43 protein-coding genes, 2 tRNA genes and 1 pseudogene are annotated in these 45,266 nt (G+C 57.4%); 33 read left to right on the plus strand and 13 right to left on the minus strand.

The window, feature by feature from the left end; genetic code table 11:
• Positions 1–114: 114 nt before the first annotated feature.
• The 3 genes from U5K34_RS03920 to U5K34_RS03930 all read left to right on the plus strand — a co-directional run bounded on the left by U5K34_RS03920 (position 115) and on the right by U5K34_RS03930 (position 4,803).
• Positions 115–2,283, plus strand: a complete 2,169-nt coding sequence (locus tag U5K34_RS03920; protein ID WP_322567192.1) for a hypothetical protein — start codon at positions 115–117, stop codon at positions 2,281–2,283.
• Between the two features lie 276 nt (positions 2,284–2,559).
• Positions 2,560–2,967, plus strand: a complete 408-nt coding sequence (locus U5K34_RS03925; protein WP_322567193.1) for a hypothetical protein — start codon at positions 2,560–2,562, stop codon at positions 2,965–2,967.
• Between the two features lie 1,107 nt (positions 2,968–4,074).
• Complete coding sequence (locus U5K34_RS03930) at positions 4,075–4,803, plus strand: Crp/Fnr family transcriptional regulator (RefSeq protein WP_322567194.1); 729 nt, start codon at positions 4,075–4,077, stop codon at positions 4,801–4,803.
• Between the two features lie 80 nt (positions 4,804–4,883).
• Here the strand turns inward: U5K34_RS03930 and U5K34_RS03935 are convergent, their stop codons facing one another.
• Entirely contained in the window at positions 4,884–5,165 is a 282-nt protein-coding gene (locus U5K34_RS03935) for a hypothetical protein (protein WP_322567195.1), read from the minus strand.
• A 170-nt stretch (positions 5,166–5,335) separates the two neighbouring features.
• Here U5K34_RS03935 and U5K34_RS03940 point away from each other — a divergent pair, with 170 nt between their 5' ends.
• The 7 genes from U5K34_RS03940 (at position 5,336) to U5K34_RS03970 (ending at position 11,025) form a co-directional block, all read left to right on the plus strand.
• Positions 5,336–6,694: a GAF domain-containing sensor histidine kinase gene (locus U5K34_RS03940; RefSeq protein ID WP_322567196.1), complete on the plus strand. Its 1,359-nt coding sequence runs from the start codon at positions 5,336–5,338 to the stop codon at positions 6,692–6,694.
• A 57-nt stretch (positions 6,695–6,751) separates the two neighbouring features.
• The gene (uvrY, locus tag U5K34_RS03945; protein ID WP_322567197.1) at positions 6,752–7,402 is read left to right on the plus strand and encodes a UvrY/SirA/GacA family response regulator transcription factor; all 651 of its coding nucleotides are present in this window, start codon (positions 6,752–6,754) and stop codon (positions 7,400–7,402) included.
• Positions 7,403–7,467: 65 nt separating this feature from the next.
• Complete coding sequence (locus U5K34_RS03950) at positions 7,468–8,115, plus strand: uracil-DNA glycosylase (protein WP_322567198.1); 648 nt, start codon at positions 7,468–7,470, stop codon at positions 8,113–8,115.
• Positions 8,116–8,319: 204 nt separating this feature from the next.
• Entirely contained in the window at positions 8,320–10,173 is a 1,854-nt protein-coding gene (uvrC, locus tag U5K34_RS03955; RefSeq protein ID WP_322567199.1) for an excinuclease ABC subunit UvrC, read from the plus strand.
• 9 nt (positions 10,174–10,182) lie between these two features.
• Positions 10,183–10,740, plus strand: a complete 558-nt coding sequence (gene pgsA / locus U5K34_RS03960) for a CDP-diacylglycerol--glycerol-3-phosphate 3-phosphatidyltransferase (RefSeq protein WP_416224018.1) — start codon at positions 10,183–10,185, stop codon at positions 10,738–10,740.
• A 59-nt stretch (positions 10,741–10,799) separates the two neighbouring features.
• Positions 10,800–10,875 (plus strand) — tRNA-Gly (locus tag U5K34_RS03965).
• 76 nt (positions 10,876–10,951) lie between these two features.
• Positions 10,952–11,025, plus strand: a tRNA-Cys gene (locus tag U5K34_RS03970).
• A gap of 520 nt (positions 11,026–11,545) precedes the next feature.
• On the opposite strand, the pseudogene U5K34_RS03975 reads toward U5K34_RS03970, so the two are convergent.
• A pseudogene (locus U5K34_RS03975) lies at positions 11,546–12,490 on the minus strand (integrase core domain-containing protein).
• A gap of 149 nt (positions 12,491–12,639) precedes the next feature.
• On the opposite strand from U5K34_RS03975, the gene U5K34_RS03980 reads away from it, so the two are divergent.
• From U5K34_RS03980 to U5K34_RS04015, 8 genes are all read left to right on the plus strand, one after another.
• A complete protein-coding gene (locus tag U5K34_RS03980; protein ID WP_322567201.1) occupies positions 12,640–12,858 on the plus strand; it encodes a hypothetical protein in 219 nt (72 codons plus the stop codon).
• Between the two features lie 114 nt (positions 12,859–12,972).
• The gene (gene ltrA, locus U5K34_RS03985; protein ID WP_322567202.1) at positions 12,973–14,211 is read left to right on the plus strand and encodes a group II intron reverse transcriptase/maturase; all 1,239 of its coding nucleotides are present in this window, start codon (positions 12,973–12,975) and stop codon (positions 14,209–14,211) included.
• Between the two features lie 90 nt (positions 14,212–14,301).
• Positions 14,302–14,451, plus strand: a complete 150-nt coding sequence (locus U5K34_RS03990) for a hypothetical protein (RefSeq protein WP_322567232.1) — start codon at positions 14,302–14,304, stop codon at positions 14,449–14,451.
• 83 nt (positions 14,452–14,534) lie between these two features.
• Positions 14,535–15,983: a dicarboxylate/amino acid:cation symporter gene (locus U5K34_RS03995; RefSeq protein ID WP_322567203.1), complete on the plus strand. Its 1,449-nt coding sequence runs from the start codon at positions 14,535–14,537 to the stop codon at positions 15,981–15,983.
• 384 nt (positions 15,984–16,367) lie between these two features.
• Positions 16,368–16,736 carry a hypothetical protein gene (locus tag U5K34_RS04000; RefSeq protein ID WP_322567204.1) on the plus strand — a complete coding sequence of 123 codons (369 nt, stop codon included), beginning with the start codon at positions 16,368–16,370 and terminating at the stop codon, positions 16,734–16,736.
• Positions 16,736–17,437, plus strand: a complete 702-nt coding sequence (locus tag U5K34_RS04005) for a VIT family protein (protein ID WP_322567205.1) — start codon at positions 16,736–16,738, stop codon at positions 17,435–17,437. Before U5K34_RS04000 ends, U5K34_RS04005 begins: the two co-directional genes overlap by 1 nt.
• Before the next feature lie 49 nt (positions 17,438–17,486).
• A complete protein-coding gene (locus U5K34_RS04010; RefSeq protein ID WP_322567206.1) occupies positions 17,487–18,782 on the plus strand; it encodes an NAD(P)/FAD-dependent oxidoreductase in 1,296 nt (431 codons plus the stop codon).
• Between the two features lie 54 nt (positions 18,783–18,836).
• The gene (locus tag U5K34_RS04015) at positions 18,837–19,121 is read left to right on the plus strand and encodes a hypothetical protein (protein ID WP_322567207.1); all 285 of its coding nucleotides are present in this window, start codon (positions 18,837–18,839) and stop codon (positions 19,119–19,121) included.
• 160 nt (positions 19,122–19,281) lie between these two features.
• Here U5K34_RS04015 and U5K34_RS04020 read toward each other — a convergent pair whose 3' ends face one another.
• Entirely contained in the window at positions 19,282–19,584 is a 303-nt protein-coding gene (locus U5K34_RS04020; RefSeq protein ID WP_322567208.1) for a hypothetical protein, read from the minus strand.
• A 67-nt stretch (positions 19,585–19,651) separates the two neighbouring features.
• Here U5K34_RS04020 and U5K34_RS04025 point away from each other — a divergent pair, with 67 nt between their 5' ends.
• The 3 genes from U5K34_RS04025 to U5K34_RS04035 all read left to right on the plus strand — a co-directional run bounded on the left by U5K34_RS04025 (position 19,652) and on the right by U5K34_RS04035 (position 23,313).
• Positions 19,652–20,857 (plus strand): cation:proton antiporter, encoded by a 1,206-nt coding sequence (locus U5K34_RS04025; protein ID WP_322567209.1) that lies wholly within the window; start codon positions 19,652–19,654, stop codon positions 20,855–20,857.
• A gap of 125 nt (positions 20,858–20,982) precedes the next feature.
• Complete coding sequence (locus tag U5K34_RS04030; RefSeq protein ID WP_322567210.1) at positions 20,983–21,417, plus strand: CBS domain-containing protein; 435 nt, start codon at positions 20,983–20,985, stop codon at positions 21,415–21,417.
• Positions 21,418–21,765: 348 nt separating this feature from the next.
• Entirely contained in the window at positions 21,766–23,313 is a 1,548-nt protein-coding gene (locus U5K34_RS04035) for a Fic family protein (RefSeq protein WP_322567211.1), read from the plus strand.
• Positions 23,314–23,510: 197 nt separating this feature from the next.
• Here U5K34_RS04035 and U5K34_RS16005 read toward each other — a convergent pair whose 3' ends face one another.
• Positions 23,511–23,834, minus strand: a complete 324-nt coding sequence (locus tag U5K34_RS16005) for a hypothetical protein (RefSeq protein WP_416224020.1) — start codon at positions 23,832–23,834, stop codon at positions 23,511–23,513.
• 421 nt (positions 23,835–24,255) lie between these two features.
• On the opposite strand from U5K34_RS16005, the gene tal reads away from it, so the two are divergent.
• The gene (tal, locus tag U5K34_RS04045; protein ID WP_322567212.1) at positions 24,256–25,326 is read left to right on the plus strand and encodes a transaldolase; all 1,071 of its coding nucleotides are present in this window, start codon (positions 24,256–24,258) and stop codon (positions 25,324–25,326) included.
• A gap of 88 nt (positions 25,327–25,414) precedes the next feature.
• On the opposite strand, the gene U5K34_RS04050 is transcribed toward tal, so the two are convergent.
• Positions 25,415–26,644, minus strand: coding sequence for an ISL3 family transposase (locus U5K34_RS04050; protein WP_322567213.1), 1,230 nt, complete (start codon positions 26,642–26,644; stop codon positions 25,415–25,417).
• Positions 26,645–26,811: 167 nt separating this feature from the next.
• On the opposite strand from U5K34_RS04050, the gene U5K34_RS04055 reads away from it, so the two are divergent.
• The 5 genes from U5K34_RS04055 (at position 26,812) to U5K34_RS04070 (ending at position 31,019) form a co-directional block, all read left to right on the plus strand.
• Positions 26,812–27,120 (plus strand): DUF1840 domain-containing protein, encoded by a 309-nt coding sequence (locus U5K34_RS04055; protein ID WP_322567214.1) that lies wholly within the window; start codon positions 26,812–26,814, stop codon positions 27,118–27,120.
• Between the two features lie 55 nt (positions 27,121–27,175).
• Entirely contained in the window at positions 27,176–29,722 is a 2,547-nt protein-coding gene (glgP, locus tag U5K34_RS04060) for an alpha-glucan family phosphorylase (protein ID WP_322567215.1), read from the plus strand.
• 89 nt (positions 29,723–29,811) lie between these two features.
• Positions 29,812–30,549: a helix-turn-helix domain-containing protein gene (locus U5K34_RS04065; protein WP_322567216.1), complete on the plus strand. Its 738-nt coding sequence runs from the start codon at positions 29,812–29,814 to the stop codon at positions 30,547–30,549.
• Positions 30,446–30,763: an FAD-binding oxidoreductase gene (locus U5K34_RS16010; protein WP_416224019.1), complete on the plus strand. Its 318-nt coding sequence runs from the start codon at positions 30,446–30,448 to the stop codon at positions 30,761–30,763. The genes U5K34_RS04065 and U5K34_RS16010 overlap by 104 nt, the downstream gene beginning before the upstream one ends.
• Complete coding sequence (locus tag U5K34_RS04070) at positions 30,675–31,019, plus strand: hypothetical protein (protein ID WP_416224017.1); 345 nt, start codon at positions 30,675–30,677, stop codon at positions 31,017–31,019. Before U5K34_RS16010 ends, U5K34_RS04070 begins: the two co-directional genes overlap by 89 nt.
• Before the next feature lie 52 nt (positions 31,020–31,071).
• Here U5K34_RS04070 and U5K34_RS04075 read toward each other — a convergent pair whose 3' ends face one another.
• Both U5K34_RS04075 and U5K34_RS04080 read right to left on the minus strand, forming a co-directional pair.
• Positions 31,072–31,893 (minus strand): class II glutamine amidotransferase, encoded by an 822-nt coding sequence (locus U5K34_RS04075; protein WP_322567218.1) that lies wholly within the window; start codon positions 31,891–31,893, stop codon positions 31,072–31,074.
• A gap of 75 nt (positions 31,894–31,968) precedes the next feature.
• Entirely contained in the window at positions 31,969–32,304 is a 336-nt protein-coding gene (locus tag U5K34_RS04080; protein ID WP_322567219.1) for a hypothetical protein, read from the minus strand.
• Positions 32,305–32,749: 445 nt separating this feature from the next.
• On the opposite strand from U5K34_RS04080, the gene U5K34_RS04085 reads away from it, so the two are divergent.
• Together U5K34_RS04085 and U5K34_RS04090 are read left to right on the plus strand one after the other, a co-directional pair.
• A complete protein-coding gene (locus U5K34_RS04085; RefSeq protein ID WP_322567220.1) occupies positions 32,750–32,995 on the plus strand; it encodes a helix-turn-helix transcriptional regulator in 246 nt (81 codons plus the stop codon).
• A 2-nt stretch (positions 32,996–32,997) separates the two neighbouring features.
• The gene (locus U5K34_RS04090) at positions 32,998–34,290 is read left to right on the plus strand and encodes a type II toxin-antitoxin system HipA family toxin (RefSeq protein ID WP_322567221.1); all 1,293 of its coding nucleotides are present in this window, start codon (positions 32,998–33,000) and stop codon (positions 34,288–34,290) included.
• Positions 34,291–34,453: 163 nt separating this feature from the next.
• Here the strand turns inward: U5K34_RS04090 and U5K34_RS04095 are convergent, their stop codons facing one another.
• Positions 34,454–35,161 carry an MOSC domain-containing protein gene (locus tag U5K34_RS04095; protein WP_322567222.1) on the minus strand — a complete coding sequence of 236 codons (708 nt, stop codon included), beginning with the start codon at positions 35,159–35,161 and terminating at the stop codon, positions 34,454–34,456.
• Positions 35,162–35,513: 352 nt separating this feature from the next.
• Between U5K34_RS04095 and U5K34_RS04100 the strand changes: the two genes are divergently transcribed.
• A complete protein-coding gene (locus U5K34_RS04100; RefSeq protein WP_322567223.1) occupies positions 35,514–36,209 on the plus strand; it encodes a type 1 glutamine amidotransferase in 696 nt (231 codons plus the stop codon).
• Positions 36,210–36,611: 402 nt separating this feature from the next.
• On the opposite strand, the gene U5K34_RS04105 is transcribed toward U5K34_RS04100, so the two are convergent.
• The 5 genes from U5K34_RS04105 to U5K34_RS04125 form a co-directional block, all read right to left on the minus strand.
• Complete coding sequence (locus U5K34_RS04105; RefSeq protein ID WP_322567224.1) at positions 36,612–36,839, minus strand: AlpA family transcriptional regulator; 228 nt, start codon at positions 36,837–36,839, stop codon at positions 36,612–36,614.
• Positions 36,840–37,451: 612 nt separating this feature from the next.
• Entirely contained in the window at positions 37,452–40,205 is a 2,754-nt protein-coding gene (locus U5K34_RS04110) for a cation-transporting P-type ATPase (protein WP_322567225.1), read from the minus strand.
• A 71-nt stretch (positions 40,206–40,276) separates the two neighbouring features.
• Positions 40,277–40,792 carry a TlpA disulfide reductase family protein gene (locus U5K34_RS04115; protein WP_322567226.1) on the minus strand — a complete coding sequence of 172 codons (516 nt, stop codon included), beginning with the start codon at positions 40,790–40,792 and terminating at the stop codon, positions 40,277–40,279.
• Positions 40,793–40,801: 9 nt separating this feature from the next.
• The gene (locus tag U5K34_RS04120; RefSeq protein ID WP_322567227.1) at positions 40,802–41,350 is read right to left on the minus strand and encodes a hypothetical protein; all 549 of its coding nucleotides are present in this window, start codon (positions 41,348–41,350) and stop codon (positions 40,802–40,804) included.
• Between the two features lie 66 nt (positions 41,351–41,416).
• A complete protein-coding gene (locus U5K34_RS04125; protein ID WP_322567228.1) occupies positions 41,417–42,097 on the minus strand; it encodes a metalloregulator ArsR/SmtB family transcription factor in 681 nt (226 codons plus the stop codon).
• 133 nt (positions 42,098–42,230) lie between these two features.
• On the opposite strand from U5K34_RS04125, the gene U5K34_RS04130 reads away from it, so the two are divergent.
• From U5K34_RS04130 to U5K34_RS04140, 3 genes are read left to right on the plus strand one after another with little or no spacing between them, the layout of a single operon-like run.
• Entirely contained in the window at positions 42,231–43,094 is an 864-nt protein-coding gene (locus U5K34_RS04130) for a sterol desaturase family protein (protein WP_322567229.1), read from the plus strand.
• On the plus strand, positions 43,084–44,046 hold the full coding sequence (locus U5K34_RS04135; RefSeq protein WP_322567230.1) for a VTT domain-containing protein: 963 nt from the start codon (positions 43,084–43,086) through the stop codon (positions 44,044–44,046). Before U5K34_RS04130 ends, U5K34_RS04135 begins: the two co-directional genes overlap by 11 nt.
• Positions 44,047–44,050: 4 nt before the next feature.
• Positions 44,051–45,184, plus strand: a complete 1,134-nt coding sequence (locus tag U5K34_RS04140; protein ID WP_322567231.1) for a cysteine desulfurase family protein — start codon at positions 44,051–44,053, stop codon at positions 45,182–45,184.
• The last annotated feature ends 82 nt before the right edge of the window (positions 45,185–45,266 follow it).

The following is a 45,266-nucleotide window of genomic DNA, read 5'->3' on the forward strand; positions in this document are numbered from 1 at the left end:
ATCATACTCAGAGGTTGTGCACCTGGTTTACGGTGCTGCGCGATTAAACACATAAGAAAGTGAAAGATGACCGAGAAACAAATAATACAGTCAACAACACGCGGAGAAATCTAAATGGCAAATCGCGATCTTGAGCTAAAAATCCGCGCGCTGGTCGAAGGCGCAAAAGACGTCGACGAACTGAAAAAAGGGCTGAAGGATCTATCGGGCCAGCGCGTCGGCGACAACACACGCGACATGCGGCGCGGGTTCGATAAAAGTCAGCGATCAGTTGACGGCTTGCGAAATGCCTCACGGCTCGCCACACGCGCACTTGGCGCGCTAGGCCTGGCCTTCGGCGCGGCGCAGGTGGCTCAGTTTGCACAGCGGACGCTTGAGGCCTCGGAAAATACGGTCCGCCTTTCTGACTCGCTCGATGCGCAAGTCTCCACGGTTGAGGAGCTGACCTATACCTTCCAACAATTCCGGCTTGGTCAGAACGACGTGGCCGACGCACTCGCGACGCTTTCTGATCGCGCCGAAGATGCGAAGTCCGGCACCAAGTCGATGATCGAGGACTTCGGCCTTCTCGGTATCAGTGTCGAGGATCTGCGCAACAAGGATCCGGGCGAGTTGTTCGCACTGTTCGCCGAAGGGGTCAAAAACACCGAAGACCCGGGTAAACGGCTCGCCGGCGTTGTGCGGACCCTGGGGGACGATCTCGGGCGCAAACTGTTGCCGCTATTGCTCGAAGGCGAGGATGGTCTTAACCAGTTCGCAGATGCCGGGCGCGAAGCTGGCGCAGTCATGGGTGATGAATTGAGGCGACAAGGTGCCGCCGCTAATCGTGAGTTACGCGAAATCCGCACGCAGATATCATCTGAATTCGCGCGAACTGTGCTGGAAAATGCCGACGCGATAGAGGATCTTGGAGGTGCCGTTGCAACACTGGTCGGCTGGCTCGCAAAGGGCGCGGAACATTACGTCGATTTCGGGAAGTTTATTGGCGAAGGGATCGCACGGCTAGTTGTCGCCGATACGCCGCTGGCGAAGCTCGATTCCGCTGTAGATCAGATAGAACGCATCGATGGCCGTTTGAAAGCTATCAGGCAGCAGCCCGGCTACGAGAACAATCAGGCACTGACTGATTTGATTGACCGACTGGAAACTCGGCGCGCTGAACTGCAGGAGGTTGTTGAAAGCTACGAATATCTACGCGACGCAGGGCAAGGCAAGAGCGGGGCGACCTCGCCGAAGCCGTCTCGCACATCGACCGACACAGGCGACGCAGGCGACGGTACCGATGATAGCGACGGCGAACAAAAGAAGATCGACGCGATCATTAAAAAGTTGCAGGAACAGGCGGACACCTACGGCAAGACATCCGAGGCTGTCGCCATCTATCGGCTTGAACAGATGGGTGCAACAGACGCGGAGATCAAACAAGCCCGCGCCATAAACGAAAAGATCGTCACCCTGAACAACGCCGAAGAGGCCGATAAGGCCGCCGCCAAAGCGGCCAAAGAACGCGCCGAAGAGGTCCGCAAAAACGCCGAAGCCGACGCCGACCTGGTGGCCCAGATGGAGGAAGAGATTCGCCTGGCCGGGTTGTCGGCGCGCGCCAGAGCGGAGGAGATCGCCGTCTCCCAGTTGTCCGCCGACGCCACAGACAAGCAGCGCGAAGCCGTGCGCCGCCTGGCTGGCGAGCTGTTTACTCTGAAAGAGAAGAGCGAAGAAACGACCGGCGAGATGAGCGAGTTTGCCACACAAGCCGCACGCAATATGCAAACGGCGCTGGCTGACTACCTCTTCGATCCGTTCGACGAAGGGCTTGAAGGAATGGCTCGCGGCTTTGCCGACACGATCCGCCGCATGACGGCCGAGGCCATTGCGGCCCAGGCTCTACAGTCATTCTTCAGCGGTATAGCGGGCGCCACCACCGGCGGCACGAGTTCGTTCTTTGCGACCATGGCCGCCAATGTTCAGCACACCGGCGGCATGGCCGGCACCGGCCCAACCCGGCAAGTCTCACCTTTCTTGTTTATGGGCGCGCCGCGCTACCACAAGGGCGGCATGGCCGGCCTGGCCCCGGACGAAGTGCCGGCCATTTTGCAGCGTGGCGAGCAGGTACTCAGCCGCAGCGAGGTACAACAGAACCGTCAGCAGCAACAACCGGCAATGTCCGGCGGCCGGCTACAGGTCGGGCTGGAAGATGGGCTGGTAGCGCGCCTGATCAAATCGGACGAGGGTCAGGACGCCCTGGCCGAAGTGGTACACCGCAATCCGAAACGCTTTGGCAGATAACACGCTACCCCGGAAGTGAAACGAAACGGAAATCACCGAGCACGGGGATTGTTTGCTTGATATTTTTAACCGGTCAGCTATTATCGGGTCTGAGGCTGACTACCTCGCATACATAGGCGGCACTGCGTCCGACAACGTGGTAGCTTTCACTTTCATTGTCGGGGCCCGGTGAATAAAACACCCTTCGGGGGAATAAGCCGGCGCAATCCTATGTTTGCGTAGTCAGGCCCTGACACCCTAATTGACTGACTGAATCAACATAGGAGAACCATCATCATGAGCGACAACAAGCACACTGACGCGCTACGCGCGCACCTCGAAAGCAAGCACAGCAAGGCCGCACCTGGCGTACATGGCCTTTCTGTTTTCACCGACCTAGCTGTTCCCTACTTCGAAGGAGACCCGAGCCACAAGCCGGACCGGGAGGATCTCGACCGGGCGATCAGCGGCGCTGAGAATTCATTATTCGCCATTCATAACGGTCTACGTGGCATCGGCCAGCTTATGACGACTGTGGCAGTCGAGGCGCACCCAATGGATGCCGACCTGAACGACCCGGCGCCGATCAGCTCACTGACCCTACAGGACGTTTCAGGGCTCATTGAGCAGATGGCACAGACCGCCGGCAGTCTGACCGACACGCTGGACGAGCTGCGAGCTGCTCGGACGAAGCTGAGCCACTGATCCAAACCCCATGGCATACACGAAATAAGGGGCCGCCGAGAGCGGCCCTTATTGTTTCTAGCGGGGACATTCGGGGACAATCTGGGGACAGCCAGCAGAAAAAACAGCAACAAACGACAGAGCGCACAACAGATAAACAGTTGATTTTTAACTGTATTTTGTTGTGTATAGTTGGTTTATAGGGTCTTGAAAACCGTTGACCGGCGACGGTCCGGGGGTTCGAATCCCTCCCTCTCCGCCAAATTAAAGAAAGGAGGCCTTGAGCCTCCTTTCTTTATTTGTGGAGTAGGGGGATTTGGATGAGAACCCTGTTCGACAAATTCGCCGGGAGCGAATTTGGACGTCGCCGTTTTTCGGCGACGCCCGTAGGGCGCAGGCCAGGGAGGGCCTGCGTCAATCCCTCCCTCTCCGCCAAATAAAAAAACGGGCCCTTGTGGCCCGTTTTTTTATTTGAGGTGGGGGAGGCCATGATGAGAACCCTTGTTCGACAAATTCGCCAGGATGACGCACAGGGAGGTGCTAATGTCGCGGGAGGCAGGATGCCGGGAGCGACTCGAATTTGGACGTCGCCGTCTTTTGGCGACGCCCGTAGGGCGCAGGCCAGGGATGGCCTGCGTCAATCCCTCCCTCTCCGCCAAAATAAAAAAGGCCCCTGTCGGGGCCTTTTTTAGTTTCTAGGGGCTAGTAACTAACCTAGCACCTAGTAATGTAGGTCACGTTGGCGATAGCCTACGTGACACAACCTTGAACAGAGGCAGGGGCGCCAGGTAGCGCTGCGTGCAACCTGGCCTACAATCAGGGGCCAGGTTCTGAATAAAAGTTCCGACTATCCGATCGCCCCCTGTAGGGTGGAACAAGCGAAGCGGTTCCACCTGAACCCCGGAAAAACCTGGATCCGTCGCTTTGCTCCTTGATCCAGGCTACCTGGTCAATGAACTGGTATTCGGATCACCTATTTAGCACCTAGGACCTGGCACCTAGGACCTGGTATCTAGTCATTCGCATTGAAAATTCTCAATGAAGTCCTTATGGTAAAAAAAGACGCCTGAACAGGAAGGCTTTATCCGGTTTTAGCTGTTGGTCAATAAACTGAAGGAACGTCTAAACGTGCTGAAAATTGATAAAAGTGAACCCGGATTGTCCCTGGAGGGTCCCGGCAAGTTACAAACCGAGTTGAGTAATCTCGGGTTTCTGGATTGCGAGACCCTGGCCGAGCAACCCCGACTGCTGGAGTCGATCAGTCAGGTCACGTATCAGCCGGGGGAGGTGATTTATCATGGCGGCGAGGAAAGCCATCTGTTATTTATCGTGCGCCAGGGAAGACTCAAGTTGGTCACTCATCTGCCCAACGGGCGAAGCCGTATCGTTCGTCTGCACAAGCGAGGCTCGTTGATCGGGTTGGACGGTTTGATGAGGGATGGCCATGAACATACCGCAATTGCCATTGATGAAGTCGCCGCCTACAAAGTGCCGCATCATTTCTTTCATCAATGGAAAGAAGACGAACCGCAGCTATATAACCGGTTGCTGGAACACTGGCATGAATACCTGAATTACGCCGATACCTGGATTACCGAGTTTTCAACCGGTAACGTCAAGGGACGGGTTGCACGCCTGTTACGCTTCCTGGCGGATTTTGAATCCGAGACAGGACCGCATGTTGTCGAGTTACTGACCACCGATGAAATGGCGGATATCCTGGGTGTGACAGCCGAAAGTGTCAGCCGCGTGATTGCCGAACTCAAGCGCGAGTCAGTCCTCGATCCCATTGAAAACAATTCCGAATCACTATTTACCTGCGACCTTGAAACTCTCGAGCAACTGGCTCAAAAGTAAATTCTGGTCAATGGTGATGTGTATCGCTGTCAGTCAGTCAAAGATTCTTTTGTCGTGTAAAAAAAGAAACGCGCGGCGGATCAGTCGAGGTGACCGCCCTGTTTGGTCGGGGCTTCCCGCGTATCGGGATGACCATCGAGTGTTTCCATGGCATCCAGAATTTCTTTGAGTATATTGCCTTCACCGCCGGACATGCCTTCTTCCTGGGCTACCTGGAGTTCACGCTGATCCTGCTCCCAGCGTTTGAGGATTTGCAGGCGCTGTTCATCACTGAGACGTGAATCGGCCAGCACGTCTTGCGGGGTGTGATAAACCAGGGTGGGGTCCTTGATCGCCTTGTCGAAGTCGGAAGGGGTAGTCATGATGGTCGCTCCTTATTATATGGGTCCTGTGATGCTGTTCTCACTATAGCGCTTACTTTTGATGCAGGCATTGATTTTACGCAATGCCTCTGTGACTCAGTATAGACGTCTGCATGGCGCCTCCGCGCAATATTGTCTATCTTTAAAACAGGTCGAGATGGAGCTTCGCCATGGAACCTGTCACCCTGAATAGAGCCGATGAGTCCGCGTTACGCCAGGCTCTGGCCGAGCGTGAAGCGGAGCTGGACCTGCTGCTGGAAACCAGTCAGGTGCTGGGCATGGAATTCGACGTGGATCGCCTGTTGCAGATTATTGCCGACAAGGCACGGGCGATTACACATACCCATTCTGTCCTGATCCCGATTCTCAACACCGAGTGCACCGAATACACCTACCGGGCCGTCAGCGGCGAGTATCGGGATGAGATTCTGGGCGAAACGCTGCCGCTGGATGCCGGGATCTGTGGCTGGATCTGGCGGAATAAACAGCCCTGGTGGCAGGAGACGATCCGCCAGTTGCCGCCAGAGGAACGTTTGCGCTGGGAACAGGCCAACAATAATCTGATGATGGTTCCGTTGATGGGTAAAAAACGGTTCCTAGGCGGTATCGCCTGCATGGATAAACAGGACGGGAGCGAGTTTAACCGTCGCGATCTCGATCTGTTGATGCTGTTTGCCAACCAGGCCGCGATTGCGACAGAAAATGCCATGCTCTATGCCGAACGCCAGGAACTGAACAATTCACTGGAACGTCGGGTCGCGGAGCGCACGGCACAACTGCAACAACTCAACGAAGAGATGGAGACGTTCAGCTATTCGGTATCCCACGATCTGCGCGCTCCCTTGCGGGCCATTCTCGGTTTCAGCGACGCCTTGCTGGAGGAGGCGAACAGCACGATGTCCCCCGCGGCTATCGACTATCTGCAGCGTATCGCCCGTTCGGCGGAAAATATGCAGGCTCTGATCAATGCCTTGCTGGAACTGGCTCGCCTGCGGCATAACCCGCTTCAATGGCGGCATGTGGATCTTGGCCTGCTGAGCCGGGAACTGCTCGAAGATTTACAGGCACAATATCCGGACAGACCCGTTGACCTTGTTGTTGATGAGGGAATGACCGTCTCGGGCGATCCCCAGCTGTTGCGCGTTGTCATGCAGAACCTGCTGAGCAACGCCGTCAAATTTTCCCGGGATCGCCAGCCGGCACGGATTCGGGTTGGTTGTCAGCAGGAGGCCGGGAAAATGATCTGCCACGTCGAGGATAACGGGATCGGTTTTGATGCGGCCTCGGCGGAACGGCTGTTTCAGCCTTTTCAACGCCTGCATAGCGAGGACAGGTTCGAAGGGACGGGCATTGGTCTGGCAACTGTGGCCCGGATCATCCAGCGCCATGGCGGTCGTATCCGGGCCGAGTCGAGTCCGGGTGAGGGGGCCCGTTTTATCTTCAGTCTGCCGGCGCCATCGCCTCCGAAAAAAAGCCACGGGCGATCCGCACGTCGCCCGAAAAAGGGCTACTCATCTTGCGGCATTTGAGTTACATTCTGATAAATAACAATAACCTCCAGAATACAGGGATAGGAGGCGGTGCACATGGTAAAGATCCTCCTGGTGGACGATCACGATCTGGTACGCACGGGTGTTCGCCGGTTGCTTGAAGATATCGAGGACTTCGAGATCCTGGGTGAGGCCACGAACGGCGAAGAAGCGATCCAGATGGCGGCCACGCATAACCCCGATGTGGTGTTGATGGACATCAATATGCCCGGCATCGGCGGCCTCGAGGCCACACGCAAAATGCTGGGTGAAAAACCGAGCCTGCGCATCATCATCGTGACCATGCATCAGGATGATATGTTTGCCCAGCGCCTGCTCAAGGCCGGCGCGGTCGGCTATCTGACCAAGGGCGCCAAAGTGGATGAAATCAGCCATGCGATTCGCGAAACCATGGAAGGGCAACGTTATATCACCCCCGACATTGCGCAACAGCTGGCGCTGTCCCAGTTCCCCGAGCACGAGTCCAGTTCCCCCTTCGATAATCTCTCCGAACGCGAGCTGCAGGTGCTGATGATGTTGATGGAAGGGCACAAGATCACCGCCATTTCCGACAAGCTCTGTCTCAGCCCCAAAACCGTCAGTACCTATCGCCAGCGGCTCTATAACAAGCTGGACGTGCATAGCGACATCGAGCTGGCCCGACTGGCCATGCTGCACGGCGTGATCGAATCCTGCCAGATCCAGTAACCGCGCCGGGCGAAACGCGCTACAATAGCCCGGTTGTTATCCCGTTGTCCCAGGTTGAATTACGCATGCCCGCCCGTCCGAACCCCGAAGCATTTGATCCCGATTGTCGCCGTTGCCCCCGGCTGAGAGACTTCTTGCAACAGGTCCGCCGTGACTATCCCGACTATCATGCCCGGCCGGTCGCGCCCTATGGCACTGCCAGGCCGAAACTGCTGATCGTGGGCCTGGCGCCGGGAATGCACGGCGCCAATGCCACCGGGCGACCGTTTACCGGCGATTTTGCCGGCATTTTGCTCTATCAGACCCTGCACAAATTCGGCTACAGCAACCGGCCCGAATCGGTTTCCCGAAACGACGGGCTCAAACTCAAGCAGTGCCGGATCACCAATGCCGTCAAATGCCTGCCGCCGGAGAACAAGCCGACCACCGAAGAGATGAACACCTGCAACAGTTATCTGCGCCAGGAGCTTTTGAGCCTGCCGCGTAACAGCGTGATCCTGGCGCTGGGCGGGATCGCCCACAAGGCCGTACTCAAGGCGCTGGATCTCAAACAGTCGCAGTACAAGTTCGGCCACGCCGCCCGTTTCCAGCTCCCCGACGGGCGCTGGCTGGTCGACTCCTACCACTGCAGCCGTTACAACACCCAGACCGGCCGGCTGACCGAAAAAATGTTCCATGACGTGTTCCGGCTGATCGGCAAACTGACGGATTGAATTTTCACCGCAGGGGTCACAGAGGACGCAAAAGAAAATTTTATTTTTGTTCTATCCCCAGCCGTGTAGGGTGCGTTCTACGCACCATTACCCCGAACGCAGACGAAAACAGTGCATGGGACGCAGCCTGTATTTCTCCCTATCTTTCGGTTCTCTGTGGTGCAATCTGTTCTTATTCCGGAACTCTGTGGTTAAAATAGTTTCATGAGCGGTAGTATCCCCGATTTTGACGCCAAAGCCTTCATCAAGGGCCTGCCCAACCGGCCGGGCGTCTATCGCATGCTCGACGCCAACGGGACGGTGATCTATGTCGGCAAGGCGGTGGATCTCAAAAAACGGGTCAGCAGCTATTTTCGCACCAATCTGGACAGCCCCAAGACCCGGGTCATGGTGGCGCAGATTGCCGCGATCGAGGTCACCGTGACCCAGAATGAAAGCGAGGCCCTGATTCTGGAAAATACCCAGATCAAGGAACTGCGACCGCGTTACAACGTCCTGTTTCGCGATGACAAAAGCTACCCCTATATCTATCTGTCCACCGAACATTCGTTCCCGCGCCTCACGTTTCATCGCGGTGCCAAGCGGGGCAAGGGGCGCTATTTCGGTCCGTACCCGAGCGCCCCGTCGGTGCGCGAGACCCTGAGCCTGCTGCAAAAACTGTTTCCGGTGCGCCAGTGCCGCGACTCTTTTTATAACAATCGCTCGCGCCCCTGCCTGCAGTACCAGATCAAACGCTGCACCGCGCCGTGCGTCGGGCTGATCAGCGAGGCAGAGTATGCCGAGGATGTTCGCCATGCGACCCTGTTTCTGGAGGGCAAAAGCAGTGCGGTGATCGATGCCCTGGCCGAGCGGATGGCCCGGGCGGCGGAGGAACTGGATTACGAAGCCGCCGCCCGCTATCGCGATCAGATCGCCAGCCTGCGGCATATTCAGGACAAGCAGTACATGGACAGCGACACCAGCGGTAACCTGGATGTCATCGCCGTCGCGGCCCAGGGCGGCATCGGCTGCATCCAGGTTTTCACCATTCGTCAGGGCCGCAATCTGGGCAACCGCAGTTATTTCCCCAAGCATCTGGAAGGCCTGGAACCGGAGCGGCTCGAAAGCGAGCTGATCGGCAGCTTCCTGACCCAGCACTATCTGGCCCGTCAGGACGATATTCCGGCCCAGCTGATCGTCAGCCATCCGCCGGTCGAGCAGACGCTGATCGAAACCGCCCTGGGCGAGGCCGCCGGCCGCCGGGTCAGTATCCATCACAAGGTGCGCGGCACCCGGGCGCGCTGGCTGGAGATGGCCGAACAAAATGCCCGCCAGACCCTCAGCCTGCGGCTTAACAGCCAGGCCACCCAGCTGCAGCGGTTCGAGGCGTTACAGGAAGCCCTGCAGCTCGACGAAATGCCGCAGCGCCTGGAGTGTTTCGATATCAGCCACACCATGGGCGAGTCGACCGTGGCCTCCTGCGTGGTATTCGATATCAACGGCCCGCTCAAGTCCGACTATCGGCGCTTCAATATCGAGGGGATTACTCCCGGCGACGATTATGCCGCCATGGAACAGGCGCTGACCCGCCGCTACAAACGCCTGCGCGAGGGGGAGGGCAAGCTGCCCGACATCCTGTTTATCGACGGCGGCAAGGGCCAGGTCGAAATCGCCCGGGGCGTGCTCGAGGAATTGCAGATCCCCGATGTACGCCTGATGGGCATCGCCAAGGGCCCGGGCCGCAAACCGGGACTGGAAACCCTTTACTTGTCAGACGGCGGGGAAGAAACTATATTGCCGGCCGATTCGAAAGCGCTGCATCTCATTCAGCAGATTCGGGATGAGGCTCACCGTTTCGCGATTACCGGGCACCGGCAGCGTCGCCAGAAAACGCGCAACACCTCCACGCTGGAGCAGATTCCCGGCCTGGGGCCCCGGCGCCGGCAACAATTGCTGCACCGGTTCGGCGGCCTGCAGGAGATCGCCCGGGCGGGGGTCGAGGATCTGGCCGCGGTCAACGGCATCAGCCGTAAACTGGCACAGCAGATATACGATACTTTTCACCAGGATGGATATTGAACCATGGCGATGAACCTGCCGACCAGGCTAACCTTGCTCCGCATCGGAATTATTCCGTTTTTCATCGTGGTGTTCTATCTGCCGTTATTCGGTATCAATCATTATTTGCTCACCGCCATATACATCCTGGCGGCCATCACGGACTGGTTCGACGGTTACCTGGCGCGCAAATGGGGACAGGAGTCGGATTTTGGCGCCTTTCTCGATCCGGTCGCGGACAAGCTGCTGGTCGGGGTGGCGCTGATCCTGCTGGTCAGCAAGCATCCGGGCTTCCTGCTGGCCATCCCGGCCGCCGTGATCATCGGGCGGGAAATCACCATCTCGGCCCTGCGAGAATGGATGGCCAATGTGGGCGAGCAGACCAAAGTTGCCGTCTCCATCATCGGAAAATTCAAGACTGCGGCCCAGATGCTGGCCATCGTCTTCTTGCTTTTCGAGGAGCCGATTGGCCGTTTCCCGACCATGCTGATCGGTTACCTGCTGCTCTATACCTCGGCCGGCCTGACCCTCTGGTCCATGCTGCTCTATCTGCGCGCCGCCTGGCCGAGCCTGACCCGGGAGCAGTAACCGGGCCGACACGAAACCTTGACAGACCGCGTCGTATCGCTAAAATACGCCTCTCTCAAGCGGGAATAGCTCAGTTGGTAGAGCACAACCTTGCCAAGGTTGGGGTCGCGAGTTCGAGTCTCGTTTCCCGCTCCAGATTCCCAAAAACCTCGGCCGCTCCCGAGGTTTTTTTGTGTAACCCCCGGACATTGTCCGGTAAAATAACGAATATGGCCGGGTGGCAGAGTGGCTATGCAGCGGATTGCAAATCCGTGTACCTCGGTTCGACTCCGGGCCCGGCCTCCATTTCCTTTTCCTTTCAAAACCAGCAGTTATCTGTGTAAAATACCCGCTGTCACACCGTAGCCCGGGTGGCGAAATTGGTAGACGCAAGGGACTTAAATATTGAGCACCTGGCGCGGAAACGGCCGGCGTGAATGGAGTCAAATTCGGGGAAACCTCAGCACGTAAGGTGGTGGCAATCCCGAGCTAAGCCCGATTAAATAGTATCGAGTTACGAGTACCGACCGTTCGGAAATTCCCTCGTCACTCGTACCTCGTCACTCGTCACTATCTCGGGAAAGTGTAGAGACTTGACGGCTCCTGCCTAAGTTCTACTAATCGTAGAATAGGGTAAAGGTAAAGTCCAGGCCACAAATGCGTATTAAGTGCGCAGCAGCGAAAGTTGTAGTGGTAAGAAAATCCCTCGGTCATTGCGACCGTGCCGGTTCGATTCCGGCCCCGGGCATTATTCCTTTAAGTGTAGTAGTCGCGACTTTATCTGACAGTTACCGGGTCTTAGGAAGCGGTTTTTGTCAGGTCAAGTTCAGCTCACGAACTTTTCCTGCCAAATCTGTTTGCCGTCTTCCCAGGTTGCCATGGGCGTCCGACCACAGCACATTTTCCCCTGATGGGTGCGTTCAGTATTGTAATACGTTAGCCAGTTGTCCAGGTCGATCTGGAGTGACTCGAGGTCCGTGTAGATCTTCTTGCGGAACGTCACCTGGTAAAACTCCTGCAAGATGGTCTTGTGGAACCGCTCGCAGATCCCATTCGTTTGCGGGGAACGGGCTTTGGTTTTGGTATGTTCGATGTCATTGACCCCCAGATAAAGCTGATAATCGTGCTGCTCGGCCTTGCCGCAATACTTGGTACCCCGGTCGGTCAGGACACGCAGTAGCGGCAGGTCGTGCTGTTCGTAGAACGGCAGCACCCGGTCATTGAGTAGCTCGGCCGAGGTGATCGGGGTCTTGTTGGTATACAGCTTGGCAAAGGCCACCTTGGCACAGGTGTCAACGAAGGTCTGCTGATAAATCCGACCGACGCCCTTGAGGGTGCCGACGTAGAAGGTGTCCTGGGAACCGAGATACCCCGGATGGACCGTCTCGATTTCGCCGCAGGCCACATCGTCGTCTTTCTTGCGCTCCAGTACCACGATCTGCGACTCGGTCAGCACGATGCCTTCCTAAGCCATCTTTGCCACCAGCGCCTTGAGTCGGTCCCGGAAGCAGGCCAGCTCGTGGCGCAGCCACACACAGCGTACCCCACTGGGCGAGATGAACACGCCGCGCTTGCGCAGCTCGTTGCTGGCCCGGGTCTGACTGTGGGCCGGTTCTTCCAGGACATAGGCCACGACGGCCGCCTTGTAGCGGTAGAAGGTGTCGCGGGAGAGGCCCATCACTTTGCTGGCGCGGGAAACATTGCCCAACTCTTCGGCCAGGTTCAGCAGGCCGAGCTTGTGTTTGATGATTTTCTCGTTAGTATTCAGCATGAGGGTTACCTCTTGGTTCGATGGTTGCTAGACACCTCCATCAGAACCGGTAACCTTCACTTTTTCAAGTCAGGTATCAGATTAAATCGAAACTAGCACAAGTGAGTGTTCCATAGTCAATCAACTGTAAATACAAAGGAGAGAATGTCATGCCCGAATCAACGCCTGGTCCCGAAATGTGGCCCTTTGGGCCATTTGTCATGATAATCATGGCAGTGGTCATAATTTTGCCGTTCTGGTTTATCTTTTCAAAGGCCGGCTACTCCAAGTGGTTGAGCCTACTCATGGTGGTGCCGGTGGTAAACATCATTCTGTTGTACTTTCTGGCCTTTTCCGACTGGCCGAGCTTGCGAAGTGCAAATAAATGAACCAAGCCCATAACGGGCGCGCGCCGAACTTACCAACTGGCACCTAACAATCGCTGGCAGAGGAAAGGGGCCTTAGTTCAAGACCAATGCATCAAGTAATGAGGGGCAAGGAGATTGGGCAACCTATCAACTCCGAAAAGTGTTCAGAAATTACAGAGAGCATTACACGCGAAAGCGAAGGCTGAACTTGGCTATCGGTTCTATGCACTGTACGACAAACTATATCGCGAAGATATTCTGGCACAGGCTTATGCTCAGTGTCGCTCTAACCGAGGGGCGCCGGGCATAGATGGTCAGGACTTCGCGGATGTTGAAGCGTACGGTGTACAGCGGTGGCTGGGTGAATTGGCGCTTGAACTCAGAGAGGGAGTCTATCAACCGGCTCCGATACGACGGGTGTTTATTCCCAAACCCAATGGCAAGTCCAGACCCCTGGGCATCTCAACCCTGAGAGATCGAGTCTGTATGACAGCAGCGATGCTGGTTCTGGAACCGATCTTCGAAGCCGATCTTCCACCCGAGCTCTATGCATATCGCCCAAGGCGAAATGCACAACAGGCGGTTGTCGAGGTGGAAGAACTGCTGTTTCACGGTCATCCGGACGTTGTCGATGCCGACCTGTCGGACTACTTCGGTAGCATTCTCCATAAAGAACTGCTTCAGTCGCTGGCGCGCCGTATCGTTGATCGACGCGTGCTGCATCTACTGAAGCAATGGCTGGAATGTGCTGTCGAGGAAAGCGACAAGACAGGTCGGACGCGACGTACCACGGAGGCCAAGAACAGCAGGCGTGGTATTCCTCAGGGTTCTCCTGTCTCACCACTGCTGGCCAACATCTATATGCGCCGGTTTGTGTTGGCGTGGAAGATGCTCAACCTGGATCAACGCCCTGGGAGTCAGATTGTGACCTACGCGGATGATCTTGTTATCTTGTGCAAACGCGGCAAAGCGGATGAAGCGGATGAAGCGGATGAAGCGAGTCTGCACATGCGCAGGATAATGAATCAGCTAAAGCTCACCGTCAACGAGGAAAAGACACATATCTGCCGTATACCGGAAGATAAACTCGACTTTCTGGGTTACACGTTTGGACGCATGTACTCAACGAGGTCGGGCAAAGCGTACCTCGGGATGCGTCCGTCAAAGAAGAGCATCAAGCACATGGTTGATAAAATTCATACCATGACGGCTCATTCTTATACGTGGGTAGATACCACAGAGATGGTGGAGCGGTTGAATCGCTCATTGCGTGGTTGGGCCAACTATTTTCAAGTGGGTACCTACAACCTACAACCGCGCTTATCGTGCGTTAGACAGCTACACCGCGATGCGGTTGCGCCGATGGTTGCGTAACAAGTATAAAGTCAGACGTCGCAGGGGCGGGGCTTTTCCCCCCTCGCACCTCTACGGGCACTTTGGGCTTGTTCGTTTGACGCAACTTGGATGTGGCGAGCCGTGGGTGAAGGCGTGACGTCGGAATGGGTCGACTGGTTCAACAATCGGCACTTACTGGAACCGGGTGGTTCCCAGCCACCGATCGAGCTCGAACAGCAGTATCATGAAACCCTGAACCGTCAGGCCATCGCGGCCTGACTCACACAAAACAGTCTCCAGCATAACCGGGGCGCTTCACCATGCCTTGGGGGCCGGAACACTATGAAAGGGATCCTGCCAAGATGATCAACAACCTTTTCGCGTCGCTGGGCTATCTCTATCCGCGCAGCATGAAGGTTCTCACCGGGCCCCTGACCCGGTTGATTAAGGGCCGTCTCTGGCTCCAGGTCCTAGTCGGCATGGTGCTGGGGGTGGCAGTGGGTATCGCCCTGAATCCCGATTCCGGCCTGGTGGTGCGCACCTCGGCCTTGGCCATCGGCGAGTGGATCGCGCTTCCCGGTCACCTTTTCTTGGCGTTCATCCAGATGATCGTGGTGCCTTTGATCCTTGCCTCCATCATCCGGGGGATAACGGCAGCCACCGATGTGCAGCAGCTCAAAAGCACCGGCATCTGGCTGGGCGTCTACTTCCTGGGCGCAGCCGTCCTGGCGGTCACTATCGGCATTTCCGTGGGCCTCGTGCTCAAGCCGGGTAACTACGTGGACATGGCGGAGGTGACCCAGAGTATGGCCCCTCCCGAGGGGGCTTCGGAGCTTGTCGCGGAAACCCCGTCGGGGTCAGCGGAAGGCCAGGAAGGCTTTGGCATCCAGGATATCCCGGGCGAGATCGTCGAGCTCCTGCCGACCAACCCCATGGGCGCCATCGCCGAAGGCGACATGCTGCAGATCGTGATCTTCGCCATTGTCCTCGGCCTGGGCCTGCTCAGTCTGGAGCCGCGATCGGCCAAGCCGCTGGTGGACCTGTTCGGATCGATGCAGTCGGTGTCGATGTCGGTGGTGGGAGTGGCCATGACCTTTGCCCCGGTGGCCGTGTTCGGACTCCTGGCCCAGACGATGATCAAGACCGGTCCCCAGGTGCTGGCCGGGTTGGGGGTTTACGCTGGGGCGGTGATATTCGGCATGGCCTTGTTGTTGGCTGCCTATCTCGTCCTGGTGGCCTTCCTGGGTGCTCGCAATCCCTTCCGGTTCTTCGGCCAAATCCGGGAAGCCTTCCTGCTGGCGTTTTCCACCAACAGCTCGGCGGCGACCATGCCGGTAACGGTGCGCAGCGCGGAGGAAAACCTGAAGGTCCGGCCATCCCTGGCCCAGCTGGTGGTGCCGCTGGGCGCAACGGTGAACATGGGGGGAACGGCTCTGTATCAGGGGTTGGCCACCATCTTTATGGCCCAGATGTTCCAGATGGACCTGCCGGTGAGCGCCCTGGTGGCCCTGGTGGTGACCGCCCTGGGTGCATCCATTGGCACGCCGGCGGTGCCCGGGGTAGGCATCGTGGTGCTGGCCACCGTGCTCACAAGTGCCGGTGTGCCGCTTACCGGGCTGGCCATGATCATCGGCCTGGACCAGGTTCTCGAGCGCTTCCGGACCAGCCTCAACGTTACCGGCGATCTTGTCGCGTGTGTGATCCTGGACCGGTTCCTGCCGGCAAAGATCAGCCGGGAGGCGGAGCAGGAGCACGAGCAGTTGTTGGAGCAAAACCGCCAGGCCGAACCGGTGGATACCGTCATCGAGTAGCCCGGTTCCACAAGCCATCCGCGCAGCGGTGCTTTAGGGCGCAATGGACGAGTCCTCGCACCGGGAGGCGAGATCACGTATTGCTTGCCGACGGCACCCTTGTTGTCCAAGGGCTGCCCCAAACGAGGCTTTGCAAGCGATGCTGGCTGCCGAGCCTCACTTCCGGACTCACCCGGAGTAAGGAGCACCCCATCCATCCCGGGCCAGGCAGACCAGCCCAGCTCTGTTTCAGGCCAGGGTCGATCCAGTCATCACCCCGGGCAGGGTTCCGCGACTCATTTTAGCGGTTGCGTACCTGCCAGGTCGGATGTAACGTGGAATATTAGGGTATCCATATATGGGATATTCTTATTGAGATGACGCGCATAACGTAGGGAACCCCTCATGTTCACCCTCGCCCCCACCGAGATCCAGGGACTCAATGACGCCCCGGATGACGAATTCCGTGCACGCGAAACCTGCCGGCAGGGAACCCGCGACTTCGGTGCCGTGCGCCCCTTCAGCAACATCGTCGGGGCCGAGCAGCGGCACACCGAGGCCCGGCTCAACCTGTTCGGGAAGTACACGGTCGCGCCGCCCATCAACCGCTGGCCTGGACACCTCCCGCACTTCGGCAGCGTGCAGGCGGCTTGGCGGGAAGACATCCTGGCGGTCTATTCGGCCCTGCGCTCGGCCTCCGAGGACCGGCACCTACACGCTTTCCGTCGCTGCTCCCAGGGTGGGGACGGCGGACGCGGCCCGGGGAGCCACTGATGCGCGGTGGTTTCCTTCATCGCGAGAATCACGTCGTCAATCGCATCGGCTGGCTGCGGGCGGCGGTGCTCGGGGCCAATGACGGCCTCATCTCGACTGCGAGTCTGATCGTCGGGGTGGCCGCCTCCGCGGCGACCCAGCACGACGTGCTCATCGCGGGCGTGGCGGGTCTGGTTGCCGGTGCCATGTCAATGGCGGCAGGGGAGTATGTTTCGGTCAGCTCCCAGGCCGACACCGAGCGGGCCGACCTCGATCGCGAGCGCGGGGAGCTGAGAGACAACCCGGGCTTCGAGCGCGAGGAGCTCGCCGCTATCTATGTCGAGCGCGGCCTGACGCCCGAGCTGGCCCACCAGGTGGCTGACCAGTTGATGGCGAAGGACGCGCTGGCAACCCACGCACGCGACGAACTCGGCCTGTCGGCTACCACCTCGGCGCGTCCGCTGCTGGCCGCCATGACCTCTGCCGGGACCTTTACCGTTGGGGCCGCCGTGCCGCTGGCGGTCGCGGCACTGGCACCGGCTGGTTGGCTGGCGCCCCTCGTGGCTGGCACCACCCTGGTCTTCCTGGCTGTGCTTGGTGCCGCCGGCGCCATTACCGGAGGCGCCGGCGTTCTCCGGGGCACCCTGCGCGTGACCTTCTGGGGTGCCCTGGCGCTCGCCCTGACGGCCGGAATCGGCACGCTGTTCGACGTGGCCGTATGAACGAAGGGGCTCCGATCCCGCAAGCCCCATCCAGAAAGGAGAAGAGCACATGACAATCTCGAAACCCCATGTCGTCGTCCTCGGTGGCAACTTCGCCGGCCTGGGCAGTGCCCAGAAAATCCGTGAATACGCCGGCGACAGCGTGGACATTACGGTGATCGACCGCAAGGACTACCTGCTGTTCGTGCCCAACATTCCCACCGACGTGATGGAAAACCGCGAGCCGGACCTGCACCAACGCATGCAGTTGCGGCCCACGCTGGCTTCCGACGACATCGCCTTTATCCAGGGCGAGGTCAGACACATCGACATCGGCCAGCGCACGGTAGATTTCCAGCCCTCCGAGCGTCCCGGTGCCGAAGGCGAAGAACTGCACTACGACTATCTCGTCATTGCGATGGGGGCGCATCTGGCCTATGACCATCTGCCCGGTTTCGCCGAACATGGCCACACCGTCTCCGATCTGTTTCACGGGGAGCGTTTACGCCAATACCTGCATGAGGGCGGCTACCAGGGTGGTCCGATCGTCATCGGCTCGGCCCATTTCCACCAGGGCAATGGCGCCGAGGGCCTCGTGCCCTATCCCGGTGGCAGCATCCCCTACGCGCAAGCAGCCTGTGAAGGCCCGATCCTGGAGCTGACCACCGCGATGGCTAGCTGGCTCACCATCTCGGGCAAGGGCAAGCCGGACAAGATCACGGTATTCACCCCGGAAGAGGAGCTGATCGCCGCCGATGCCGGCGAGAACAACATCCGCCAATTCCTCGACATGATCGGCGGCATGGGCATCCACTACCGTAAGAACATGCCGGATATCACTCAGCTTACGGCTGAGGGTATCGAGTTCGAAGGCGGGGAAACCGTCGAGGCCGAGCTCAAGATCGTCCTGCCCGACTGGGTGGCTCACGATTGTCTGCGGGATCTGCCCATTGCGGATTCCATGGGATTCATCAAGACCAATCTGCTGATGCGCAATCCCGAGCATCCCGAAATCCTCGCCGCTGGCGACTGCGTGGCGGCCACCATGCCCAAGATCGGCGGCATCGGCCACCAGGAAGCGGAAATCGTCGGACGGCAGGTCGCGCTCGACATGGGCCGCATGGATGCCGATGAAGCCAACGAGCCACTGCAGCCTGTCGTCTTCTGTATCGGCGACATGGGCGAAGGCAGAGCCTTCTATGTGCGATCCAATACCTGGTTCGGCGGTCAGGACGAGGTGCTGAAAATGGGCCGGATTCCCTACCGACTGAAAATGAGCTACCGCGATCTGTTTTTCATGACCCGGGGCAAAGTGCCCAGTTTCGGGCTACCCCTTGCGCAATTTGCCGCTGAAAAACTCTCATGATTAGCGCTGAGCCTCAGTTTCGAATCGCAGAATGTGCGATGACGCGGGCTGAGGATGGCTCCACCGTCACCGGAGGAGCCCGAGGGCATCGGCCAGCCGGGAAGCCGCGACAATCACGATTACCGCAAGGCACTGAGCACGGAGATCCTGGCCAATACCGAACCCTGCGGAGGTCTGCGCAACTACCTCATGCACGGCGTCTGGGACTCGGTGTGGGACCACGAGAATTCGCATCTGGATGAACGCTTTCAGCAGGCCTTCATGCTACTCGCGCCCTACGTCGTGAAAGGTCCGGTGGAACCCTTCTACCGGACGATGTTGCTGGGGAATCGGGCCTGAATAAAGAATATCGGGGCGCAGCCTGCCGCGTCCCGACACTGAAAACGGACCTCAAATAGGGACCACGAAAGTTGGAACCCGCTATGGGACATGATCACGCGCGCACCCCACCGGCTGACTTTGGCCCTGCCTTCCGCTGGGCGGTGGGGCTGAACACTGCCTATGTACTTGTCGAGGCGTCGGCTGGCTTTCTCACAGACTCTTTCGCGCTGCTTGCTGATGCTGCGCATAACCTGACCGTTGTCGCGGAGCGGTATTCGAAACGGATCACCAGCTCCTTGCCGCTTTCGCCGTCCTCTTCGGCGATGAAGTCCTCGTCGGCCAGGATAGACACACGGTTCTTGCCCTCGGCTTCCTTGACGTTGCCGTGCTCGCCCTCGGCAGCGTCCACCAGGCGGAAGTGCACGCGCATGGGATCAATGGCGCATACGCTGAGCCGGATACCATGTCGTTGTCGATTCATTCAGATGGTCATTAGGATAGTTGATCCGGGACCGGGTTCCCGATCGGGTGCATAGAAAGGAGGAGGCGTGGAAATACTGCTGATTGGGGTGTTGTTGCTCTCCGGGCTTGCTTTTGGGGCACTTGGGAGTCATCTGTTCGGTGTGCCGCGTGTGGTGGGTTACATCTTGGTGGGCATGCTCTTTGCCCCCAACCTCCTGGGTGGCCAACTGGGCATGCACGACACTCAGTGGACCCAGCCGCTGGTGTCGGTGGCCCTCGGAGTCATTGCCTATGTGATCGGCGGGGCGATCAGCCCCAGCCAGTTGCGTCGTCTCGGCTGGAGTATCGTCGGGGCGACTCTGGGCGAAGTTTCGGGCGCCTTTCTGATGGTGGCGGGGGCGGTCCTGCTGCTGGGTATGACGGTAGCCGACTTGCCGTTGTGGTCGTTCGCGCTCGTCCTCGGCGCGCTCGCCCCTGCCACGGCTCCTGCCGCCATCGTGGCGGTGGTACATCAGTACCAAGCGCGTGGGCCGGTGACTACCACGCTGCTCGGTATGGTGGCGATCGACGATGCCCTCGGCATCCTCATTTTTGCGCTGGTGATGGCGATCGTCGGTAGCGGGTCGCTGGGTGGGGCGCTGGGCACGGCCTTCTGGGAGATTGGTGCCGCGTTGCTGGTGGGTGGGGTCGGCGGCTTTCTGATCGAACGCCTGTCGCGCCGTTTTCACGAACAGAGCATGTTGCTCCCACTATTGTTGGGCGGGATCCTACTGACAGTGGGGCTGGCCGCTTGGGCCGAGTTCTCGGCGCTGCTGGCGTCGATGGTGCTGGGCTTTTCGGTGCGCTGGTTTGGTAGTTCGTATGCCGAGCGATTGTTCAAGCCGATCGAGGATCTCGAGGAAACCGTCTTCGTGTTGTTCTTCACCTTTGCTGGTCTGCATTTTGCTCCCTCGGCCGTGATCGACTACTGGCCATTGATGTTGACCTACTTCATTGCGCGTGCTTTAGGTCTGTTCGTCGGGGGCGCAGGCGGCGCACGACTGGCCGGAGCGCCGCGAGCTGTCTGGTCAAACATCGGTTTCGGGCTGTTCCCTCAGGGCGGTGTGGCCATCGGTTTGGCGCTGCTCCTGTTGAATTATCCGATGTTCTCGCAGGCCGGCGAGGTTATTGTCAACCTGATCGCCACCACCACCTTGCTGACTGAGTCCGTTGGGGCGATCTCGGTGCGATACGGTCTGCGTCGGGCTGGTGAACTCTGCCAGAATACGCCGAAGGGGAAGACTGCCCGGTGACGTCGTCATCAACCGGATCGCCATAACGACGTCGCTGACTGAAGCGGTCGATACGATCTCGGTGCTCTACGGCTCGCGTCGAGCCGATGGATTCCGCCTGCATAGGTCGTCGAAGGAGAAGCTAAATGAAGATTGTCGATTGGTTGGAGGGGCACGCCGTAACCGGGGTGACCGTCGAACGTGATGCCTCGCTCGAGGAGGCGGCGCGCGCACTGCTGGGCGAGCCTGAATGCCGCGATATCTATGTCATCGATGCCGAGGGGCGAGTCGTCGGTCACCTCGGCTTCCGCCGGCTGGCGGACATATTGCTGCACCGGTCGACGCACAGCCGTCGCCAGTTGCTTGAGCAGGTGGCGCGCGGACCGGTCCGTGAGTTCATGAATCAACGCTTTATCTCGGCCCGACTTGACGAGCACGTCCACGATGTCCTTCATAAAAACATGGAGCGATGGGTCGAGGATATCCCGGTGCTCGACGGGGACAGTCGGCTGGCGGGAATCATACGGCTGGTCGATCTGGTCCGTGCGGCGATCGAACCATCTGACCAGAGCTTTGATTGAGTGTCAGCCGCGCGGGCTGCCGGCCAGGTAGGAACCGGCGGCCCCAGCCGCGCTGGAAGGTTATCAGAGGCCACTTAGCCTGACGCCACAGATCGAAGCAACAGCAAAACATATCACACCAGATGTCACACCATCGACCTACTCACATTAATTTCGAGGGTTTGTTCATGTTCATCGGCGATTGTTCGGTGGCCGAGTGGCACTTACACGACAGTTTTGTGCGGGAAATGAACAGTACAGAATAACCTAATAATGACTCGACGTAATAACCTAAATATGCTACTACTTAATAAACTAACAAAAGCGCAACACTAAAACCGAACAATCCCTCTGAAACCGGACAGTATTATGGCTTCGCCATCTGAAAAACTTACAGAATCCCTGGAAATATTAAGGAAACTACAACGGGAAGGGGTAGTCGCCATCCGCTCGGGGGATCTGACGCGGACCCATCGGGAACGGCTGCTCAACAACGGCTTTCTGCAAGAGGTCATGAAAGGCTGGTATATCCCGGCCCGGCCCGATGAACCGGCGGGTGAAAGTACGTCCTGGTATGCCGCGTTCTGGGAGTTCTGCGCGGCGTATCTGGGTGAGCGTTTTGATGACAACTGGTGCTTGTCGCCGGAGCAGTCGCTGTTGCTGCATTCGGGGAATCGCACGGTACCGGCTCAGCTTCTGGTGCGAACCCCGAAAGGGGGGAACAAAGTGATGGCGCTGCCGCATGAGACATCCCTGCTTGCGGTTCGAGCGGCCATGCCCGGGGAGAAGGATATTGTTCAGGTTAATGGCTTAAGGCTCTACGCATTATCGGCCGCCCTGATCGCCTGCGCATCGGCATTTTATCGCCAGTATCCAACAGAAGCCCGGACGGCACTGGCCATGGTCAGGGATGCCTCCGAGCTTCTGGAACGCCTGCTTGAAGGGGGACACAGCACCATTGCCGGCCGGTTGGCCGGCGCACTTCGCAACATCGGGCGGAAACGGCTGGCGGATGATATTGTTAACACCATGCGCGCAGCGGGATATACCATTCGTGAGGACGATCCCTTTGAAAATGATAGTGGTATCACGTTTTCCACACGTGTAGTTTCACCGCAGGTAAACCGGCTGCATTTGTTGTGGCAATCGATGCGCGAGCCGGTGATGGCGCGTTTCCCGGCGCCTCCCGGTTTGCCGGAATACCCGGATGATTATCTTGCCAAAGTCGAGGAGATTTATGTCACGGATGCCTATCATTCACTGTCGATTGAGGGTTATCGAGTCAGTTCGGCGCTGATTGAACGCGTCCGCAGCGGGAACTGGAACCCGGATAGTCATGAAGCGGATCGCGAACAGCGCGATGCGATGGCGGCACGCGGTTACTGGCAGGCCTATCGTGCCGTATACAACAGTCTTGCCCGGGTACTGGCTGGCGAGAACGCGGGCCTCGTGGCCGAAGAAGAACACGGTAGCTGGTACCGGGAGATGTTTGCTCCCGGTATTACCGCCGGTATCTTGCGACCGGCGGATCTGGCCGGTTATCGGAATAATCAGGTCTATATTCGCGCTTCAAAGCATGTGCCACCGGGGCATGACGCGGTCCGGGATATGCTGCCGACTTTGTTTGAACTCATCAAGGAAGAACCCGAGGCGTCGGTCAGGGTGGTACTCGGCCATTTTGTTTTTGTTTATATTCATCCTTACATGGACGGTAACGGGCGTATGGGGCGATTCCTGATGAATCTGATGCTGGGTTCCGGTGGTTATCCCTGGACGGTGATACCTGTTGAACAGCGGGAGGCGTATATGGCCGCGTTGGAAGAAGCCAGCGTGCAGCAGAATATTATTCCATTCACTAATTTCATTGCAGAATTGGTTGAGGTTAGTTTAAAAGGATACACGGCGACAGGCCGTTGAAATAAATAGCTCCACCCAGAGGCGTAGGGCGGGTTTCACCCATCCTACGAGTTGAGTTACGACTGAAAGCCCCTCCTGCAGGTGTTTATCTGCCGGACAGATGATGGATGCAATATGTCACTGCCTGGCGACAAACGTAGTCAGCCGCACCGTGTAGGCGGCTTGAGCCTACCGGAGCGGCTGGGGCAGGCTGCGGCCTATGCGGTTTCGCCCTTCGGGTTGAGACCAAAGCGGTTCTCACCTGGCGCGTAAGCGCGCAGGTCAGCCGTTGAGCACGTGCTCCAGCTCCAGGATCGGCCAGGCAGTTTCTTGAAAGGGCGCTGGTTGAGCTGCTTGAGGCTAAAGAAGATCTCATGGCGCAGGGCGGCCATGATCCAGCGCTCGACCACCTGCACGCCGACCTCGGCCTTGGCCTTGTTTTTGGGCTTGTAGGGCCATGCCGGCACCGCCACGGTGTCCTTGATGGTGCGAATATCGCGTCCATTGCCTATGAGCCCGAGGCGTTTAACGAATGCGGTCAATGATTTTTCAACCTCAATGACGGGCGACTGGCATTTAATAGCCTCAGCATTCAGATGGGCTAGGATGAGGCGTGGCTTGGGACCGAAAGGTAAACCGATATCAACGAATGCTTGTCTGAGTGGGAGTAGGGCTGCTCATGAGTAATTGATCTTGCGAGAAATAATTATCGCCAGTTGAGTATCTAAAATACATAATCAACAAAATTACGCACATCAACTCTTATCATGAGTCTTAGTGGATGTGAAAAAGAAGGCTCCGCAGAGAAGGTTGGCAAATCTATCGACAGTACTACGTCATAGCTGATGACAAGCGGCGGATTCTGGCAGCGTTGAAAATGCGCCGGAGCATATCACTTTACCCGTATCTTCCCACCTTGTTACATTATGGCTGTGCCGTTGTTGCTTATTTACAGGAGATGAAATGATGACCACACAGTGTCTGCGCGATCTCGGTCAGAGCCTCTGGCTCGACAACATCACGCGCGGGCTGCTGAGCAGTGGTACGCTACAGCGTTACATCAAGGAGCTTGCCGTAACAGGCCTTACCTCCAATCCCACTATTTTCGATCAGGCTATTAGAAACACGGATTTTTATGATGATGCCATCCGCCAGAAAACACTTGCCAGCAAGTCCGGTGAAGCGCTTTTTTTCGAGCTGGCACTGGAAGACCTGACTGCCGCTGCGGATCTGTTCCGTCCGATTCACTCAGCCACTGGCGGCGTCGACGGCTGGGTTTCGCTGGAAGTCTCACCTTTGCTGGCGGCTGATACGGCAGGGACGATTCAGGCAGCTGCGCAACTGCATGCACGCGCCGGGCGTTCGAATCTCTATATTAAGATACCCGGTACCCGCGAAGGTCTTGCCGCCATTGAAGAGACGATCTTCGCTGGCGTGCCGGTAAATGTGACCTTGTTGTTCTCACGCGAGCACTATATCGCCGCCGCCGAGGCGTATATGCGTGGCATCGAACGGCGCATTGCGGCCGATCTCGATCCTAATGTGGCTTGCGTGGCATCGATTTTTATCAGTCGTTGGGATGTGGCGATTAAAGACAAGGTTCCTGATGCGCTGCGCAATCGTCTCGGCATCGCCATCGCCATGCACACTTATCAGGCTTATCGTGATCTGTTGGCTACGCCGCGTTGGCAAAAGCTTGCTAAGGCCGGTGCACGGCAACAACGCCTGTTATGGGCCAGTACCGGGACAAAGGATCCAGCCGCATCCGATATACTATATATAAGTGCGCTTGCTGCAGCCGATACCATCAATACCATGCCCGAAAAAACGCTGCTCGCCTTTGCCGACCATGGTGCAGTAAAGGGCAGTTTGCCGGTGGATGGCGGTGATGCCGAAGCGGTGCTCAACGAGTTTACGCGTGCAGGTGTGGACTCTGCTGCACTTGCTGCCCAACTCCAATGCGAGGGTACGCAATCCTTCGCAAACTCCTGGCGCGACCTGCTTGATTGCATTATGGAAAAAGCAATGTGCTGACATAGGCACACACAGATGAAGCAAGGCCATGATATCCGCAACGCAACTCGAATAACTGTGCAGAAATGGCCTGCGTATTTATGGTTCGTCACGCAAATGTATGCACGGTTTTGGGTAAGGATAGCCCTGCCATGCAGTGATATAGATTCCGAATATAGCTCTTTGCTGAACGAAATCCATAAGCCTTATGGCTTATCACCTTTGCCTTGTTATTCAGCCCTTCCACAGTGCCGTTGTGGATGGGCATCCTGAAATAATTCATCAGGTCATCCTGATGGCGCCGAAGCATCCAGGCAAATTCACGCATCGGCTTGAGGCGTGAATGGGTTGCCCACCAGAACCAATTGTTCAGGTAGCGTTCAGCCCAACCGGCGTAGGTGTAGGTCCAGAATTCACGAAAGCTCTCTTTGAGCAGGTAGGCACGATTGATCTTGAGATTCAGATGTTCGAGTTCCGATAACCGAGCCTGCTGCTTGTCGGTGAGGTTCCAGGGATTCTTCAACCAGATGTACCGGGTCTTGCTCATCAGAGCTTTGTGCTCCTGGCCCTTTTCCCGGATCTCATCACGTCTTACCTGGTCCACGGCCTTGGTCAAATGCTGAACGATATGAAACTTGTCGAACACCAGAATCGCCTTGGGCGCCTTGGTCTTGACCACATCAGCGTAGGGCTGCCACATATCGCAGCAGACACCCTCAAGCTGTTCGGTATGTGCTTCGCCAAACCAGTCAAAGAAGCCTTCCAGCGTCTCTTTGGCACGGCCCTCACCGCTCCACAGCAACTGTCGGCTCTTAAGGTCATAGACGTTAGTGACATACACATGCCCACGCTTGCGAGAGATCTCATCAATGCCAATGTGGGTCACCTGCGAAAGGTCTCGGTGGGCAAGGCCATAGGCGACCGCCTCATCAACCGCCGCTTCCACGGTGCACCACGAACAGCGAAACAGAGCCGCCACCTGCTTCCAGGTCAACACCCGTGCCCATGTAGCCAATGTCACCATCAGCGCTCGGGTAAAGCGCCGCTGCCCCGAGACCCAGGGCATCGCTTCGACATGGATCCCATCACATTGCTTGCAGCTCACGCGGCGCGGGGCATAGAGCAGCTGTACATCAATACCCCACAGCGGCACGTGGCGAAAACGACGAACAGCGCGAGTGTCGCGGTAGGCGGCGGGCTTGCCACAGGCGCCGCAGCAAGGCGTAAAACGCCTGTCAGCGGTCAGCGTCGCCTCCAGTCCATGCCCTGTTTTCTGTACCATCACCACACGAAATCCTTGCAATTCCACCGTCTCTTTAATCAAACTTTCAACAAGCATGAGTCTCCTCCCAGATACCTAGTTAGCTTCGCAACTTCTAAGTACCTGATGAGGCTCATGCTTTTCAACTATTAACGCGTTTCTCCGTGCACCGATCCGCGAGAGGAACCGTATTTATTCAGTGGCATGCACAAACGAAGACTGATTATTTGAACGAGATGAAGACCATGTTGGTGACATTTACGACCGATGCCTATGCTGATATTACAATGTTTGGCAATGACGCACTTGCCCTGCTGAAAATGATGGGACATAGTGCAACGGTGCCCGGTGCGATTCTGGCGGCCGATGTCCCTGCGGCCCTGAGTCAGTTAACGGCCGCTATCGAAGCAGAAAAAGTCTCAGCGCCACTTAAGACTAAAAATAACGACAAGGATGACGATGAGCCGGAAGTCAGTATGGCTCATCGTGCTATGCCTCTGATCGATCTTCTCGCTGCGGCAGCAAAGGCAAACGTCAACGTCATGTGGAAATGAATGGTCATGCAAAAGTTCTTCTGGACTGCATCTGTAACAACATGAAGAGGAAGCCATGAGCGAACAAGCAGGCATTCATCACCCGAAGCAGCGTCTTATATCCAGGGACGTAGAGGGTTTCGATACCCTGGCCGAGCTCGCTCTGGATATGCGTTCGACGTGGAATCATGCCACCGACCAGGTGTGGCGACAGCTGGATCCTGTACTCTGGGAGCTGACTCAAAATCCCTGGGTCGTGTTACAGACAGCCTCGCGTGAGAAACTCCAGGATGTTTTAGCCGATCCCACTTTCCGCAAACACATTAATGAACTGGTGCAGGCCAGGCGGGATGCGGCAGAGGCTCCCGCATGGTTTCAGCAAGCCCACCCGCAATCAGCGTTGAGCTGTGTTGCCTATTTCAGTATGGAATTTATGTTGAGTGAAGCATTGCCCATCTACTCGGGGGGGCTGGGCAATGTCGCGGGCGATCAACTCAAGGCCGCCAGCGATTTGGGTGTCCCGGTTATCGGTGTAGGACTGCTGTACCAGCAAGGTTATTTTCGCCAGGTGATCGACAAGGATGGTGCCCAACAGGCTTTGTTTCCGTATAACGATCCCGGTCAGTTGCCGATCACCCCCTTACGTAAAGCAAACGGCGAGTGGTTACGCCTGGAGATTGCACTGCCAGGTTACTCGGTGTGGTTGCGCGCCTGGCAGGTTCAGGTGGGTCGCGTGCAACTCTACCTGCTGGACAGCAATGACGCAGCGAACTACCCCGCGCATCGCGGCATTACCAGTGAGCTGTATGGCGGTGGATCGGAGTTGCGTCTCAAGCAGGAACTACTGCTCGGCATTGGCGGCTGGCGATTACTGACCGCACTTGGCATTCAACCGGAAGTCTGTCATTTGAATGAAGGGCATGCCGCCTTCGCCGTGCTTGAACGTGCCCGCAGTTTTATGGAGGAAAACGGCAAAACCTTCGCCGAAGCACTGGCCGTAACACGCGCGGGCAACCTGTTCACCACCCACACGGCAGTGGCCGCCGGCTTTGACCGTTTCGTGCCAGCGCTGATTGAGCGATACCTCGGTGGTTATGCTGAACAGAGATTGGGTATTACCCGCCACGATTTGCTGGCCCTGGGCCGGCAAAATCCCCATGACAGTTCTGAACCTTTTAACATGGCCTATCTGGCAATACGCGGCAGCGGCGCGGTGAATGGCGTGAGCAGTCTGCATGGCCGAATTAGCCGACATTTATTTGAGCCGCTGTTTGCGCACTGGCCAACAGATGAAGTGCCAGTCGGCCACGTGACCAACGGAGTGCATATGCCGACCTGGGACTCAGCGGCATCAGATGATCTATGGACTAAAGTCTGCGGTAAAGATCGCTGGCTCGGTGCAACAGAAACGCTGGAGCAGGACATGCGTCAGGTCCCCGATAACCAACTCTGGCAATTTCGCCTCGCCGCCAGCCGGTCATTTGTTGACTATGTGCGTGAACGCCTATCCCGGCAACAGGCAGCCTGTGGAATGTCACCTGAAACTGTTGCCACCGCGAAGCATTTGTTTGATCCCAATACATTGACGCTGGGTTTTGCCCGCCGCTTCGCCAGTTACAAAAGACCGAACTTACTACTGCATGACCCTGAACGACTGTTGCGACTGTTAACGAATCCGCAACGCCCGGTACAACTCATTATGGCTGGCAAGGCGCATCCGGCAGACGAGGTGGGCCGTGCGCTCATTCAACAATGGACGCATTTCATCCAGCGGTCCGAGGCGCGCCCGCACATTATTTTCCTCAGTGATTACGATATGCATTTGACTGGCCATATGGTGCAGGGTGTCGATGTCTGGCTCAATACACCGCAACGCCCGTGGGAAGCCTGTGGCACCAGCGGTATGAAGGTACTCGTCAATGGTGGCATTAATCTATCGGTACTGGATGGTTGGTGGGCGGAAGCCTATACGCCCGAAGTAGGCTGGGCGCTGGGCGATGGTCAGGAACATGGCGATAACCCGGAGTGGGATGCACGCGATGCAGAAGCCCTTTACGACTTACTTGAAAATGAAGTGATTCCGGAATTTTATTCGCGTGATGCACAAGGTGTGCCTACCGCCTGGGTGGCGCGCATGCGTGAAAGCATGGCGCGCCTAACACCACGATTTTCCACCAACCGCGCGGTGTGCGAATACACCGAGCAACACTACCTCCCGGCGGCCACCGCCTACCGTGCGCGGGCGGTCGATAAAGGCGCAATCGGTGTGGAGTTGGTAAATTGGCGGCAGACGTTAGAACAACAATGGTCAGCGCTGCGCTTCGGCGAAATGACGCTTGTAACGGAGAGTGGACAGCATGGTTTTGAAGTTCAGGTGTATCTCGATGACCTCAATCCCGCGGCCGTGCGGGTCGAGCTTTTTGCCAATGGCATCGACAGCAGCGTACCGGAAAGAGTGGAAATGAAACCAGTGAGAGAGCTGGTCGGTGCAATAAACGGTTATGCCTATCATGCACAGGTGCCAGTAACACGTCCGGCAACCGATTACACGGCGCGGATTATACCTCAGCACAACGGTGTGGCGGTACCCCTGGAAGATGCGCATATTCTGTGGCAGCGATAATTAACTTGTCATCAATAGATGTTAAAATATGGTTGGTGTTAAATAAAAAGGCTCTTCCCCAATTGTAGTGGGTTTGCCAGGTTAAATTGATGATGGATGAAACGACGTTATATGAAAAGATCCTGGGGATCGCCTCGCCCTGGTTTGTTAGCGGCATCAAATTCATTGAACCGGACAAGACGGTCGAGGTTCATATTGAGCTCGAAGCGGATTCACCATTGTGTTGCCCGACCTGTGGCAGGCCAACACCGCGCTACGACAAGCGCCGGCGTCGTTGGCGGCACCTGGATACCTGCCAGTTCAAAACGCAGGTTGAAGCCGATGTTCCGCGTGTCCAATGCCCTGAACATGGCGTCCAGACCATTGAGGTCCCCTGGGCACAAGATAACGCCCGCTACACGGTCTTGTTTGAGGCGATGGTCATTCTGCTGTTGAAAGAGAACACCGCCTCCGCCGTCAGCCGACAGATGGGACTGAGCTGGAATGCCGTGGACGGCATCATGCAGCGCGCGGTACAGCGGGGCTTGTCCCGTCGGGGCACCCCGGCGTTAGCCCATCTGGGTATCGACGAGGTCGCCTTTCAAAAGCGCCATGAATACGTGACGGTGGTCAATGACGCCGGATGTTCTGCGCCTCGTTCTGGCGCCGGTCGAGGCAGGGGAGTGTTTTTGCGAATTCGTCCCCGGCCAGTATATCGAACTGTGGCAGCCGGGGTCGGATCATCTGTCGCGCTCCTATTCCATTGCCAATGCGCCGCATGGCGATGGTCAGATCGAGTTGCACCTGCGTCGCGTCGCGGGCGGGCGGTTCACCGACTGGGCCTTTGACGAGATGCAGGTCGACGAAATACTGCGCGCGCGGGCCGCTTGGGGCGTTCACCATGCGCTCTCTGCCGGATGCGCCGCTTTTGTTCGTGGCGGGTGGCACCGGGTTCGCGCCGATCCACGCGCTTGTGGAACAGCAGGCCCGGTTTCAGCCCGAGCGCGACATGGTGCTGATCTGGGGGATGCGCGCGGCTCGGCAGTTCTACGCGCTCGATGAACTGGCGGCCATTGCAGCCGCCGCGCCGGGGCTGAAGATCGTGCTGGTCGCCGAAGAGGGGACGATGGCGGATCTGCCGAAAGGCTTCACGCAGGTGCAAGGCACCGTGGTCGATGCCCTCGCAGATGAGACCCTTCTTGGCGAGCGCGATATCTATGCCGCCGGGCCGCCGATGCTACTCCGGGCGCTGTCGACCGATCTGGCGCGGCGTGGCGTTGATCGGGGGCGGATACATATCGACAGCTTTGGCGTCTGATCGCGGGCACCCTGTACATGCTTCGTCAGCCGTGGGCAGGCTGTGCCGATACTCACGCAGGCCCTGCGACCCGTCTGTCTGCGATCCGTCCGGCCCGAAACACGGTGACCTCCCCTTCGGTCATCTCCTGCCAGCGCTCTGCGCTCAAAGGAACGCTGGCAACGAGGGCGACAGCCTGATCGGCGGCGGTCACGGACAGGCCATTTGCGGTGATGGTCGCGCCACTCGGCGGGCATTCGCGCAGCAAATACACAAGCCCCGGCGCCACGACTTCACCCGTTGTGGGCGACTTGCGCCGGTCACCGTGGGCAAAGAGGGCATCGCCATCCGAATAGAGAAAATTCGCCGGGCCAAATTGGCGCAGCCGCGCGGCGAAGGCCGTGACGATGTTCAGGCGCGCCTCGAGCGGAGGGATCTCGCCGGCTTGAACCCAGAGCGCGCCGAGGTCTTCGAGCAGGGCACAGAAGGCCTGTTCCGAATCCGTCTCGCCGACAGGGCTAAAGCGGGTCGACTGGAAAGCAGGTGTTTCGAGAAGTCCGGGCAGCCATCCATTATGCGCAAAGCAGTGCATCCGGCCCGCCATCTCGCGCACAAAGGGCTGGGCGTTGCGATAGGACAGCGCACCGACCGTGGCCTTGCGGATATGCGCCATCACGATGGGACTGCGCAGATCGTGCTGGCTTACAAACCGGAGCCAGTCGCTGTCATTTGCCGGCTCCGCATCCTTGATCAGCCGGACATCGGTGTCCTCATAGTAAGCGATCCCCCAGCCGTCACGCATCGAGGTCGGCGGTGCAGCATGCCCGGCCAGCCGTTGCAGCGACAGCCTCAAGGTCGCAGGCAGATTGCTGGACAGACCGAGAAGCTCACACACGATGCCGCCTCACATAGTGACACCGACCGGGTGGGCTGATCATCTCCACGGTGTCGTGGAACTTCATCAAGCGCCTCAGAAGCTTACGACTGTCGCGCCCTCGGCGGCGAAGCGCGGAAAGGCGGTGGCAGCGGATTCCAACGCCAGTCCGCGGGCGCGAAATGCGTCCTCAGCGCCGATCTGCTGAGCGATGCCGATGCAGGTCGTGACCGTGACTCCCGCCGTTACCAGCGCGTCGATCTGATCGTTGAAATCGCTCTTTTCGGGATCGGTTAGCATCCGCTCAGCAGGTCCGAAGACATAGACCTCCAGCGCGGTGTCCGGCGTGGCGTGGATGCGGTCTGCGAGCGCTGGAACAGTTTGAATGGATGCCGGATCAGCGTGGAAGAGGTGAAGCACGGTTTTGGACATGGAAGTCTCCTGCTGTTGGTTTGCCCCGACAGGGACAATTTCCTGAATTGCCGATGCGGCAATCCTTGTGCGCAGTTTGACATGATTTTTCGTGCATGGGTTTGATCTGGATCGTGTCTGATGTGATCGGCGTCAGTCGGTCGCATGGGTGCTTTCATTGCGATGGTCATTCGGCACCGAGAAGCCCTTGCACGACCGGCCAGACCGTCGTCGGCCCAATCGTGCGGGCCATGAAAACGGTCAGCGCGTAGTAGAGCCAGTGCACCGCGTAGGAATAGGCCAGACCATTCCGGGGAAAAGGGGTCGGGAAAAGGGGTCGTAGCCCTTTCCATAATATACGCAATAACGTAAAAATTATATTTATACGGAAAAAGCGATATTTTGACAATATCTGAAAAACCGTATAAATTGGGATTATACGTATATCCGTATAGGGCTAAAAGACATGACAAAGGCGGTACGCAATAACAGAGAACTTGGCGAGGCTATCCGCGCCGCAAGACTTGGCAAAAACCTGCGCCAAGTCGATGTTGCGCGCAAGGCCTCACTGCGTCAGGCGTTGATTTCCGAGATGGAAAATGGGGCAACGAGCGCGCGGGTGGACACGGTGTTCAAGGTCCTTGCCGCGCTCGAGCTGGATCTGGCCATCATTCCGCGCCACAGCGCCGCGTTCGATCCGACGGATTACTAGCCATGGGCCGTAAGCGCCAATCCCGCAATCTGGATGTCTATGTCGGCACGAGCCAGGTCGGTCTTTATCGGCGTGCGCCGGATGGATCGACGTCCTTTCGCTACGACCCGAACTGGCTCGGTTCGCAGCGGGCCTTTGCGATTTCCCTGTCGATGCCGCTGTCCGATCGCATTTGGTCCGGCGCCCAGGTGAGCAGTGTCTTCGACGGGCTTCTGCCCGATGATCCGAGGGTACGAGACAAGATTGCCGCGCGCGAGCAGGCCGAAAGCGGTGCCACCTTTGACTTGCTGGCGGCCATCGGGCGTGACTGTGTCGGGGCGTTGCGCTTCGTGCCCGAGGGGGAGAATCCCGGCGATCCGACGGCGATGGCCGCACGAGCAATAAGCGATGAGGAAATCGCGCAGCGGCTTGCTGCTCTTGGGACATCGCCTCTGGGCATCCAGGGCGAGGAGGATGAGTTTCGGGTATCGCTGGCCGGGGTGCAGGAGAAAACCGCTTTGTTGCGTCTGAACGGGGCATGGCATCTGCCGCTTGGTCCGACACCAACCTCGCATATCTTCAAACCGGCGCTCAAGGAAGGGCCCAACGGTGCAGATTTTTCCGATATGCCGTGGAACGAGTGGACCTGTCTGGAATTTTGCCGCGCATTGGGTCTCGATGCCGCGCACGCCGAGGTGTTGAGATTGGGTGGCGATCCGGTCCTGGTGGTGGCGCGTTTTGACCGTCGCTGGCAGGACGGGATTTTGTATCGCCTGCCGCAGGAAGATCTTTGTCAGGCGTTCGGGGTGCCGCCCACTCGTAAATACCAGAGTGACGGCGGCCCCGGCATTGTCGAGGTCATGCAACTGCTCAATGGTGCGATTGCACCCTATGAGGACCGTTTGCGGTTTATGAAAGCGCAGATCGTCTTCTGGCTGCTCGCGGCCATTGACGGCCACGCCAAGAATTTCTCGGTGTTCTTATCCCCAGGCGGTTTTTACCTGACGCCGCTTTACGATGTGATGAGCGCCGCGCCGTATCCCGAGCTCAGTGACCACAAGGTCCGACTGGCCATGGCGTTGGGAGATAACAATCATTACCGGGTCAAGGAGATCATGCCACGGCATTTTTATCAGACCGGGCGTAAAGCCGGTTTGCGCAATGCGGATATAGATGATTTGTTTGAAGCGTTGAGGAACAAGATCGGCGATGCGCTTGCCAAGGTGGAAGCTTTAGCAGGCCAGGCCGATGTGCCAGATACCACGGTGGGAGCGATCCTGCAGGGTATCCATGACCGGGCAAGACGGCTCGAATAATAAAGGAATAGGGTCGGGGAGAGGGCGCCATATTTGCACGATTTGATTTCCCCAAAAGCACTCGGAAACCCGCATAAAATGGTGAAATGTAGTACTGATTTTCCCCAAAAAAAAGCTCTAAGTTATTGAAAAAATAGAAAAACCGGGACCCCTAAAGCCCGACCTACATATGGGCAGGGGTCTCAAGGCGGCGCGTCCACGCCTCCACTTGGCCGGTGCGCAGGCGAGTCTCGGCCAGCTGCCGCCAGGTAGAGGCCAGCGGTGTCAACGCCGCGATCGCGCACAGGGCGCGTCTGTCCAGCGGTTCGCTATAGAGGTAGTGCAGCAGTTTTGCCAGCGGCCAGTCCGGGAGAGGCCGCTCACGCAGGATCAGAGGCTCTCCGGTCTCAACGGTTCCTTCCTCCAGCACGCGATAGTACCAGCCCGTACGGCCACTTTCCTGTACCCGCCGGGCCATCTGCGGCGTGCCGAAACGCAGATTGAGTTTCCAGCAGGGCTGCCGTGCCTGGGTAACCTGGAGAGTGGCCGACCCGAACGCGAAGATATCCCCCACGCACACATTCTGTTCGGTTATCCCGCGGGAGCTGACATTCTCGCCAAATCCCCCGATACTGAAGCGTTCGGCAGACAGTTCGGGAAGCGCACGCCGCCACGCCGTGTAGTGCTCGGCAGGATAGTGGTGGATGGCCTTGTCGAGTCCCCCGTGATGACGGGTGTCACCCTGCTGATCGCCGGCAAAACCGGTGGCACGCAACGCCAGCGGACCGGCCACAGGGTGCTTGTCGATGGCACTTGGCTCCCCGTTGGGTCCATACGCCTCGGCACGTCCAATCAGCAGATGACTAACGCATACCGGTTGAAGGATGCTCATGATCCTCTCCTTGAAGTGTCCATCTGCAGAATTTTATCTCAACTATGATAGACGGCGCAGCCCATAGAGTTCCCAGGAGTTTTGGACAGGCAGGACACTTTTAGGGTAAATTTGAGGTGAAATTTACCTAGATCCAAAATTTTACCCCATGATCGACCACAACCTGCACAAACTCGCACTCACGCTCAAATCAAAGCCATCATAAGGCGGGGAAAGTCGAAACTCTGTCCATCGGAAGGTACCCGCAGGCATCGCTCAAAAATGCGTGAATTCAATTTATAACTGCAAATTCGAGAAAGATTAAACAGATCTTACTTCCTTCTAGTTTCTATTAACCGTCACAGGTAAGAGAATGCGTGCACACTATTTGCAACATGTTCCCTTTGAAGGGCTTGGTAGCATTGAGCACTGGTTAAAAACAAATGGGTACGAGTTAACCCATACACAATTCTTTAACACAACCGACTTGCCGGATAGCAATCTGGTCGATTTTCTTGTGGTCATGGGCGGTCCGATGAGTGTAAATGATGTAGATACTTATCCCTGGCTTATTCCAGAAAAGCAGTTTGTTCGAGAAATTATCGAGTCTGGCAAACCTGTAATGGGGATCTGTCTTGGTGCCCAGATTATTGCAAGTGCAATGGGGGCTAGGGTCTTTCCTGGTTCTGTGAAGGAAATCGGGTGGTTTCCGATCCATGCAGTGGATTCTGCCGATAGCTCCGTTTTCAGTTTTCCTTCGTCAGAAACTGTGTTCCACTGGCACGGAGAGACATTTGATTTGCCATCGGGTGCGATACGGCTGGCCAAGAGTGAAGGGTGCGAGAATCAGGCGTTTCAACTGGGTAAGTCAGTGATCGGTTTGCAATTTCATCTTGAAACAACACCTGACTCAGCAAGACAGATTGTTGCTCATTGTCGCGACGAGTTGGGCCCAGCAAAATACGTACAGTCAGAGAAAGATATCCTGTCCGCGAGCCAAAATCGTTACAAATCTGTAAATCATCTAATGGATAGTGTCCTTGCCTTTCTTCAGCGAAACAGTGGTTAATAACAACATCAATGCGGACTGTAAATTCCGCTGCGCAACATTACCAGCCTGTTATGCGTAACTTCGGCGCCGGAACCTGGGGAGAACATTTGTTGCCGTTCAACGTGACATAGTCTGTCAGATAGACGCAGAATCAACACCGCCTTGAGAGCCCATGACTCCTCCTTGCAGAAGAGCCTTGATGATATTGCTGCGAGTAAGAATGCCCGAGATGCGCTCGGAAGAATCGTTGCTCAAGTCCATGTGATACCTGCGCCGCTCCAATGTCTGCTCTACCATCGAGGTGTTCGGTAGTGCCCGTCTTCAATGGTAAGGGCATGATCAGCAGTATACCTTACCTGATGGGGATGAAGCCGGTACCAATACGGAGTGTTTACAGTGTTGATTGCTCTGTTCAGATAATCATCGGCTCTCAGCCCGATACCCAGGGTCATAATCCACCAACTTATTATCAATCCATTCATTGATGGCCGACTCGGGCCAGGCCACCATACGTGGCCCCAAAGATACCGGTTGGGGAAATGTACCTTCGCGAATACCGCGATAGATGGCAGCTTTAGACAGTCCTGTTTGTTCTTCAACTTCTTTCCGGCGTAGCAATCGCCGGGATGTGTGAGAGGTACTTTTCATCTCAATCTCCTATCTCTATCTTGTGTGTTACTAACAGGAGAAAGTTTGATACGTTATGAACCTCGTGAGACTTGAATTAAACGTTCAAAATTGACGTTTTTGTAAATCGCAGGATTCCGCAGACTATAAAAAATGAATAACGCGATAACGTATGCACCTCATGTAACTCAATGGGACGAAATGAGTAGATTATTTTTCGAGAACAGGTTCGATTCCCTATTTCTATTGTGACTATTCGGGGTAAGTGTGGGGTAAGTGAGCAATAGGCAACATTGAATAATTTAATATATTCAATGTCTTACTTATCTGATTCGATTCCGGCCCCGGGCACCATTCCTTCAAGCGAGTTTCGCTGGTTTGTTAACAGTTTTATTATTAGTGGGCGAACCGGCACGGTCGTGCCGGCTGCGGCGTGCCATCCCTGGCACGCCCCCTTCGGGCGCACTAAAGTGCGGCCAAATCCGTTCCTGACGGATTTGTCGATTCCGGCCCCGGGCACCATTACTAACAATACCTCTTCCCACTGTAGGAGCGGCTGCGCCGCGATTGCCAACAGCGGGCGATGATCGTCAGGATTCCGATTATCGACTTCGTTCCTTCAAACGGTGCCATTCAGCGTACCGGCTTGCCGCCAATATTCCGATCCAGCCAGTATCGGATAACCCACTTTTCCAGTTCCACGATGAAGAATACGGATGCGGCGATCAGGATGATGCGCAGCCAGTCAGCCAGCGTCAGCGCTGTGGTATTGAACAACAGCTGCAGTGGCCCCCAGTACGTAAAGGCGAGCTGCAGCAGGATCAGCAGGCCGATGGCGTAAAGTACATAACGGTTGTTCAGGAAGACCCGCCAGGTCAGCGAGTTTTCGATCAAAAAGCGGGAATTCAACAGATAAAACATTTCAAACAGCACCAGCACATTCACCGCCATGGTGCGCGCTTCGTCGATGCCGGTCCCCTGGCCGCGCTCCCAGAAAAACAGGCCGAAGGTGCCGGCCGCCAGAATTAACGAGACAAACGCGATTCGCCAGATCAAAAAGGGCGTAAAGACCGGTTCAGCCGGATCGCGCGGTGGTCGGGCCATTACCTGACCCTCGGCCGGCTCGAAGGCGAGGGAGAGCGCCAGGGTGACGGCGGTGACCATGTTGATCCAGAGAATCTGTACCGGCGTGATCGGCAGCATCATCCCCAGCAATATGGCACCCACCAGGGTCAGCGCCTCGCCGCCGTTGGTGGGCAGAATGAACATGATCGATTTTTTCAGATTGTCATAAACAATCCGGCCTTCCTCGATGGCCCGGGCGATGGAGGCAAAGTTATCGTCGGCCAGCACCATCTCCGCGGCTTCACGGGCCACTTCGGTGCCTTTTTTGCCCATTGCCACGCCCACATCGGCACGCTTTAATGCCGGGGCGTCGTTGACCCCGTCGCCGGTCATGGCCACGACATTATTCTGCGCCTGCAGCGCTTCCACCAGTCTTAACTTCTGTTCCGGATTCACCCTGGCAAACACATCGGTGTCGCGCACGATTTGGCGCAGCGCAGCGTCATCATTGTCATCCAGGTCGGCCCCGGTCAGGGCCTGGCTGTTGTCGGCGACGATCCCCATCTGACGCGCGATGGACAGCGCGGTGGTGGCATGATCGCCGGTGATCATCTTGATTCGGATCCCGGCCGAATGGCACTGGCGAATCGATTCGATCGCTTCATCGCGCGGCGGGTCCATGATCCCGACCATGCCCAGCAGGGTCAGACCGGCTTCCACATCGTTGAAGTTCAGCTCGCGATGATCACTGTCGGTGGTGTTAAAGGCGATCGCCAGGACGCGCTGGCCGTCTTCGGCCAGTTGCTGCATCTGTTCATGCCAGTATTGGATATTCAACGGGGTGGTCTCGCCATTGGTACGTTGATGCGAGCTCATGGACAGGATCTGTTCCGGCGCGCCCTTGACATAGATAAAGCCGTGCCCGGCATGATCGTGATGCAGCGTCGCCATAAAACGATGTTCGGATTCAAACGGGATGGCATCATCCCGGGGCCATTCTTCGCTCTGATGCGCCGGCTCGAGTCCGGTCTTCATTCCCAGGGCAATCAGTGCACCTTCGGTCGGATCGCCGCTCAGTTGCCATTCCTCGTTATGTTTTTCGATACGGGCATCGTTACAGAGCAGGGCGGCACGACTCAATTCCTGAAGTACCGGATCGGTGTCGACCTCGATGGATTTTTCATTATGAGAAAATTCGCCGTGAGGATCATAGCCGTCCCCGCTGATCGCATACTGCCGGTCCGCCGTCACCACGTGACGGGCAATCATGACATTCTGGGTGAGGGTGCCGGTCTTGTCGGAGCAGATCACGGTCACCGAGCCGAGGGTCTCGACCGCCGGCAGGCGGCGAATGATCGCGTTGCGCCGTGCCATGCGCTGTACCCCGATGGCCAGGGTGATGGTCATGATGGCGGGCAGCCCTTCGGGAATGGCGGCGACGGCCAGTCCGACCGCGGCGAGGAACATTTCGCCAGCAGTGTAATCCTTGATTAACACACCAAAGGCAAAGGTGGCCGAGGCGATGACCAGAATGCTCCCGGTCAGCCAGCGGGAGAACTCGGCAATTTTTTGCAGCAATGGCGTGGTCAGTGTTTCCACTGATTGCAGCATATCGCTGATCCGGCCCACCTCGGTCTCGTTACCGATCGCCACCACCACACCCAGGCCCTGGCCGTAGGTGACCAGGGTGCCGGAATAGGCCATGGAAGCGCGATCGGCCAGCAAACTTTTTGGATCGTCAGGTTCGCGGCTTTTCTCCGACGCCATCGATTCACCGGTTAGCAGTGACTCGTCGATTCGCAGTTGGCGCGATTTGAACAGCCGCAGATCGGCCGGTACCTTGTCTCCCGACTGCAACAGGACCACATCACCGGGTACCAGCTGTGTCGCATCGACTGTTTTAATCTGTCCTTCACGGCGGACCCGGGCCTGGCGGGTCAATAACTGCTGGATGGCGGCCAGTGCCTTTTGCGCCTTGCCTTCCTGAACAAAGCCGATCAGGGCGTTGATGACGACCACGCCAAAGATGACGCCGCTATCGATCCAGTGCCCCAGCAGCAGGGTAATGATACCGGCACCGAGCAGCACGTAGATCAGGACATTATTGAACTGACGGAGCAATCGCCGCCAGGCCGGTTCGACCTGCTGGATCCGCAGCTGATTCAGCCCATACTGCTCACGTCGTTGTTGTGCTTCGGCCTCGTCCAGGCCCTGCTCGGTACTGGCAAGGCGTTCAAAGACGGCCTCACTGGCCAGGGCGTGCCAGTCAGGATGGTTGGTTTCGGTGTTCTGGTGCTGCGTATCTGTATTTTGTTTTGTCACCACCACTTCCTTGATGTGTTACAGATTTGATGCCTTAGAGAAAAATAACAGGCTGCACAATTGTCATGTGGTTACCGATTTTGTAGCTCGATCAGCATATCGACCAGTTCAGGCGCATCCCATTCCCGACCGCCGATGACGCGATAAACAATCTGGCCCTGCTTGTCCACGACGAAAGTGGTGGGCAGGCCGCGTACCGGCCATGCCTGAATCACGCTGGAATCCCGATCCAGCAGGATCGGAAAATTGACCGGATAATCGCCGGTAAAGGTGAAGATGGTATCTTCATCTTCGCCCACGTTGATCCCCAGCATGGCGATATCATGTTGCTTGAGTGTTTTCCAGGCCCGGTTCATGGAGGGCATCTCTTCACGACAGGGCGGACACCAGGTGGCCCAGAAATTCACCACCATCACGCGACCGGCATAATCTTCCATCCGATGCGTATTACCGTCCATGTCCTCGAGCGTGAACCCGGGAGCGGGGATCGGGTTTTTCATCAGGCTCGGTTTTTCAGCGGCCTGAACGGCCGTGGTGAACAACAGGCTCAGTGCAAACAGCGCGGTAAGCGGTCGGATTAACAACATAACACTCAATCACTCCGGTTCAGGATGGATGTCGGGCGCGCATTCGATGTCTTCGATGCGTCGGGTATACTGTTTGTCGCCACGTGACCAGCTGAATTCCAGATCGAATTCCGTGCCGGGCGGCAGACCGTAGGCGGTCATACCCCAGTTATAATCCTGCGCCGCATAAACCTGATAGGTCGGCAGCAGAGCCCATTCAAAGGCAATTTTTGCCGGTTCGGGGAGATCGTATTGTTGCCAGATTTCTTTCCAGGTTTCGCGCACCATTAACGATCCGGTTTCCTCGTTGGTATGGACTCGCCATTCGCTCAGATCATATTCGACCGGCGGACGATCATTATCGGCGGTGTTGCGAAACTCGCTTTGAAATACACAGGACAGCGCAATGCGCTCACGGGTCTTCTTGTCAAAGCCGCGTGCGGCAAAAAACGCGCGGGTCTGATCCGGCAGACGCTGGGTCAGTTTGAAGGAGATGCCCGCCTCCTGCCAGTGCCAGTGGCGCAGGCCGGTGTCGGGGTCCTCGCCGCGGCTCAGTTCGGCCTGCAGTGGTGCCACCATACAATAAAAAGCAATCAGGCATACTGGCGCAAGTTGTTGCATTGACCACATGAATCTCTCCCGGGTCTATTCCGGCTGGGTTTGTTCTTCCACCGGCAGACCGGCGGTTTTCCATTCAGGATAGCCGTCTTCAAGACGTCGCGCTTTAAGGCCTTTCTCGCGCAGGCGGGCAACGGCATCGAAGGCCAGCACGCAATGCGGTCCGCGGCAGTAGGCGACGATCTCCTGATCCCGGTTCTCACCCAGTTCGGCCAGTCGCTGTTCCAGCTCACTCAGGGGAATGTTGACCGCGCCGGGCAGGTGGCCGGCGGCGTATTCCTCGGGCGGGCGCACGTCGATGACCGTGACGTGGCCGTCGCGGGCCCGGGCCAGCAGCTCGTCGCGGGGAATCGGCTCCAGATCGTCTTTCACGGTCAGGTAACTGTTGATCAACTGTTCCACTTCGGCCACATGGTGTTCCGCCACCCGCCGCAGGGCATCGATCAAATCCAGCACATCGTTGCTGCTCAGCCGATAATAGACCTTGAGGCCTTCCTTGCGGGTGGTCACCAGCCCGGCCTGGCGCAGGTGCTGCAGATGCTGGGAGGTGTTGGCCACGGTCAGCCCGGCGACGTTGGCCAGGGCCTCGACGCTGCGCTCGCCCTGGGCCAGATATTCCAGGATTTCCAGGCGGTTACCGTTCCCCAGGGCCTTGCCGACCCGGGCGAACTGGGCGAAGAGATCGTGCTTGAAATTGCCGCTTGACATGCATCACCACCCTGAATAGTCTTTTATTCAAGTAATCACTTGATAAGTTGTATTTGTCAGTATAGCATGCCATTGGTGACAGACAATAACCAGAAGAATCAAACGCCGTTAACGGCAATGGAGAATCGCGGTCATGAATATCGACGAACTCATTCTGGGCAATGAACCCCTTATCCGGCTGGGTTTCTTTTTCGGCATCCTCGCCCTGATCGGGTTGTGGGAGCTGCTGGCCCCACGCCGGGCGTTGACTGTGTCCAAGGGGGTACGCTGGGGCAGTAACCTGGGGATTGTCGCCCTCAATACGATCGTCCTGCGTCTGTTGTTCCCGGCTGCCGCGGTCGGCATGGCGTTTTTTGCCGGCGAGCAGGGCTGGGGGATTTTCAACTATGTCGAGGTGCCGTACTGGCTGGCCGTGGTGGTCTCGGTGATCGTGCTCGATTTCGTGGTCTGGCTGCAGCATGTCATGGTCCATGCCATCCCACTGTTCTGGCGTCTGCACCGCATGCACCACGCCGATCTCGACTTTGATGTGACCACCGGCGCGCGCTTTCACCCGCTGGAGATCATTCTCTCCATGCTGATCAAGTTCGCCGCCATCATCGTACTGGGGCCGCCGGTCATCGCGGTGATCATCTTCGAGGTGTTGCTCAACGCCACCGCCATGTTTAACCACGGCAATATCCGTCTGCCGCTGAAACTGGATCGGGTGCTGCGCTGGTTCGTGGTCACCCCCGACATGCACCGGGTTCATCATTCGGTGGAAGATGACGAGGCCAACAGCAACTTCGGTTTCAACCTGCCGTGGTGGGATCGGCTGTTCGGCACTTACCGGGATCAACCCCGCGGCGGTCACGACGGCATGACCATCGGTATTCGCAAATATCGCGAGCCGCAACAGGTGAGCTGGCTCAACGGGATGTTGATCCTGCCGTTCAAGGGCAAGATCAGCGACTATGCGATCAATCGTCGGCAGTGGGGTGATGGCAATGAAAACTAAACTGATTCGTCTGAGCCTGTTTGCCATCCTCGTTATCGCGATCGGCATTGCCATCAGCTACCGGGATCAGTTCGATGCCGCGGCGCTGGAGGCGTGGCTGCAGGGTGCCGGCGCGGCCGGGCCGATCCTGTTTATCCTGATCTACGCGGCCGCCGCCGTGCTGTTTTTGCCCGGCTCGGTGCTGACCCTGGCGGGCGGCGCGCTGTTCGGCCCGGTCTGGGGGACGCTGTTCAACCTCATTGGCGCCACGCTGGGCGCGACGCTGGCCTTTTTGATCGCCCGCTACCTGGCCGCCGACTGGGTCGAGCGCAAAACCGGCGGGCGCCTGAAACAGCTCAAGCAGGGGGTCGAGAAGGAAGGCTGGCGGTTTGTCGCCTTCGTGCGCCTGGTGCCGCTGTTTCCGTTCAACCTGCTCAATTACGCGCTGGGTCTCACACGCATCAACCTGGCCCATTACATCATTGCTTCGTTTATCTGCATGTTCCCCGGCGCGCTGGCCTACACCTACCTGGGTTATGCCGGGCGCGAGGCGATCGCCGGCGGGGAAGGGCTGATTCAGAAGATCCTGCTGGCGATCGGGTTGCTGGTACTGGTGGCGTTTTTACCGCGCTGGATCGGCCGCCTGCGCCGGGGGCCATCGCAAAGCGTCGAACAACTCAAGCAACGGCTCGATCAAAATGATACGCTGCTGGTACTGGATGTTCGCAGTGAAGAGGAATTTACCGGGGAACTGGGACACATCCACGGCGCGTTGAATATTCCCGTTGAACAACTGTCACAACGCCTGGATGAATTAAACGATTATCTGGAGTCACCGATCGTCACCATCTGCCGCACCGACAAGCGTTCCGCCAAAGCCGTACAACTGCTGGCTCAACGCGGTTTCGCTGATGTTCACGTCATCCAGGGCGGGATGATCGACTGGAATAAACATGATTACCCTGTAGAGTAAGGGCATGACGCCTGTTTATCTGGATTACAACGCGACCACGCCGGTTGATCCCGACGTTCAGCAGATCATTACCCAAACCCTTCGCGAAACCTTCGGCAATCCTTCGTCAGCACATTATTATGGCGAGCAGGCCCGGGCCGTGATCGAGCAGGCACGACAACAGGTCGCCGATCTGATGGGAACCCGGCATAACAGGATTGTTTTCACGGCCAGCGCCTCCGAAGCCAACAATCTGGCAATCCTGGGCATGGCCTGTGCGCGCCAGGCACAGGGCCGTCATTTGATCAGCAGTGTCATTGAACATCCGTCAGTTTTGCAACCGCTTTACCACTTGCAACAACAGGGCTGGGAACTGACACTCCTGCCGGTCGATGAATTCGGTCGGGTCGATCCGGGCGATCTCGCCCGGGCCATGCGCGATGACACGGTACTGGTCTCCATCATGCACGCCAACAATGAAGTCGGCACGATCCAGCCCATCGAGGCACTTGCCGCGATCACGCATGAGCACGGCGTGCCGCTGCACGTGGACGCCGCCCAGTCGACGGGCAAGATCCCGGTCGACGTGAACGCGCTGGGTGCCGATCTGTTGACCCTGGCCGGGCACAAGTTCTATGCCCCCAAGGGCATCGGTGCACTCTATATAAAAGAAGGGATCCACCCGAATCCGCTCCTGTTCGGCGCCGCCCAGGAGCGGGGACAGCGTACCGGCACCGAGAACGTGCCCTATATCGCCGGGCTGGGTGTGGCCGCGCAACACGCGCGCCAACAGCTGACCACACTGTCCAACGAACTGCGTGACAAACGGGATCGCCTGCACCAGCAATTGCGAGACGCCATCCCGGATCTGCAACTCAATGGTCATCCCGAACACCGGTTACCCAATACATTGAATGTCTCGTTCCCCGGCGTGGACGCAAAAGCGCTGTTGGCGCAAGCGTCGGAGCAGGTGGCGGCCTCGACCGGCTCCGCCTGCCATGCCGACAGCGACGCGGTCAGTGGCGTGCTGGGGGCGATGGGTTTAACGCGTGATCGCGCGCAAGGTGCCGTGCGTCTTTCCGTCGGCGCGCCGACCACCCATAATGAGATCGAACAGGCCGCAAGTGCATTGATTCGCGCCTGGCAAACACGCTGCTGAGGGAGTCATCAACCAATGTCACAACAGGATATAGTTATTCTCGGCGGCGGGGTTGGCGGACTCATCACCGCCAGCGTTGCCG

Source organism: Thiohalophilus sp. (genome assembly GCF_034521165.1).
GTDB lineage: Bacteria > Pseudomonadota > Gammaproteobacteria > UBA6429 > Thiohalophilaceae > Thiohalophilus.

Excerpts from the sequence above, each read along its gene's own strand:
- U5K34_RS03920 (WP_322567192.1), top strand. The coding sequence starts at position 115 with ATGGCAAATCGCGATCTTGAGCTAAAAATCCGCGCGCTGGTCGAAGGC.
- U5K34_RS03925 (WP_322567193.1), top strand. The coding sequence starts at position 2,560 with ATGAGCGACAACAAGCACACTGACGCGCTACGCGCGCACCTCGAAAGC.
- U5K34_RS03935 (WP_322567195.1), bottom strand. The coding sequence starts at position 5,165 with ATGACTACCCCTTCCGACTTCGACAAGGCGATCAAGGACCCCACCCTG.
- U5K34_RS03940 (WP_322567196.1), top strand. The coding sequence starts at position 5,336 with ATGGAACCTGTCACCCTGAATAGAGCCGATGAGTCCGCGTTACGCCAG.
- uvrY (WP_322567197.1), top strand. The coding sequence starts at position 6,752 with ATGGTAAAGATCCTCCTGGTGGACGATCACGATCTGGTACGCACGGGT.
- U5K34_RS03950 (WP_322567198.1), top strand. The coding sequence starts at position 7,468 with ATGCCCGCCCGTCCGAACCCCGAAGCATTTGATCCCGATTGTCGCCGT.
- uvrC (WP_322567199.1), top strand. The coding sequence starts at position 8,320 with ATGAGCGGTAGTATCCCCGATTTTGACGCCAAAGCCTTCATCAAGGGC.
- pgsA (WP_416224018.1), top strand. The coding sequence starts at position 10,183 with ATGAACCTGCCGACCAGGCTAACCTTGCTCCGCATCGGAATTATTCCG.
- U5K34_RS03980 (WP_322567201.1), top strand. The coding sequence starts at position 12,640 with ATGCCCGAATCAACGCCTGGTCCCGAAATGTGGCCCTTTGGGCCATTT.
- U5K34_RS03990 (WP_322567232.1), top strand. The coding sequence starts at position 14,302 with ATGTGGCGAGCCGTGGGTGAAGGCGTGACGTCGGAATGGGTCGACTGG.
- U5K34_RS03995 (WP_322567203.1), top strand. The coding sequence starts at position 14,535 with ATGATCAACAACCTTTTCGCGTCGCTGGGCTATCTCTATCCGCGCAGC.
- U5K34_RS04000 (WP_322567204.1), top strand. The coding sequence starts at position 16,368 with ATGTTCACCCTCGCCCCCACCGAGATCCAGGGACTCAATGACGCCCCG.
- U5K34_RS04005 (WP_322567205.1), top strand. The coding sequence starts at position 16,736 with ATGCGCGGTGGTTTCCTTCATCGCGAGAATCACGTCGTCAATCGCATC.
- U5K34_RS04010 (WP_322567206.1), top strand. The coding sequence starts at position 17,487 with ATGACAATCTCGAAACCCCATGTCGTCGTCCTCGGTGGCAACTTCGCC.
- U5K34_RS04015 (WP_322567207.1), top strand. The coding sequence starts at position 18,837 with ATGGCTCCACCGTCACCGGAGGAGCCCGAGGGCATCGGCCAGCCGGGA.
- U5K34_RS04020 (WP_322567208.1), bottom strand. The coding sequence starts at position 19,584 with ATGAATCGACAACGACATGGTATCCGGCTCAGCGTATGCGCCATTGAT.
- U5K34_RS04030 (WP_322567210.1), top strand. The coding sequence starts at position 20,983 with ATGAAGATTGTCGATTGGTTGGAGGGGCACGCCGTAACCGGGGTGACC.
- U5K34_RS04035 (WP_322567211.1), top strand. The coding sequence starts at position 21,766 with ATGGCTTCGCCATCTGAAAAACTTACAGAATCCCTGGAAATATTAAGG.
- tal (WP_322567212.1), top strand. The coding sequence starts at position 24,256 with ATGATGACCACACAGTGTCTGCGCGATCTCGGTCAGAGCCTCTGGCTC.
- U5K34_RS04050 (WP_322567213.1), bottom strand. The coding sequence starts at position 26,644 with ATGCTTGTTGAAAGTTTGATTAAAGAGACGGTGGAATTGCAAGGATTT.
- U5K34_RS04055 (WP_322567214.1), top strand. The coding sequence starts at position 26,812 with ATGTTGGTGACATTTACGACCGATGCCTATGCTGATATTACAATGTTT.
- glgP (WP_322567215.1), top strand. The coding sequence starts at position 27,176 with ATGAGCGAACAAGCAGGCATTCATCACCCGAAGCAGCGTCTTATATCC.
- U5K34_RS04065 (WP_322567216.1), top strand. The coding sequence starts at position 29,812 with ATGATGGATGAAACGACGTTATATGAAAAGATCCTGGGGATCGCCTCG.
- U5K34_RS04080 (WP_322567219.1), bottom strand. The coding sequence starts at position 32,304 with ATGTCCAAAACCGTGCTTCACCTCTTCCACGCTGATCCGGCATCCATT.
- U5K34_RS04085 (WP_322567220.1), top strand. The coding sequence starts at position 32,750 with ATGACAAAGGCGGTACGCAATAACAGAGAACTTGGCGAGGCTATCCGC.
- U5K34_RS04090 (WP_322567221.1), top strand. The coding sequence starts at position 32,998 with ATGGGCCGTAAGCGCCAATCCCGCAATCTGGATGTCTATGTCGGCACG.
- U5K34_RS04095 (WP_322567222.1), bottom strand. The coding sequence starts at position 35,161 with ATGAGCATCCTTCAACCGGTATGCGTTAGTCATCTGCTGATTGGACGT.
- U5K34_RS04100 (WP_322567223.1), top strand. The coding sequence starts at position 35,514 with ATGCGTGCACACTATTTGCAACATGTTCCCTTTGAAGGGCTTGGTAGC.
- U5K34_RS04105 (WP_322567224.1), bottom strand. The coding sequence starts at position 36,839 with ATGAAAAGTACCTCTCACACATCCCGGCGATTGCTACGCCGGAAAGAA.
- U5K34_RS04115 (WP_322567226.1), bottom strand. The coding sequence starts at position 40,792 with ATGTTGTTAATCCGACCGCTTACCGCGCTGTTTGCACTGAGCCTGTTG.
- U5K34_RS04120 (WP_322567227.1), bottom strand. The coding sequence starts at position 41,350 with ATGGTGGCACCACTGCAGGCCGAACTGAGCCGCGGCGAGGACCCCGAC.
- U5K34_RS04125 (WP_322567228.1), bottom strand. The coding sequence starts at position 42,097 with ATGTCAAGCGGCAATTTCAAGCACGATCTCTTCGCCCAGTTCGCCCGG.
- U5K34_RS04130 (WP_322567229.1), top strand. The coding sequence starts at position 42,231 with ATGAATATCGACGAACTCATTCTGGGCAATGAACCCCTTATCCGGCTG.
- U5K34_RS04135 (WP_322567230.1), top strand. The coding sequence starts at position 43,084 with ATGAAAACTAAACTGATTCGTCTGAGCCTGTTTGCCATCCTCGTTATC.
- U5K34_RS04140 (WP_322567231.1), top strand. The coding sequence starts at position 44,051 with ATGACGCCTGTTTATCTGGATTACAACGCGACCACGCCGGTTGATCCC.